Below are 57,671 nucleotides of genomic sequence, written 5' to 3'. Positions count from 1 at the left end.
GCGGTCATGGTCACGGCCTGCAACGAGAGCCGCACGCTGGGCGAGATCTGCGGCTGTCGCCTGTTCCTCAAATTCGAGAACCTGCAGTTCACCGCGACCTTCAAGGAGCGCGGCGCGCTGAACCGCCTGCAGGCGCTGTCGCCCGCGGAGCGCAAGCGCGGGGTGATCGCAATGTCCGCGGGCAACCACGCGCAAGGCGTCGCCTACCACGCCAAGCGGCTCGGCATTCCCGCCACCATCGTGATGCCGATCGGCACGCCCATGGTGAAGATCGAGAACACCAGGCACCACGGCGCCGAGGTCATCATCACCGGGCAGACGCTGGAAGAATGCTTCGCGTTCGTCGGCTCGCATGCCGCGCAGAAGGGCCTGATCCTGATCCATCCCTATGACGATCCGCTGATCATTGCAGGACAGGGCACGATCGGACTTGAAATGCTCGCGACGGTGCCGGAGCTCGATATCCTGGTGGTACCGATCGGCGGCGGCGGGCTGATCTCGGGCATCGCCACGGCCGCGAAGACGTTGAAGCCGTCGATCCAGATCGTCGGCGTGCAGGCCCAGCTCTATCCGTCAATGTACAATGCGGTCAAAGGCGAGCAGCTGCCGATGCGCGGCGACACCCTCGCCGAGGGCATTGCGGTCAAGGCTCCCGGGCAGATCACCACGAAAATCGTGCGCGAGCTCGTCGACGACATCGCGCTGGTCAACGAAGCCGAGCTCGAGCGTGCGGTCGCAACCCTGATCTCGATCGAGAAGACGGTGGTCGAGGGCGCCGGCGCCGCCTGCCTCGCCGCGCTGATGTCCGATCCGTCCCGCTTTGCCGGCCAGAAGGTCGGCCTGGTGCTGAGCGGAGGCAATATCGACACGCGGCTGATTGCCTCCGTCCTCACCCGGGAGCTGGCCCGCGAGGGACGGCTGACGCAACTGGCGCTCGACATCGTCGACCGGCCCGGACAGCTCGCGGCGGTGTCGATCCTGCTTGCCGATGCCGGCGCCAATATCATCGAGGTCTCGCACCAGCGCACCTTCTCCGATCTTCCGGCGAAGGCGACGCTGCTCGAGCTCGTGATCGAAACCCGCGACCGGGCCCATCTGGAGGACGTGCTGGCAAGGCTCAGCGCCGAAGGATTTACGGTGCGGGAAACCTAGCGACTTTGCGCTATCTGCCACGAACTAAAGTGCCTAACCCGCCATCCTGAGGAGGCCGCAACGCGGCCGTCTCGAAGGATGAATCGGCCACCGGCCGTGCCGTGCATCTTCGAGACGCGCGCAAGTGCGCTCCCCAGGATGACGGTTCACTAGGCAAATGGGGCTGATGCTCACTCACCCGCCGCCAGCTCGGCGAGCTTCGCGATGGTGTTGATGTTGCGCGCGGTACCCTTGGCGGCGGCGGGGATCTTCAGCTTCGAGCGGCCCATGCCGCTGCCATAGGCGACATAGATCTCGCGCTTGCCGAGCCGCACCTCTTCGTCCTGCTGACCCTTGATGTCCTTCAAGGCGTCCTTCGGCGGCGGCTCGTCGAGGAAGATCGCGACAGTATAGTTCGGCGGCGCTTTCGGAAACGGATTGGCTTTCAGCACCGCGGCGATCTCGTCCGCGCTGCGGATGGCGACGCCGACCGGCTTGCCGGCATAGGCCTGCAGCCGCCGCTCCAGCGTGGCCTTGACGTTGGCCGCGCCGAGCTTCGAGGAGAACACGACATTGCCGCTGGCGATATAGGTCTGCGCGTCGGCAAATCCCTCGTCGACGCACATCGCCTTCAACTCGGTCATCGGCAGCTTGCCGGTGCCGCCGACATTGACCGCGCGCAGCAGGGCGACGTAACGCGGCATCGACTAGCCGTCGGTTTTCTTCTTCGCGGGCTTCTTGGCCGGCGGCGGCTCTTCCATCGCCTTCTTCATGGCGCGGGCATAGGCGTCGGCGGCGTTCTCGGCCGAATTCTGCAACCTCTTGGCGGTCGCGGTTGCGTTCAGCATCGTGCTCTTGGCCAGGAAGCGGAAGCGTGCCTTGGCCTCCTTGTCCTTGGCCTTGGCGGCGCGCGTGACCCAGACGGCCTGGCGTTTCTTGGCAGCCGCCATCACGGCCTTGGTCTGCGCTTTTGCGGTTTGCCGGATGACGGCGTCGAGGTCGGCTTCGGCCATTCAGTTGCACTCATTGACTGGACATGCGCCGGGCGGGGCGCGCGGAGGGAGAGGAGCTACCCCTAGCGTAACCGGTACCGTTTGAACATGCGATCCTTTTGCGAATTCCCGGAGGATCGCATCGACCCCTGCACCGAGGCTTGCGCGGCGTGCGCTAGTCTCCTGACGACCCCGGCGGCACCTTCGCGCCGGCGAGCAGTCCGGCCAGCTCCACCTGCCGGCCCAGTCCGGTCTTGGCCAGCACTGCCTTGAGCTGGTTGCGCACCGTTTCGCGGGAGATGCCGAATGCGCCGGCGATTGCCTCGACGGTGCGTCCTTCGCCGATGCCGCGCGCGACGCGCGCCTCCGCCGGCGTCAGGTCGAACAGGCCCTGCAGCACTTCCGCGGTCGGCACCTCGGCCGGCACCACCGGCGTCACGATCACGATCGCCGCCGCGCGGTCGAACAGGTCTCGTGCCGCGCCATGGATCGGGACCAGATGCACGATCAGCGGCGGCCGATCCTCCTGCGCCGCGATCGGCACCGAGCGCACCTCCACGCTGATCAGTCCTTGATCAAGCGCGGCCAGCGCCTGGGCGAACAGCGTGTCGGCAGCCGTCGACGCCAGCGTCAGGCGCTCGCCGCGATCCTGCATCACGTCGGGCACCAGGCGGTCGAACAGCGCGTTGGCCGCCATCAGGCGGCCGCCGCGCCGCAGCACTGCCGCGGGCAGGCCGAGCATCGCCAGCGATTCGGTTGCCGCCCTGGCGCGCTCCATCCCGAGCCGCGCCGACAGCAGCGCCGCACGCGCCAGATGCGGCCGCAGCGCGTCGAGCTGCTCGATTGCCTCCCGCTCGATCGGTCCGTGCTGGTATTCGCGCTCGACGCTGTAGATCAGCACGTCGCCGCTCGGTACCGGGATCGCGGTACCGGCGCCCCATCCGAGCCCGCGCGGGCGGAAGAATTCGCGGATCTGGAAATCCTGCTGCACCTCCTCGGGCGTATCGAACACGTCGATGTCGCGCAGGAAGCCGGCATGGTTGGCCGCGAGCAAGCGCGGCAATCGCCCGTTGCGCTCGTGCCAGCCGCCTTCGACATAGGCCACGGTGTCGTCGTGCATGTCGGGGGATGCGACCCAGCGGACGTCGTGCGGGGCCGCCGTCAGCAGCACGATACCGCGCGCACGCGCGATCGCACCGACCTGATGCAGGACATTCGGCCACAATTCGGGGACAACCGCGGCCTCATAGGCCAGTTCAATCAGATGCTCGTGCAGGTCGTTCGCCATCGGTCATTCCAAAAACCGTTGTTGCCCAATAGATAAACCCGGCGACCCCGGAAATATTGCGTAAAGCAATTCAGCCTGAGCCACGAGTCCGGGTTATTCCGGTGCGCGTTCACGCGCATCAGGGGGGAATTCCGACGTTTTCGCCGCTCTTCTTCGCGATTTTCGCGCGGGCGCCTGGGCCTCGCTCGCTCGGCTGCGACCCGGCGCGCGGCCGCCGGCGCCCGGACGACGAATTCGAAGGCCGATGCCAGGTCGGCGGGGCAGACCCAAGACTTGATAGAGGCTCGAAAGAGACTTGATGAAGACTCGATAATCGGGCCCGGCGATCATCGCCGCGTGTGGCGAAATCGAAGCTGCGTGACAGGTGGAAATATTCCGAAGCATCTCGAAACCTGATTGGCGTGACTGGCGCTGCGCCAGCCCCGTCGGCGTCACACATTTGCAACGCTGCACGCGATCGTTCGAGCATGAACATCCTTTAATTTGTATCCGCGCGATCCGTGGCGCCAGCTAGGGCGTGATCCGGAAAAGTGCGAAGCGGTTTTCCGAAAAGGATCATGCCTAAGGGGGGCCTAAGCGCGATGACGATTCAAACCGGGTCTCATCGCGTTGTGAGCGGCCAAGTCTGACATTCACGCGAGCCATCGTCGGCTCGGAGAGGGCCGATGATCAGCCGCAGGGCGCTTTCCGGATTGTTGATGACGCTGGTCGGCCCCTCGTCGCGGGCCGGCAGCGAGGGGCTGGCGCTGGGCCATTGCCAGGGATCATGCGCGAATGTCGACTTGCCGACCCTTGGCTACGATCAGTTCTGCCGGTCGTTGTTCGATATCGCGGCAAGCGGCAGGCTGCATGCGGTCGCAACCGGTTCGGAGATTCGCGGAGAGATGCGATCTCTGTTCCGGGCGCGGCGGCTTTATCGGCCGTCGCACGACGAGATCCGGGTTCTCTGGCGCGCGCCCGCGGATAGCTTCTCGGTCGTGAAGGTCGAGTTCGATCTGGAATGCGGCGTGCCGGTGCGCGGATGTCTTGGAATTCCCGGCGGAGAATTCAAAGGATTGATCCTGCTCGGCCACGGCATGGCGAGCACGCCGGAGCGCTGCTTCGACGATGCCGACAAGGACTACATGAACGCGCTCGGCAAACGGCTATGTCGGGACGGCTATGTCGTCTGGTGTCCTTACATCATCCAGATCGGAAATCAGGAGAGCCAGAACAACATCGCCGCGATGCTGGCATCGCACGGTGTCTCCGCCCACAACGTGTCATGCGCATCGCTCGACGCCGGCGAAATCGTTTGCAGGAAGCTCACCGGCGCGTCGGGTTTGAATGTCGGCGTCTACGGGGTGTCCTGGGGCGCCTTTCTCGCGCTGCATCTGGAAGCCGCGACTGGGCGGATGCGGCCGACTGTCGTATCCGGATATATGCGCGACGAGAAGAAGTTCCTGATGTCATCCGTCATCACCAGGAATCTCGGCGTCGAACTTGCGGCCTACATCCATTTCAGCAACGGCCGCGCCAAATACGCCGGCGCCGGTCTGGCATATCTGCTTTGTCCATGTCCGCTGTTCGCCGAGATTGGCAATCGTGACGGTGCAAACGCGATGGAGCTCGGGCGGGATGAGAAGTTCGCGGAGATGCGGTCGGTCTACGCATCGTCAGGCCATCCGCATTTGATCGACATCGACGTTTTCGACGGCGTGCACGAGGTCAGCGGCAAGCGTGCAAGGCCTTGGCTGTACGAGCACCTTGCGTCGCCTCTCTATCAACAGACGTCTCGTTTAAAGGGCGCCATCGCGCTGTGAGCGCTCGGCCCGCGGCCGCGCCCGATCCGTCGTCGACCACGCGCAGAGCTGAGCTCGACCATGCCGAGGTAGCGCTCATTTGCATCACATTGCCGGGAGTTTTCGGTGTCCGCGGCATGCCCCGCGCTGGATGGCGGTCGCAATCGCGGTGCGATTGCAGCGCCGCGTGACGTTTCTTAAAACTGTCCTTCAGCCGAGATCGCTGGAACAAGAGCGATCAGCTTACAGGATTGTCGGATTGGCCGCGTTATGATCTGCTGCAAAGCACCTGCCCATCCTGACCTTCGGGTCTGAGGGAACTCGACGTCATATCCGTCTCGTAGCGTCTGTTGGTAGCCGAAGGGTTGGACTGCATGAGTGGTACGGAACGCATGCTCGGCGGTTTGGCAGGGGTTCTCGTATCGGCGGGGTTGGTGGCGGCGGGAGTATCAGCGGCCCATGCCCAGGCGGGGCCGCCGGGGCCTCCTGCTGTAGGCGTGTTCGAGGCGGTAAAGCGGCCGATCACCGAAACCAATGAATTTCTCGGACGCATCGAGGCCCCCAACCGCGTCAACGTGGTGGCGCGTGTGACCGCGTTCCTGGACAAGCGGAACTTTGTCGAGGGCTCCGAGGTCAAGGCCGGCGATCTCTTGTACCAACTCGAGCGCGGCCCGTTCGAAGCCGATCTCGCATCGAAGAAGGCACAGGTCGCCCAGTTGCAGGCGACGCTGGTCAACGCCAAGCTGACCACCGATCGCGCCAAGGCTTTGATGGGCGGCCCGGCCGGCCAGCAATCCAATGTTGATGCGGCGGTCGCCAACCAGCAGAGCCTCGAGGCGCAGGTGCAGGCCGCGCAGGCGCAGGTCGACCTGTCCCGGATCAATCTCGACTACACCACGATCCGCGCGCCGATCGCCGGCAAGATCGGACGCACGGCATTGACCGAAGGCAACGTCGTCGGGCCAAGCTCGGGGGTGCTGACCACCATCGTCAGCCAGGACCCAATGTACGTCATCTTTCCCGTGCCGGTGCGCGAGGCGCTCGATCTGCGCGACCGTTATGCGACGCGCGGCGGCTTCAAGGCCGTCGTCATCCGCCTGCGGTTGCCGGACGGCCGGCTGTACGACAAGACCGGCGAGCTGAACTTCGTCAACAACACGATCGCGCAGAACACCGACACCATCTCCCTGCGCGGCGTCATCCCCAACCCGTCAACCTACACCTCCGTCGCAGCCGGCGGCTCGGTCCGCGAACTCACCGACAATGAGTTCGTGACCGTTCTCCTCGAAGGCGTGCAGCCGGTCGAGGTGCTCGCGATCCCGCGTTCGGCGGTGCTGTCGGACCAGCAGGGCGAATATGTCTATGTCGTCGGCGCGGACAACAAGGCCGAGCAAAGGCGGATCCAGCTTGGGCAATCGACCGCAACGATTGCGGCGGTGACGAGCGGCATCTCGCTCGGCGACAAGGTCGTCGTCGAGGGGTTGCAGAAGGTCAAGCCGGGCGAGGTGGTGGCGCCGGGGCCCGTCAGCGCGCTGATCCAGTCGAGCATGAAGGTTTCGGCGGACGGCGGCGCCGGCAACACGCCGAAATCGACGGGCAATAACCCATGATTTCTGCCGTCTTCGTCGATCGTCCGCGGCTTGCGATCGTCATCGCGTTCGTGATCACAATCGCGGGCGCGCTGGCGCTGATGCAGATTCCGGTCGCGCAGTTCCCGGACATCGTGCCGCCGCAGGTCACGGTCTCCGCCGTGTTCCCCGGCGCATCGGCTGAAGTGGTGGAATCGAGCGTCGCCCAGCCGCTGGAAGCGCAGGTCGTGGGCGTCGACAAGATGCTCTACATGAAATCGACCAGCGGCAATGACGGCAGCTACACGCTGACGGTCTCGTTCGCGCTCGGCACCGATCCCGATATCAACACCGTCAACGTCAACAACCGCGTGCAGAGCGCGCTCGCGCAATTGCCGACCGAGGTGCAGGCGCAGGGCCTGACCGTGCAGAAGAAATCCTCGGCAGTGCTGCAATTCATCGTGCTGTACAGCAAGAGCGGCGAGCAGGATCCGCTGTTCATCACGAACTACGCCATCATCAACGTGCTCGATGCGATCGCGAGCACCCCGGGGGTCGGCCAGGCCAATCTGTTCGCCAAGATGAACTACTCGATGCGGATCTGGTTCGACACGCAGCGGCTCACCAGCCTCAATCTCACGCCGTCGGATGTCGTTGCCGCAATACGCACCCAAAGCGTGCAGGCGCCGGTCGGCCGCATCGGCGCGCGCCCGATCAGCGACGACCAGCAATTCCAGTTTAACGTGCAGACCCAGGGCCGCCTGACGACATCCAAGCAGTTCGGCGACATCGTGCTGCGGGCCAATCCGGACGGATCGGTGCTGCGGATCAGGGACGTTGCTCGCGTCGAGATCGGCGCGCAGAACATGGATTCAGAGTCGCGGATCGACGGCAATCCCGGCGTGCCGATGGGCATCTATCTCGCGCCCGGCGCCAATGCCGTGACCACGGCCAAGGCGGTGCAGGCCACGCTTGCGCGGTTGTCGGAGCGGTTTCCGCCGGGGCTGACCTATCTCGTGCAGTACGACTCCACCACCTTCGTGTCCGATACGATCAAGGAGGTGATGAAGACGCTCGGCGAGGCCTTCGTGCTCGTCGTGATCGTGGTGTTCCTGTTCCTCGGCAATCTGCGCGCCACGGTGATCCCGGCGGTCGCGGTTCCGGTCAGCCTGATCGGCGCCTTCGCGGTGCTGCTCGCGCTCGGCTATTCCGCCAATACGGTCTCGCTGCTGGCGATGGTGCTCGCGATCGGCATCGTGGTCGACGACGCCATCGTCGTGGTCGAGAACGTCGAGCGCGTGATGGCGGAGGAGCAGGAGCTGTCGCCGGCCGACGCCACCAAGAAGGCGATGGCGCAGATCACCGCGCCGATCATCGCGATCTCGCTTGTGCTGCTCTCGGTGTTCGTGCCGATCGCGTTCATCCCGGGCATTTCCGGCACGCTGTTCCGCCAGTTCGCGGTGACCATCAGCGCCGCGATGGTGATCTCGGCGCTGAATGCGCTGACCTTGTCGCCGGCACTGTGCGCCGTGTTCCTGCGCCATGGCGGACCGCGCCGCGGCATCATGGGACGGGTGCTCGGCAGCATCGACTGGGTGCGCGACCGCTATGCCGGCGTGGTGCAACGGCTGGTTCGTGTGGCGGTGCTGTCGCTGGTTGCGGTGCTGGTGTTTGCCGGCGCGGTGTTCGGCATGTCGCTGATCACGCCGACGGGTTTCCTGCCCGAGGAGGATCAAGGCGCCTTCTTTACCTCGGTCCAATTGCCGGACGGCGCATCGGTGGCACGAACCAGCGAGGTCACCCAGCAGGTTGAGGCGCTTCTGAAGAAGAATCCGGCGATCGACCATGTGTTGTCGATCATCGGCTTCTCGCTGCTCGACGGAGCCAGCGAGCCGAATTCGGCATTCATGGTGGCGCGCATGAAGGCGTTCGCCGACCGCAAGGCCGTCACCGACTCGGTGCAGGCGGCGATCGGGCAGACCTTCGTCGGGGGATCGCAGATTCGTCAGGCATCGGTGCTGCCGTTCAACCTGCCGCCGATCATCGGGCTTTCGACCTCCGGCGGCTTCGAATATCAGCTCGAGGCACTGGAAGGGCAGGATCCGGCCTCGCTCAGCAGCGTGATGGGCGGGCTGATCGGTGCTGCGAACCGCAATCCGAATCTGGCCCGCGTGTTCTCGACCTTCACTGCGACCAATCCGTCCATCCATCTCGACATCGACCGCGGCAAGGCGCAGGCGCTCGGCGTGACGATCAGCGACATCTTCACCGCGCTGCAGGCGACGCTCGGCGGCATCTACGTCAACAATTTCAACCGGTTTGGCCGCACTTGGCAGGTCAACGTCCAGGGCGAAGCGTTCGATCGCAGCGACATTTCGGACATCTGGCGCATCTATCTGCGCAACAGCGGCGGCGAGATGGTGCCGATCCGCTCCATCGCGTCCTTGCGCATCGTGACCGGACCGCAGGTGATCACGCGCTACAACAATTATCGTTCGGTCACCGTGAACGGCAGCCCGGCGGCGGGCGTGTCCTCGGGCACCGCGATCGCGACGATGGCCGACCTCTCCAAGTCGACGCTGCCTTCCGGCTATTCCTACGAGTGGACCGGCACGGCCTATCAGGAGCAGGCGGCCTCCGGCCAAACCGGCATCATCCTCGGGCTCGCGGTGCTATTTGCCTATCTGTTCCTGGTCGCGCTGTATGAGAGCTGGACGATCCCGATTCCCGTGCTGCTGTCGGTCACGGTCGGCGTGTTCGGTTCCTATCTTGCGATCAAGCTCGCAGGCCTCAATCTCGACCTCTACGGCCAGATCGGGCTGGTGGTCCTGATTGCGCTCGCCGCCAAGAACGGAATTCTGATCGTCGAATTCGCCAAGGAGCAACGCGAGGCAGGCAAGCCGATCACGGAGGCCGCGACGATGGGCGCGCAGATGCGCTTCCGCGCCGTCATGATGACATCAATTGCCTTCATCCTCGGCTTGGTGCCGCTGGTGGTCGCGACCGGTGCCGCGGAAATCAGCCGCCGCGCGGTCGGCACCGCGGTGTTCGGCGGTATGCTCGCCGCAAGCTCGGTCGGCATCTTCCTGGTGCCGATGCTGTTCGTCACCTTCCAGGGCTGGCGCGAGGGTGTAAAGAACCGCTTCGGCAGACGGAGCAAGGCGGAACAGCCTGCCTCGCATTAGATCCCGCCTAATCCCTTCGCGCATTAGCGGAGCGCGTGGGGCGGGTCTATGCTGCTGGCCTCATCGATGGAGTTCTGGATTGAGCGTTGCCTTCACCAAGGAAGAAAGTGCCGAGACGGCGTCGGAAACGCTGTTGCCGGACCGCCCCATTTCGCCGCATCCCAACCTGGTGACCGAAGCCGGACGGAGAGCGTTGGAGCGCCATCTTCAGGAGGCGCGCGAGGCTTACGAGACTGCGCAGCAGCTCGAGGACGTCAACGAACGGCGGCGGCAGTCGGCGGCCCCACTGCGCGACGCGCGCTATCTCACGGAGCGGCTCCGCACCGCGCAGGTCGTGCCTGACCCTGCTTCCACCGAAACCGTTGCCTTCGGCAGCACGGTGACTTTCAGCCGCGCCGACGGGCGGGTGCAGACCTATCGCATTGTCGGCGAGGATGAAGCCGATCCAAAGGCAGGCTCGATTTCCTTTGTCTCGCCGGTGGCGAGGTCGCTGATGGGCAAAGCCCTGGGCGACGTCGCAGGCTCGGGCGATCAGGAACTGGAGATCGTCGCGATCGCTTAGAGAGTGATGGGATTGGATTGAATGGCGGTCGCAAAGGCGGCGCGCCCCCTCGCCCCGTTCTCACGGGGAGAGGGTTGGGGTGAGGGCTCCCTCCGCACACGGAGACAGATACTCTCGCGGAGACTCCCCCTCACCCGGAACGCATCTGCCGATGCGTCATAGCCGAAGCCTTGGCTTCGGCGTTCTTGGGGACGGCCGCTGAAGGCGGCCTATGCCTCTCCCCGCGCGCGGGGCGAGGTGAACCGGAGTCCGCGGCTCGATTCGGAGCAAAGTGATCACGCCGCCGGCAGGGCAAGCCGCTCGATGGTTTGAATATGCCGCGCCAGCAGGCTGCAGGCTTGTTCGATGTTGCGGGCGCGCAGCGCCTGCAGGATCACGCGATGATCCTGGCTCGGCCGCGGCCGCCACCCGGCGTTGCGCGCCATTGCGAACACCAGCCGCGAATTCGCCAGCTGCAGGCCGTCGAGGCTGGCGAGCAGCCGCGGCATCGCGCAGGGCGCCACCAGCGCATGATGGAAGGCGCGATTGGCCATCTCGAAATCCTGCACGGTCTCGGCATTGTCGCCTTCGATCATGGCGAGTTCGATCCGTGCCAGATGGGCCGATGTGAGCCTGGGGGCGGCATTGCGCAACGCGACCACTTCGAGCGCGGCGCGCATCTCGGCGATTTCCTTCACCGACCTGGTGTCGAGCGGGGCGACCCGCACCCCGCGTCGCGGCACCGCAACGACGAGATGCTGCGCCTCCAATTGCCTGAACGCCTCGCGCACCGGGACGTGGCTCGAATGGAATTCGCGCGCGACATGGTCCTGCCGCAGCGGCGCGTCCGGCAGCAATTCTCCGCTGATGATGCGCTCGCCGATCGCTTCGGCGATGCGCCCCGCGGTGGTCGTGTTCTCGCCCTCGTTTGTCATAGATTATCTATCGAAAAAACGGGTGCGCGCGCGTTCGGGCTCGGCTAGCATCGTTCTAAGTCCATAGATCATAGATAATATCTCAGATTATCTATGATCCACAGCAAGCGAGAAAGCAAGCCCTATGGTTGATGTCGTGGAAATCGAACGGACCGACAGCCGCACCAGTGCAGCGCCCCGCAAGACCTGGGACCGTACAGAGGCCGAAGCACTCTACAATTTGCCGTTCGCGGACCTGATGTTTCAGGCGCAAGGCGTGCATCGCGCCAACTTCAATCCGAACCATGTCGAAACCGCGAGCCTGCTCAGCATCAAGACCGGCGGCTGCCCGGAAGACTGCGGCTACTGCTCGCAGAGCGCACATTACGACACCGGCCTGAAGGCCACTCGCCTGATGCCGCGGCACGAAGTGGTCGCGGTCGCGCAGCGCGCCAAGGACGCCGGCGCAACCCGCTTCTGCATGGCCGCGGCCTGGCGCAGCCCGAAGGACCGCGATCTCGATCAGGTCTGCGACATGGTCAGCGCGGTGAAGGGCCTGGGCATGGAAACCTGCGTCACGCTCGGCATGCTGACGCCAAAGCAGGCCGAGCGTCTCTCCGACGCCGGGCTCGATTTCTACAACCACAACGTCGACACCTCGCCCGAGTTCTACGACAAGATCATCACCACCCGCACCCTGCAGGACCGCATCGATACGCTCGCGCATGTGCGCGACGCCGGCATCAAGGTCTGCTGCGGCGGCATCATCGGCATGGGTGAACAGGTCGATGACCGGCTCGGCATGCTGATGCTGCTTGCCAATCTCCCCAGCCATCCGGAGAGCGTGCCGATCAATCTGTGGAATGAGGTCAAGGGCGTTCCGGTCAACGACACCGCGGAACGGCCTGATCCGATCGCGCTGGTGCGTCTGGTCGCCACCGCGCGGATCATGATGCCGAAGAGCGTGGTGCGGCTGTCGGCCGGACGGCAATACATGACCGACGAGCTGCAGGCGATGTGCTTCCTCGCCGGCGCGAATTCGATCTTCATCGGCGATGTGCTGCTGACCACCAGGAACCCGCAGCGCGATCGCGACGCCCATCTGCTGGACCGGCTCGGCATCAACTCCGCCCTCGCCTGAGCGCAGCTCCGGCACGCGCGCGGCGGGATTCGCCGCGCGACCAACGACAAATCTGAGAGAGAAGCATGAGCGCAATCCACGCGGCCAAGGTCGCTGATTACGCCGCGGCCTTGCACGCCCTGAGCAAGGCCGATCGGCTGCGCGGTCTCAAGCCGCGCGCGGGCATCGATTTCGTCTCGAACGACTATCTGGCGCTCGCGGGCGCGCCGCGCATCAAGAATGCGGTCTCGGCCGCGCTCGATGCCGGCACGCCGATCGGCGCCGGCGGGTCGCGGCTGCTGCGCGGCAATTGCGAGGAGCACGAACGGCTCGAGGCCGAAGCCGCCGCGTTCTTTAGGGCCGAGACGGCGCTGTTCTTCGGCGGCGGCTACGTCGCCAATTTCGCCGTACTGACGACGCTACCGCAGCGCGGCGACCTCCTGGTGCTCGATTCTCTCGTGCACGCCAGCATCCATGAAGGCGCGCGGGCCGGCCGGGCCGAATTCCGGATCAGCGCGCACAATGATCCCGGGTCGGTCGAAGACACCATTCGCGGCTGGCGCGCCGAGGGCGGCACGGGCCGGGTCTGGATCGTGGTCGAAAGCGTCTACAGCATGGATGGCGACGTCGCACCGCTCGACGACCTCGTCGCCATCGCGGACCGACACGACGCGTTCCTGATGGTGGACGAGGCGCACGGCACCGGCGTCTATGGCGAGCAGGGGCGTGGGCACACTGCACCTTATGAAGGGCGCGAGAACCTCGTGATCGTTCATACCTGCGGCAAGGCGCTGGGCGCCGCCGGCGCGCTGGTCACAGCCTCGACCGTGCTGCGCGACTTCATGGTCAATCGTTGCCGCCCGTTCATCTTCGCCACCGCGCCGTCGCCGCTTGTGGCCGTCGCCGTGCGCGAGGCGCTGCTGATCCTGCAGCAGGAGCCCGGGCATCAGCAGCGCCTGGCAAAACTGGTCGCGTTCACGCATCGCGAGCTCGACCTGCGCGGTTGGCGCAGTCCGTCGCGCTCGCAGATCGTGCCCTACATCGTCGGCGACAATGCGCGCGCGATGCAACTGGCGTCTGCACTACAGGCGCGCGGCTTCGATATCAGAGGCATCAGGCCGCCGACCGTGCCGACGGGCACCGCGCGGTTGCGCATTGCACTGACCCTCAATGTCGACGAGGACGACGTGCGCGCGCTGCTCGACGCGCTGGTCGAGGAGACGAAAGGCTGGTCGCGATGACGAGCCGGATCGTTATCACCGGCACCGATACCGGGATCGGGAAGACGGTGTTCTCCGCTGGCCTCGCCGGCTTCCTCGGCGCGCGCTACTGGAAACCGGTTCAGGCCGGCCTCGAGGAGGAAACCGATGCGCAACTGGTCGCACGACTTGGCGGGCTCCCGGCCGGTCGCATCGTGCCGGAGCGTTACCGGCTTCGAACGCCGGCTTCGCCGCATCAGTCCGCGGCCCTCGACGGCGTGCGCATCGACGCTGCCGCGCTCGGCGTGCCCGATGTAGGGGACCGGCCGCTGGTGATCGAGGGCGCCGGCGGGTTGATGGTGCCGCTCGACGACAGCACGCTCTATATCGACGTCTTCGCGCAATGGCAGCTTCCGGTCGTGCTCTGCGCCCGCACCGCGCTCGGCACCATCAATCACTCGCTGTTGTCGGTCGAGGCGCTGCGCAAACGCGGGATCGACATCCTCGGGATCGCCTTCATCGGCGAGAGCAATCCCGAGAGCGAGCGTGCGATCTGCGAGATCGGGCAGGTGCGCCGGCTGGGCCGGTTGCCCTGGCTTGCTCCGCTTGCGGCAGACACGCTGCGGGCAGCGTTCAAGGCGTCGTTCCAGCGGGAAGATTTCAATCCATGACATCCGCTCGGAAGTCGCCGATCTGGCACCCGTTCACCCAGCACGCGCTGCACGGCGAGATGACCAGGATCGTGCGTGGGGAGGGCGCCTATCTCTACACCGCGGATGATCGCCGCATCATCGATGCGATCGCATCCTGGTGGGTCGTGACCCACGGCCATTGCCATCCGCACATCGTGCGCGCGATTCAGGACCAGGCGGAACAGCTCAACCAGATCATATTTGCCGGTCATACCCATGATCCGGCCGAACAGGCTGCCGCACAGCTAGTGAAGCTCGCGCCCCCTGGCCTCGACTACGTGTTCTTCTCCGATTCCGGCTCGACCAGCGTCGAAGTGGCGCTGAAGATGGCGCTCGGCTACTGGCACAATATCGGCGCGACGCGCACGCAGATCATCGTCATGCAGCATTCCTACCATGGCGATACTGTGGGGACGATGTCGGTCGGCGCGCGCGGCGTGTTCAACAAGGCCTATGAACCCCTGCTGTTCGACGTCGCGTCAGTCCCGTTTCCGGCCGCCGGTCATGAGCAAGCGACCCTCGACGCGCTCGAAGCCGCGTGCAGGAAGGAATCCGCGGCAGCGTTCATCGTCGAACCGCTGATCCTGGGCGCGGGCGGGATGCTGATGTATCCCGCCTGGGTGCTGAAGGAGATGAAGCGCATCTGTGAAGCCTCAAACGTGCTGTTCATCGCCGACGAGGTCATGACCGGCTGGGGCCGGACCGGCACCTTGTTCGCGTGCGAGCAGGCCGAGGTCAGCCCGGATATCGCCTGTTACTCGAAGGGCCTCACCGGCGGGTCGCTCCCACTCGCGGTGACGCTGTGCCGCGCCGAGATCTACGACGCGCATTATTCCAGCGATCGTTCGCGCACGTTCTTCCATTCCAGTTCCTACACGGCAAACCCGGTCGCCTGCGCCGCCGCAAGGGCCAACCTCGAACTCTGGCAACACGGCGCGGGCGAGCGCGTCGCCTCGGTTGCCGCGATGCAGGAGCGCCTGATCGCACCATTCCGTATCGATGCACGCTTTGAAAACGTCCGCCGCACCGGGACCATCACCGCACTCGACCTGAAGGCAAGCGATGCGGGCTACCTCGCCGGCATCGGCCCAAAACTTCAGGCCTTCTTCCAACGCCGGAACCTGCTGCTGCGGCCGCTCGGCAACACGATCTACGTCATGCCGCCCTACTGCGTGACGGAAGCCGATCTCGTGGAGATCTACGACGGGATCAGGTGCGCGGCTGACGCGCTGGCTTGACGACGCGCTTCGCACCCAAAAGTCCATGGATTGATGAGTGCATCGCGTGCCGTGGTGCCCGCGATGGGGTCTCATACGACATCGGCGTGCCCTCGCAGGCACGCCGATGAGCCCGATCATGAGTGCTGGTGTGGCGCCGGATGCGGCCTCGCAGCAGGATGCGGCCGTGGCGCCGGATGAGGCCGCGGCGCCGGCCGAGACACCTGCGGCGACGCGGGCCGACGCACAACAGCTTGCGCGACGCGCGGCGCCGGCGGATGCGCGGCCGCGCGTGGCTGCGGCGGTGCATGCTGCACGAGCTGCGGTCTTGACGCCGGCGGAGCGACGTGCGGCGCCGGTGCGGGATGTGCGCCGGCGCCCTGCAGAGCATGCGCAGTCGGCAGGGCGTGTCCCGTCGGCAAAGCGTGGCCCGTCGCAGTCTGCGCATGTCGGGGCGGCGGCGCCGCGATCGGCTTGCCCGGGCGCGCGGCGATCACGCCGGCGCCGCTGAACCGTGCTGCGTGCGCGGTCGCGGCGACTGCCGGATGACCATGGTTGTTGGCGAGCGTCAGCGCTGGATTCTTCATCGCCGCTTGCGCGTGCCGCGTCTGCTCGCCGGTCGCAGCCATGTGCTGCCCGTTCTGGGCGGCGAGCTGCTGCGGCGTCGGCTTCACCGTGGTGCCGCCGGTGCCGCCGTTGTAGCTGACGTTGGTCGTGTTGTTGACGACGGTCCTGTTGTAGACGTTGGTGACCGAGACGTTCGAGATGTTGTTGACGGAGCTGTTGTAGAAGAAGCTGCCGCCGCGCCAGTAGCCGCCCTCGTAGCCGACGCCGGTGTAGCCGAAGCCATAAGAGATGCCGCCGTAGAAGCCGACGGTCGGGCCCCAATATCCGGCGTGGAAGGCGTAGGCGCCGTCGCTCCAGCCCCAATAGCCGGGTGTCCATAGCAATTCAGGCGCCGGCGGAAGCACCCATGTGCCGGGCACCCAGTAGTAGCCGGTGTCGTCGCTCCATGCCCAATAGCCCGGAGTCCAGATGTAGCCGGGCGCGGGGATCGGCGGCTGGACATAGACCGGCAATGGCGGCGGCGCTGCATTGGCGGTGATGCCGATGGCAAGCTGCGCGCGCGCAGCGTGTGGCGGCGAGAAACAGCAGAGGCTGAGAGCCAGGGCGAAAGGCAGTCCGGCGATGCGGCGCATGGCACATACTCCAATCTTCTCCCCCAGCGTTGGAGTCGAATAGTGGCGGCGACATGAACCCGTTGTGAATGTTTGTGCTGACACCGTGATTTCGAGATCGCGCGACGGCGGGATCGTTAACGACGGCGAATGCACGTCAGCCCGGTGTCAGGATGGAACGCGATCATGCGGTCTCGTCAGCTTCATCACCGCGCCAAATAGTCGAATTTTCGATTTGAATTGGACGACGACCCCCTGCGCGTCATCAATCGGTGACGGAGCATCCGGCTGCCAAAGGCCGGGCAGGGAGGTTTGGTATGGCGCGATCCGCCGACATCGACATCAACGCGGGCGCGCGCCTCGACAGGCTGCCGATCTGCGGATTCCACTGGCGCATCCTGGCCCTGATCGGGGCCGGCATGTTCCTCGACGCGTTCGATATCTATCTGGCCGGCGGCGTGCTGGGCGCCGTGCTGAAGGAAGGATGGTCGACACTCGAGCTCAACGCCGCATTCGTCTCCGCGACCTTCGTCGGGATGACGATCGGCGCGTGGTGTTCCGGCATCCTCGGTGACCGCTTCGGCCGCCGCTTCTCTTACCAGATGAACCTCGCGATCTTTGGCCTCGCCTCGATCGCCGCGGCCTTCGCGCCGAACATGATCGTCCTGATCGGCCTGCGTTTCATCATCGGCATTGGCCTCGGCGCGGAGATCGTGGTCGGCTATGCGACCTTGACGGAATTCGTGCCGGCTTCCTCGCGTGGGCGCTGGATCGGGCTGCTGGCCGTGATCACCAATTTCTCGCTGTTCGTCTCGTCGATGGTCGGCCTGTGGGTGATCCCGACGCTTGGATGGCGCTACATGTTCGGCCTTGTCGGTTGTCTTGCGATGGTCGTCTGGATTCTGCGCAAGTCGATGCCGGAATCGCCGCGCTGGCTCGCCGCCAACGGACGTGCCGATGAAGCCGAGAAGATCCTGTCGGCGATCGAAGCCGAGGCCGCGCGCAAGGCGAAACTGCCTGCCGTCGCTGCCCGCGCGCCGGCGCAGGAGTCTCCGGGCGCGGTCTGGCGTCTGTTCCAGCCGCCCTATCTCGCGCGCACGCTGCTCGGCAGCCTGTTGCACATCGTCGTCGGCTTCAGCCTCTACGGGTTCATCGGCTGGCTGCCGACCTTCATGGTCAAGGGCGGCCACAGCGTGGTTTCCTCGCTGGGCTACACCACCGTGATGGCGCTGGGCGGCCCGGTCGGATCGCTGATCGGGCTCGTGCTGGCGGACCGGCTCGGACGCAGGCTGTCGATCGTCTGCTCGTCGATTGCGGCCGCGGCGCTCGGTATCGCCTATCCATACATGCCGGATGGTGTTGCGCTCGCGGCCGTGGGCTTCCTGCTGATCACGGCGATCTACGTGATGCTGGCGACCGGGTTCGCGATGCACGTCCCCGAACTGTTTCCAACGCGGTATCGGCTTCGCGGCACGGCGATCTGCGCCACCTCCGGACGCATCGCGACCGCGCTGGTTCAATACGTCGTGGTTGCGATCTTCGCCTGGCAGGGGCTGACCGGCGTGCTGACGACCTTGGCCGGCATCCTCGTCTTCCAGGCCGTGGTCTTCCTCGTGTTCGGTTTCGAGACCAAGGGACGATCTCTCGAGGACGCGTCGGCGGTCACGGACGCCGAGGCGGGAGGGCGGTCGTCGATGGCGCGGAGGCCGGCGGACCTCGGCGCCTAGTTCAGGTCGGAGCACGCTGCTCTGATCCGGTCGCGGAGCCAGCCGTTGGCATTGCTCTGATCGTATCTGCGGTGCCAGTACAACATCCAGTCGAACGGCGCGGACTCGAACGGCAGTTCCTCCATCCTCAGACCGTCGTCCATCAGCACGGTTGCGAGGTGCCTCGGCATCACCGCGAGCAGATCGGTCTTCTTCAAGACATGGGGCACGACCAGCCAATGCGGCACGTTCAGGGCGATGCGTCTTCGATGGCCGCGTTCGGCGAGCACGTCGTCGACGAAGCGAAGATCGGTCGGGCTCATCGAGACCTTCATGTGCTCCTGCGCGATGAAGCGCTCGAAGGTCAGCCGTGCGCGCTTGATCTGGTGCCCGCGTCGCATCAGGCAGACCATGCGGTCGCGGAGCAGCGTCTCGGAACGGATCGATGCGGAATGTTCGAGCCCCATGCTCACCGCGACGTCGATCTCGTCCCGCTCCAGCGCATCGATCGTAAGCGAAGGCGGCAGATGGATCGTGTTGTAGGAAATTCGGCCCTCCGGCGGCCGCGCTGCGGCGAGTCGCGGCAGCAGCAGGCACGCAAGAATGTCCGACATCCTGATCGTGAAGGTGCGTTCCGTCTTGTCTGGATCGAAGCCGGCATCGCTCGCCATCACGCGCTCGACCTGGCGCAGAACCTGGCGCAGCGGCTCCGCCAGTTCGGTGGCGCGGGGTGTGGGCTTCATCCCGGTCGTGGTCCGCACCAGGAGCTCGTCCTTGAACATCGCGCGCAACCGGTTGAGCGCATTGCTCATCGCGGGTTGGCTGAGACCGACGCGGTCTGCCGCCTTGGTGACGTGACGCTCGGTCAGCAGTGCGTCCAGCGCGACGAGCAGATTGAGGTCGATGGATCGAAGGTTCATCAATTATTCATATCGTGAATGACGAGAGATAACAAATCCATTTCATCCATGATGGTGCAGCGCGTATCAATCGATCAGGACCAAGGAGGCATCAATGAGCTTTGAGACGATCAAGCGTGACGTGAAGATCTGCATGTTCGACCAGTACGGCACGGTCGTCGACATGCAGGGCGGCCTGACCAGGATCGCGGCGCCCTTCCTCGCGAAGAAGGGCTGGAAGGGCGATCCGAACTCCTTCGTCACGTGGTGGCGTCGCACGCATTTCGAGAACTCGATGATCGATGCGCTGCTGCATCGCGAGCACACGCCCTATCGCGAGATCGGGCACCGCGCGGTTGCCCACGTCATGGACCGCGCCAAGATCGATTACACGATGGACGATGTGCGCTACCTCGTGGGCGAGATCGAGAAGCTGGTGCCGTTTCCGGAGGTGCCGGACGCACTCGCACAGCTGCAGCGCAAGTACAAGCTCGTCGTGCTCTCGAACGGCGATCCCGACATGCTCGAGACCGCGAAGCAATACCACAAGGTCCCGTTCGATCGGGTGATCTCGGTGGCGGAGGCCAATTCGTTCAAGCCGCATGTCGCGACCTATACGAAAGCGGCCGAGATCATGGGCGTGCAGCCGGCGCAGGTGCTGTTCGTGGCCAATCATGCCTTCGACTGCATCGGCGCCAAGTCCGCCGGCATGCGGACGGCCTTCATCGACCGGCGCAGCCGCCCGTTCGGCATCACGCCGCATCAGCCCGACATCCTGGTGCCGTCGATGAAGGACCTCGCCGATGCGATCGTCTGATCGCGAGCCGCTGTCGGGCATCAGGGTCCTCGACCTCTGCCGGGTGGTCTCCGGCCCGTTTGCCACGATGCAGCTCGGCGATCTCGGCGCCGACATCGTCAAGATCGAGGATCCGCGACAGGGCGACGAAAGCCGCCGTTACGGCCCCCCGTTCATCGGCGGCGAGAGTGCGTATTTCCTGTCGGTGAACCGCAACAAGCGAAGTTGTGCTATCGATCTGAAGTCGCCGGCCGGGCGCGACGCGGTGCTCGATCTTGCATCCGTCGCCGACGTCGTTATCGAGAACTTCCGCCCCGGTACCTTGGACAAATGGGGGCTCGGCTTCGACGCGCTGAGGGCCCGCAAGGGCGACATCATCCTGTGCAGCATCTCGGGGTTCGGCCGCACCGGCGCCGACGCCGCGCGCCCTGGCTACGATCTCATCCTGCAGGGCGAATCCGGCGTGATGCACATTACCGGCGATCCGGATGGGCCGCCGACCAAGGTCGGCACGTCGATCGCCGACCTCGTCACGGGCCTCTATGCGTCGCATTCGGTGCTGGCTGCCCTGATGCGCAAGAGCCGCACCGGCGAGGGCGGCCGGGTCGACGTCTCCATGCTCGACGCCATGGCATCGCTGCTGACCTTCAACGCCGGCATGTACTTCGCCTCGGGACAAAGCCCGAAGCGCCGCGGCAATGTTCATCCGACCATCAGCCCGTATGAACCGTTCGAGGCGAGTGACGGCTGGATCAATGTCGGGGTCGCGAACGACAAGTTCTGGGCGGCGTTTTGCGGCGTCATCGACCGTCCGGAGTTGCGCGAAGACGTGCGCTTCGCCACCGCCCCGAAGCGCGCGGCGAGCCGCAATGAGCTCGTCGCGATCCTTTCGCCGATCTTCGCGCGGAGGAGTCGCGCCGACTGGCTGCAGGCGCTCGGTGTGGCAGGCATTCCGTGCGGCGCGATCAAGTCGGTCGGCGAGGTCTGCGAAACGCCTCAGCTCACGCAGCGCGGAATGGTCCAGACCATCGGCCATCCGGCCGCGGGAGATGTGAAGTTCATCGCGAGGCCGACGCGATTCGGCGACGTCCCGCCGCCACCTTCCACGCCGCCGCCAATGCTCGGCGAACACACGCGCGAGGTGTTTGCGGAATGGCTCGGCTGGAGCGACGATCAGCTCGGGAGATTTGCCGACGAGGGCGCGTTCGGCGACTTTGGACGGACGTTCGTGCGCCCGCCCCTGTGAGTCTCGTTATGTAGGCATCGTCGTGAGAGCTATCGCCGAGCAGATGCCGCGTCGCGCCGTCGGCGACGAGCGGCGGATCGTTCTTCCTGTCGCGCCTCTTCGGACCGAAATCTGGCACTTTGCGCTTGCGGGCAGCCTCCCTCGGACGCGGCACTGGCATTGCCAGGATCGATATCCGGTTTCATACTCTGGCATAGGCCGGAGCCGGCCAGCTAACCTGACGGCGCGGCCAACCCGGAGAATGCAAGAGACGATACCGGGTTACTGAGCGGCGGAGAGACGGCGATGTCGTTTCGTCTCGCATTTGCCTTTGTGTCGATAGCGGCGCTCCTGGTTGATCCGACTGACGCCGTGTCGCAGGACATGCTGCGGAGTGTCGACCTCAACAGTCCGGAAATGACGACGTCGGAGATGACGCGCGCCGAGGTCGACGCGCTCCTCAAGTCGGTCCCTCAAGGGGACGGACGCGCTGCGGATTTGGATGGAAAGCGACTGTCGCACCTCGATCTCTCGGGCCTCGACTTCACCGGCGGCAACCTTCATCTCGTAAAGCTCAACCGGACCAATCTGAAAGGCGCCCGCTTCGATCGGGCTATCTTGAACCAGGCTTGGCTAATCGACGCAGACTTGACCGGGGCGTCCCTCGTCAAGGCATCGCTGCTCGGCACGCAGATGCAGCGTGCCAGGCTTGGCGGCGCCGACTTGAGCGGCGCTCGGATAACCGCCGATCTTTCCGGCGCCACCCTGATCGGGGCCAGGCTTGCGGGCGCCGATCTGAGCGCTGATATGCGCAACCAATCGATGGGCCTGATGCGTGGCGTGCTCAAATCCGCCGATCTGCGGAACGCGGATCTAAGCGGCGCCAATCTCTCGCGCGCCGATCTCGAATTCGCGCAACTGCAGAACGCCAATTTGGCGAACTGCAGCCTCCACAGAGCTGACCTTGCGGGAGCCGACCTATCCGACGCTAATGTCGCCGGCGCAGATTTCACCGAGGCCGACCTTGCGTCGGCTCTGTTGCCGAGCGCGGCCACGCTGGCCGAGGCCCGCAATCTGGACAAGGCCCGGAACTTGAACCTGGCGCGGCGCCCCCGTTAGGGATCGAATTGCAGTGTCCTGCGACAAGACCTATGTTCTGTCTTGAGAACCACGCAGCCGCTCATCGTGCGGCGGGCAGGACCACGGTGGATGGTTGCATGTCGCACCGGAGGTGATGCCATGACCATTTCTCCCAGACTGCACAACTACCTTGCTGCAGAAAACATCGAGTACGACGAAATCCCGCACGTACTGACGATGTCGTCCGCCCTTACCGCCCAGGCTTGTCACGTCTCGGGCGATCGCTTGGCCAAGGCCATTGTGCTGCGCCGCAACGACGGGTACCTGCTCGCCGTGCTGCCGGCATCGCATCACCTCAGGCTGGCGGATCTCAGGGCGAGATTCGGTGACGATATCGCCATGGCCGCTGAAGGCGAGATCGATCGGCTGTTCGCGGACTGTGCGCACGGGGCGGTTCCCGCCGCCGGCAGCTGCTACGGGCTCGACGTTATCGTTGATGACAGCATCCGGATGCAGCCCGAGATCTATATCGAAGCTGGCGATCATGAGACGTTGCTTCATCTCGGTCGTGCGCAATTCGCACGCCTGACCGCCGGTTCCCTGCATGGCAGCTTCAGTGCGCACGACTGAGGCGGCGTGACAGCGGGACCGTCTATCGGTGCGCCCCGACCGGAGCATGATCCGGAAAGGTGCGAAGCGGCTCTCTCCCGAGACAAGGGAGGAACGCGCTTGCGCGGAGATCATGCTCAAGCAAGGGGCTCTAGCGCGATGACGCTTCGACCCGGTTTCACCGCGCCTTAAGGCGCAGCACGCATGCAGTCGCGCCAGCTCTGCTGTATAGTTGCGAGCGAGGGGGCTGCTGCCTTGGACGGGAGGTCCTCCATGAAAGTCAAGGACGTGATGCACAAGGGCGTCGATTGGGTAAGCCCCGACACCCCAATCACCGAAATCGCGAAATTGATGCAAGGGCACGACATCGGCTGCATTCCGATCGGGCAAGACGATCGTCTGATCGGGATGGTGACGGATCGCGACCTCGTCTGCAAAGGTCTCGCGAGCAAGGACTTCAACTCTGCGCGCACCACGGCGCGGGATGTGATGACGGAAGGCATACACTGCTGCCGGGAAGACGACGATCTGACGAAAGCTATACATCACATGGAAACGCTGAAGATCCGCAGACTGCCGGTGATCAACAAGAGCAAGCGGATGGTTGGCATGATCAGCCTGGGCGATGTGGGCCACTTTGCCGGTGATGATCTCTTGTCTCAATGCGTGAAGAGCGTGTCGGCTCATCATTGAGGCGAGGCCGGGCGGATCGCACGACGATCCGCCCGACATCTCGTTATTGCCCGGTCGATCAACCGAGGTGATGAACCTTCTGCAAGCCGTAGACCGGGGTTGGGATGCCTTCCATCCGCGCCTTCAGTTGCAGCGCCAGATATTGGGAGTAATGCCGCGACTGGTGCAGGTTGCCTCCGTGGAACCACAGCGCTTGCTGCTGGGTTGGCTTCCACATGTTGCGCTGCTCGCCCTCCCACGGGCCGGGGTCCTTGGTGGTCTCGGATCCAAGACCCCAGACCTTGCCGACCTTGTCGGCGACGTCCTTCGAGATCAGGTCGGCGGCCCAACCGTTCATCGAGCCGTAGCCGGTGGCATAGACGACGAGATCCGCGGGGAGTTCGGTGCCGTCAGCGAATCTGACGCCGGTCTCGGTCAGTTCCTGCACCGCCGCGCCCTTGCCGCTCTTGAGCTTGATCGAACCGTCGATCACGAGATCGCAGGCGCCGACGTCGATGTAATAGCCCGAGCCGCGGCGCAGGTACTTCATGAACAGGCCGGAGCCGTCGTCGCCCCAGTCATGCATGAAGCCGATTTTCTCCAGCGCGGCGTAGAAATCCTTGTCGCGCTCGCGCATCTGCTCGTAGAGCGGGATCTGGAATTCATGCATGATCTTGTAGGGCAGCGAGGCGAAGATCAGATCGGCCTTGCGCGTGGTCATCCCGCTCGCCACCGCCTGCTCCGAATAAAGCGTGCCGAGCCCGATATCCATCAGCGTGTCGGACTTCACGATATGCGTTGATGAGCGCTGCACCATGGTGACGTCGGCACCACCTTCCCACAGCGCCGCGCAAATGTCGTGGGCGGAGTTGTTGGAGCCGATCACCACCACCTTACTGCCGCGATATTTCTCCGGCCCCGGGTGGGTCGAGGAATGCTGCTGCTCACCCTTGAAGATGTCCTGCCCCTTGTAGGTGGGCCAGTTCGCCTTGCCCGACATACCGGTCGCCAGCACGAGCTGCTTCGGCTTGAGCGTGATCTCCTTGCCGTCGCGCTCGACCACGACGGTCCATTCCCCGGCTTTCTCGTCATACTTGGCCGACTTCGCCGTGGTCGAGCTCCAGTAGTTGAGCTCCATCACCTTCGTGTACATCTCCAGCCAGTCGCCGATTTTGTCCTTCGGTGCGAACACAGGCCAGTTTTTCGGGAAGTCGATATAAGGCAGATGGTCGTACCAGACCGGATCGTGCAGGCAGAGCGACTTGTATCGCTTGCGCCAAGAATCGCCGGCGCGTTCGTTCCTCTCGATGATGATGGTCGGCACGTTCAGTTGCCGCAGCCGCGCGCCAAGCGCAATGCCGCCCTGCCCACCGCCGATGATCAGCGCATAGGGTTGTTTTGCGTGACCAAGCTCGGTGATTTCCTGGTCGCGTTCCTCGCGCCAGCTCTTGCGGTCCTTGCCATGACCGTGCTTGGCGCCGAGCGGACGGGTAAAGCCCGACTTCTCCTCATGTCCCTTGAGCTCGGCCATCGTGGTGAGCAAGGTCCAGATGCGTCCATCCTTCATGCGCAGGTGACCATAGCCGCGCGCGACATCGGTCTCGAACTCGATCCAGCTCTCGATGATGCCGCCGGCCTCGCTGGCAGCTTCGCCATCGGCAATGCGCCATCCCGATGGTTTGCTGTCCGCAAGCCGCGCCTTCAGCATGTCGCGGATCTGATCCTTGTCTTCCATGGTTTTGATGTTCCAGGTGAAGGTGACCAGATCGCGCCAGTAGCAATCGGTCTGGAACAGCGCGATCGCGCGTTCGATGTCACCCGTCGACAATGCGGCGTTGAACTCGTCGAGCAGCGCGGTGATCTTTCCGTCCGGGGCCTTCGTGAGCATGTCTCATTCTCCCATATGCCGGCGTCGATCGCCTTTGCGTCGTGGTTCCGGCGCGTTCGTTAGCGAGGTCGAATCTTGCCTCGACCACCATGTCAGCAAGCCTCATGCCACTGCCGCGCATTTCGAAAAACGCTCGGCATTTCCTCGCGTTAACTGCCGGCGCCAGGCCGCCTCACTTGTTGCGCCATGCAACAGGTGTTGCACGCAACAAACTTGATCGGCGGCACAATCCGAGTGACACTTGACGCAACAACGTGCGGGGAAACATCCAGGAGCATCAGCCGTGACGACGGAGCGGGCTGCGCACATCGACGAGCTGGTTCGCGTTGCGGTCGGTCAGACCAGCGCGCGTGATGCAATCATCCATCAGTCGTGGGTACGATGCGTCTCCGAACACAAGCTCGATCCGTTGGTGCTGCGCGACGCTCATATCGTGACGTCCGGACGGCTGCGCGAGCATCGCGACGCCATGGACGAATTCCTCCACACGGCGCGCTTCGGCGTCGAGATGCTGTATCGTCAGATCGCCGGACTCGGCTACGTGCTGCTGCTCACCGATGCCAGGGGCATCACGGTGGATTTCATCGGCGACCCGACATTCAACAACACGCTTCGCAGGGCCGGCCTCTATCTCGGCGCCGACTGGAACGAGCCGCATGCCGGCACTTGCGCAGTCGGCACTTGCATCGCCACTGAAGAAGCCCTGACGGTGCATCAATCCGACCATTTCGACGCCACCCATATTCCGCTGACCTGCACGGCCGCGCCGGTCTTCGATCCGAGCGGCAAGCTCGCTGCGGTGCTGGATATCTCCGCGCTGCGTTCGCCGGAGCCGAAGGCCAGCCAGTTCCTGGCGCTGCAACTGGTCAAGTCGTTCGCCCACAAGATCGAGAATGCGAACCTGCTGAACCGTTTCCGGCAGGAATGGATCATCAAGCTGTCCGGCTCCGCGGAATTCGCCGATGTCGATCCGGATTATGTCATGGCCGTCGATAGCAACGGCCGCATCATCGGTTTCAACAATCGCGCAAGGCAGCTGCTCGCCCGCGAACTGGCCAAGCGTCCGGACCTGCGCCTGCGGGCCGACGGCTTCGGCGTGTCCGACATCTTCGAATGCACCATCGACGATCTGCCGCGCTTCGCCCACTCGCGCCCCACCGGCCAACGCATACTGCGGCTAGCCAATAGCGGCGCGACGCTGTTCGCGCAGACCTTGCCGCCCCCGAACAAGCTGGTGGCGCCGGCGTCCTCCCGCAGCGAGTCGGCGCTTCCGACGCCGTTGCGCAACCTGTTCCGCGGCGATCCCGCCATGCATCATGTGGTGACGCGCGCTGCCAAGCTCATCAACACCCAGATGGGCTTGCTCATCACCGGCGAAACCGGCACGGGCAAGGAGCACCTGACGAAGGCGCTGCATTCGGTCAGTGCGCGGGCAGGCAGGCCCTTCGTCGCCGTCAACTGCGCCGCGCTGCCGGAAAGCCTGATCGAGAGCGAGCTGTTCGGCCACGAGGCGGGCGCCTTCACCGGAGCGGCGGCCAAGGGCAAGAAGGGTCTCGTGCTCGAAGCCGACGGCGGCACCCTGTTCCTTGACGAGATCGGCGACATGCCGATCTCGTCGCAGACGCGCCTGTTGCGCGTGCTCGCCGAGCGCGAGGTGACGCCGGTCGGCCGCACCCGGCCGGTCCCGCTCAATGTCCGCGTCATAGCTGCCACCCATCGCGACCTCGTCGCGCTGGTGAGGGCGGGGCAGTTTCGCGAGGATCTCTATTTCCGCCTCAACGGCGCGGTGCTTGCGTTGCCTCCGCTGCGTCAGCGCACCGATATCGAGTGGCTGATCGATCAATCCCTGCATCGGCTTTCGACGGAGCACAATGCCAACTATGCGCTGACGGCAAGCGCGCGCAGCGCGCTGCTCAAGTACCAATGGCCCGGCAACATCCGCGAGCTGATCAACGCGCTCGATCATGGCTGCGCGCTGTCGAACGACGGCACGATCGATCTTGTCGATCTGCCGGACCGGATCGCTCATCCCCTGGGTGAGGAGATATCCGGAAAGCCGGTACGTGGCGGAGCGGCGACGTCGCGGCAAGCCGATGCGCTACTTGCGGCGTTGCGCAACAATCGCTGGAACGTCTCGCGGGTGGCACGCGAACGCGGCGTCGATCGCTCGACCATCCATCGCCAGATTCTCCGCTTCGGCATCACGATGCCGAAAGACCTGACCTGAGTGCAGCCGCTGTCCGCCTTCGCTGACCGCCACCGTCAGATACGACATCCCTGCCGAACGGTGGCGCGAACCCATACATAATTGAAATTGCATGTGATTTTTCCTGCCTGGGCGTTCGGCCGCCGTCGCCGCCGACTTCGGCCCATCCGCTTTCGCAAGCGAAATTCAGCACGCCTCACGGCAGCGTACGCCGTTCGCTGCGGGATCGTAGTATTGTCGTCGGCGGCCGTCGAAGCTAGGATTTCGTGTTAGCATTCGATCGCGGCGCACGAAGAGATGCACTCCAGAATCAAGCGGATGGTCGCGGCTGCGATCGGACGGCACGGCAAATGGAGGACATTATGGCGTGGCGTGACGACAAGGCCCGGGCAGCCCTGATCCGCGATGCAGCGGGCAGCGTGCCAGCGGGCAAGAGCCCCCGGGCCTTTGCCGAGCCCTTGTTCGGCTACACCAATATCGAGGATCTCGCCAATTACGATGCCGCCTCGCTTGCCCTCCTGGCGGAACAGGCCTGGGAGCACGTGCAGCGGCGCACGGCCGGCAGCGCCGATATCCGCGTCGTCAATCCGACGTTGCCGAACGGGCGCGAGATTTCCGTGCTCGAAATTCTCAACGACAACATGCCTTTCCTGTTCGATTCCACCATGGCGGAGCTCGCCGAGCAGGGCCTCGAGGTCACCCTGGTCGCTCACCCGATCATCGCCGTGGAGCGCGATGAAGGGGGCAAGCTGTTGCGATTCTACGGGGAAGCACTGCCGGAGGGAGCAAAGGGCGCGCGCGAAAGCCTGATTCATCTCCACATCACCCGCCTGGACGCGGATTCCGATCGCCAGAAGCTGATCGACGGCCTGACCAGGACGTTGAACAATGTCCGCGCCTGCGTTGCCGACTGGCGCGTCATGCGTGACAGTGTCGAGGAAGCGATCAAGACGTTCTCTTCCAATCCGCCGCCGCTGCCGATCGACGAACTCGCCGAAGCCAATCAGTTCCTGCAATGGCTCTGCGCGGACAATTTCACTTTCCTCGGCGTGCGCAAATATCGCTTCTCGCCCGACAGCGACGCGTCGGACGACATTACGACCGGCGAAGGCCTCGGCATCCTGCGCGATCCGGACGTGAAGGTTCTGCGCCGAGGCAGCGAAATGGTGGTGATGACGCCGGAAATCCGCGAGTTCATGCACGAGCCGACCCTGCTGATCGTCATCAAGGCCAATGTCTCCAGCCGGGTCCATCGCCGCACCCGGATGGATTATGTGGGCATCAAACTCTACTCGCCCGACGGCCGGCTCGAAGGCGAGTTGCGCGTCGTCGGCCTTTTCACCTCGGGCGCCTATACTCGCTCTGTACGGCAGATCCCGTATGTCCGCCACAAGGTTTCGCGGGTGCTGCAGCGCGCGGGCTTCGACCCGAACGGCCATTCCGGCAAGGCGCTGATGCATATTCTCGAAGATTATCCGCGCGACGAACTGTTCCAGATCGACGTCGACACGCTCTACAACTTCGTCATCGAGATCCTGATCCTCTACGAGCGTCCGCGCGTCCGGGCGCTTCCGCGGGTCGACAAGTTCGATCGCTTTGTCTCCATCCTCACCTTCATTCCGCGCGACAAATACGACACCGACGTCCGCACGCGCGTCGGAGCCTTTTTGGCGCAGGCCTACAAAGGGAAGCTGTCCGCCTCCTACGTATCATTCCCTGAAGGGGCGCTTGCGCGTGTCCACTTCATCATCGGACGCTATGAAGGCAAAACGCCCGTCGTCGACCGCGCCCTGCTCGAGGCCGGGATCAGCGCCATTGCCGCGACCTGGGCCGACAAGCTGAAGGCCGCGCTCACCGCGTCGACCGATGGCATGCGGGCGCGCATGCTCACCAACCGATATGCCCAGGCCTTCAGCGGCGGCTATACCGAGGTGTTCGGCGCGGAACAGGCGATCGCCGATATCACGACCGTCGAAAAGCTGACGCCGGCCCGCCCGGTTACGATTTCGGCTTACCGCATCGAAGGCGACGATCCGAGGCGCTTCGGCCTTAAGGTGTTTTCGGACGCCGTACCGCTGTCCTTGTCCTACCGCGTGCCGGTGATCGAAAATCACGGCCTGCGCGTGGTCAACGAACGCACCTATCAGATCGTGCCCGGTACCAGGCCTGCGCCGGTCTGGCTGCACGACATGACGATCGAGACCAGTGACGGCCAGCCCATCGAGATCAACCCGGAATTCAGCCATCGCCTGGAAGCCTCGATCATGGCGGTGGTGACCGATCGCGCCGAATCCGACGGATATAACGGCCTGATCCTGCGCACCGCGCTAAGCTGGCGGGAAGTCTCGACCATCCGGGCGCTGTCGCGTTATTTGCACCAGATCCGCGCTCCGTTCACCCAGGATTACATGTGGGAGACCTTGCGCAAGAACGCCGCGATCACGGCCAGCCTGGTCGCGATGTTCCAGACCCGCCTCGATCCGCGCCTCGCCTTGACGGACGCCGAGCGCGCGGCGCGTGAGACGGCTTTGCTTGCCGAGATCGAGGAACAGCTCAAATCCGTCGCCTCGCTCGACGAAGACCGCATCCTGCGCCGCTTCACCAATCTGGTGCAGGCTACCGTTCGTACCAATCTGTGGCAGATCGGCGAGGATGGACATCCGCGTCCGGTGATCTCCTTCAAGTTCGAGGCGCGCCGGATCGACGACTTACCCGCTCCACGACCGCTCTACGAGATCTTCGTCTATTCCCCTCGTGTCGAAGGCATTCACCTGCGCTTCGGCAAGGTGGCGCGCGGTGGCTTGCGCTGGTCCGACCGGCCGCAGGATTTCCGCACCGAGATCCTCGGCCTGGTGAAAGCGCAGCAGGTCAAGAACGCCGTGATCGTGCCGGTCGGTGCCAAGGGCGGCTTCGTGCCCAAGCGCCTGCCGCCGCCTTCCAAGCGCGACGCCTGGCTCGCGGAGGGCACCGAAAGCTATCGCATCTTCGTTCGCTCGCTGCTCGAACTCACCGACAATCTCGACGGCGACATCGTCGTGCCGCCCGAATCCACCGTGCGCCACGACGGCGACGACCCTTACCTCGTCGTTGCCGCCGACAAGGGCACCGCCACCTTCTCCGATGTCGCCAACGCGATCTCGGCCGAGAAGAACCATTGGCTCGGCGATGCCTTCGCATCCGGCGGCAGCCAGGGTTATGACCACAAGAAGATGGGGATCACGGCGCGCGGCGCCTGGACGGCGGTCAAGCGCCACTTCCGCGAGCTCGGCACCGACATTCAGACCATGCCGTTCACCGCGGTCGGCGTCGGCGACATGTCGGGCGACGTTTTCGGCAACGGCATGCTGCTCTCGCCGGCGACAAGGCTTGTGGCGGCGTTCGATCATCGCGACATCTTCATCGATCCTTCGCCCGATCCATCGACCAGCTTCGCCGAGCGCAAGCGCCTGTTCGATCTGCCGCGATCCAGCTGGCAGGACTACAACAAGTCGCTGATCTCGCAGGGCGGCGGCGTGTTCTCGCGCTCGCTCAAGGCGATCCCGCTTGCGCCGGAAGTGCGCACGCTGCTCGATCTCGACAAGCCGCAAGCCACGCCTTTCGAGGTGATGACGGCGATCCTGAAGGCTCGCGCGGACCTGTTGTGGTTTGGCGGCATCGGCACCTATATCCGTTCCGCCGGGGAAAGCGACGATCAGGTCGGGGACCGCGCCAACGATCCAATCCGCATCGCGGGTGGCGACGTGCGCGCCCGGGTGATCGGCGAAGGGGCCAACCTCGGCGTTACCCAGCGCGGCCGCATCGAAGCGGCGCAGAAGGGCGTCAAGCTCAACACCGACGCCATCGACAATTCGGCCGGCGTGAACACGTCCGACGTCGAGGTCAACATCAAGATCGCGCTGGCGCGCCCCGAGCGCGAGGGACGCCTCAGTCCCACTGACCGCAACAGCCTGCTTGCCGCGATGACCGACGAGGTCGGCGTGCTGGTGCTGCGCAACAACTATCTGCAGACGCTGGCGCTCTCGCTGGCCGAGCGCAAGGGTGTGGCCGAGACCGGTTTCCTCACCCGCCTGATGCAGTCGCTCGAACAGCGCGGCTTGCTCAGCCGCGCTGTGGAGTTCTTGCCCGACGACGCCGCGCTCACCGAGCGCACACGCCGCGGCCAGTCCCTCGCGCGGCCCGAGCTTGCCGTGCTGCTCGCCTACGCCAAGTTGACCCTCTACGATGACCTGCTCGTCACCAGCGTGCCCGATGACCCCTATCTTGCCCGCGAACTATCCCAGTATTTTCCGCGCGAGGTTCAGGACAAATTCCCGACCGCGGCCGGATTGCATCGCCTGCGGCGGGAGATCATCGCGACCAGTCTCGCCAATGCGGTGATCAATCGCGGCGGCCCGGCCTGCGTCGTGCGCTTGATCGACGAGACCGACGCCGATATCCCGACCATCGTCATGGCCTATGTGGCGGTCGACGAATGCTACGGCCTGAAGTGGCTCAATGACGCGATCGACGCGCTCGATGCCTGCATCGACGGGCAGCTGCAGCTGTCCCTCTACGCTTCAGTGCAGGACCTCCTGCTCTCCCGCATGGTCTGGTACGTGCGCAATGCCGATTTCAAGGATGGGCTGGAGGCCGTCGTCGCGCGCTTCGGCCCGGCGATCCGCCAGATCGTCGCCGGGCTCGACGCTGCCTTGCCGCCGGACTTGCAAGCCGCGCGCGTCAAGCGGCGGCAGGAACTCGCCGACGCCGGTGTCCCGGCCGGCCTCGCCGGCGAGCTCGCCGATCTTGACGCTTTGATCTCGGCTCCCGACATCGTGACGGTTGCCGAGCGCACCACGCGCCCCATCGGCGATGCCGCCGCGACCTTCTACGCCGCCGAAGCGAATTTCCGTCTCGACCGCATCATCGCCGCCGCACGCAGTGTGCCGGCCAACGATTATTTCGAACGCATGGCCATCGATCGCGCCGTCGAGCAGATCGCCGGCGCCGAAAGGAGACTGGCCGCCGATATGCTGGCAACCGGCCAGTCTGGCCAGCAGGCCGTCGAGACCTGGCTCGCGGCTCACCCCGAGGCGACGCGTATCCGCCGCTCGGTCGAGGAGATCGCTGCCAGCGGCCTGACCCTCGCCAAGCTGACGGTGGCGGCGAACCTGCTGGGGGACTTGGTCAAGGCCTGACGGCGTGCGAGGCAGCGACATGAGAAGTGTGATGCTGGCGCAGGTAGTTAGCCGGGCAACGGAGGAATCCAATGATCCACGCCACTTGTCATACCGCCGACAATGTTCGCTGTATCGAGTTCGATGCCACACCGTGGTTCAGCGAGGCTGACGCTCCGAGCATTATCGATTTGGCCCAACGAGGATGGACCAGCACTGCGATTGCAGATTCCCTCGAGCACAGACAAGGATACGAACGCCTGCACGACCTCGTTGAGTATGCGGCGAAGCGACTGCAACTGGAATCTCTGGAGGACCCAACCTGGGAAACCTTCGAGTGTGTCGTCGATGGACCCGGGGCCGTCGCTTGGCTCGAGAAAAACCGGCCCAACGTTGTTGCAAGAATCCCCTAACCCGCGGGGAGCGCAGCAATGGCTGCAATTGAACGGCGGCAAACGAAGCGGAAGTGGCGCACCCGACACGATTCGAACGTGTGACCTTTGCCTTCGGAGGGCAACGCTCTATCCAGCTGAGCTACGGGTGCGTGCAGGGGTTCATTTAGCTGATTGGCTCCCTGTCGGCAACGGCGTTGTCCAACTGGTTAAGGGCTGTAAACTGCCTCCCGACAATATGACAGGCCGCGAAAAAAGGCCGTCTTTCGAGGGAGTTTGCCCATGCGTCCGCTGGAATTCGGCTGGTATCTGCCCACGCATGGCGACACCACCGCCTATGGGCTGATGGAGGCCCAGATCGCCGGTTCGCCGGAACTCTGCGAGCGCGTGGTTAAGGCGGCCGAGGATGCCGGCTTCGAGTATCTGCTGATTCCGGTCGGCTCGGTGTGCTGGGAGGCCTGGATCACGGGTGCCTTCATGGCGGCGCGCTCCAGCCGGATCAAGCCGCTGATTGCGGCGCGGCCCGGCTATATCAACCCGGTGCTGATGGCAAAGATGATCTCGACCTTCGACCAGATGTCGGGCGGGCGGATCTGCATCAATCTGATCGCCGGCCAGAACGAGAGCGAGGTCGAGGGCGTGCGTCAGCCCAAGGAAGAGCGCTACGCGCTGATGGAGGAGGAGGTCTCGATCCTCAAGGCGCTGTGGACGACGCGCGGTCCGGTGCATTTCCAGGGCAGGTTTCACACCATCTCCGGCGCGCATATCAGGCCGCGTCCGTTGCAGCAGCCGTTTCCGAAATTCTATCTCGGCGGCGGCTCGCGGCAGGCCTGGGAGGTGTCGGCGAAGCATTCCGACGTCCATCTGTTCTGGGGCGATCTGCCGGAACGCATCGCGGAGAATATCGCCGAGATCCGGCGGATGGCGCGGGCGCATGACCGCGAGGATGCGATCGGCTTCGGCATGCGGCTGCAGGTGATCTGCCGCGAGAACGAGGCCGATGCCTGGGAGGCGGCCGACCAGCTGGTGCGCCACGCTACCGAGCGGCAGAAGCAGGAGATGAAGACGCTCTACAATCGCTCGGAGGCCAACCAGCGCGTGCAGCAGCTCGCGCGCGACTACGGCGATCTTCTGATGCCGCATCTGTGGACCGGCATCACCAAGGTGCGGCCCGGCGCCGGCATCGCGGTGGTCGGCAATCCCGCGCAATGCGCCGCGACCTTGCAGCAGTTCATCGATGCCGGCTGCCACTCCTTCTGCCTGTCCGGCTATCTGCATGACGAGGAGGCCGAGCGGTTCGGCCGCCTGATCCGCCCGATCCTCGCCGCCAACAATCGCGGGCGGCTCGTCGCCTGAGGCGCGGGTGCGGAAGCTTTCCGAAAATTCACGGGCGAATCTGCGCCTGACGCGCCATGATCCGGCCGAGCTCGCGGCAGCAACGGAGTCGAACCATGCATCACCGGGTCTGGCTTGCGGCCGCGGCCTTGCTCGTCGTGGCGGCGGCGCACGTACCCACTGCGTCCGCGACGCAGGCACAGACCGAGCGCGACCGGAAGCCGGTCAAGGAGATCGCCAATGCGCGGATTGCCGTCGGCAAAGCGAGCTTTCCGCTCTACCTCTCGGCCGACTGGTCCAATCCGCTGCCGGATGTTACGCGCGCGGTGCTCGTGCTGCACGGCGTGCTGCGCAATGCCGACGACTATTTTCGCGCGGCGCTGAGCGCGCAGGCCGCAGCCGGCGATGCCGGCGAGCATGCGCTGATGATCGCGCCGCAATTCCTGATCGAGTCCGACGTCGAGGCATTCAAGCTGCCGGCGGAGACGCTGCGCTGGAGCCTCTATGGCTGGCAGGGCGGCGAGCCTGCGCTCGCGCCGAGCGCGGCGAGCTCGTTTGAGGCGCTCGATGCCATCCTGGCGAAGCTCGGCGACCGCAAGCTGTTTCCCAACCTGCAGCAGGTCGTCGTGTTCGGCCATTCCGGCGGCGCCCAGGTGGTGCAGCGCTATGCGATCGCGGTGAAGGGCGACCAGGTCCTGCTGCGCGAGGGTATCGGCGTGCGCTATGTGGTCGCCAATCCGTCCTCCTACGCCTATTTCACCAAAGAGCGGCCGGAGCCCGCGATCGCGGCGAACTGCCATGGCTATAACAGCTGGAAATTTGGCATGGACAACCGCCCGCCCTATCTTGCCGAGCCTTCGCCGGCTGCGCTGGAGCAGGCCTATGTCGCACGCCGCGTGATCTATCTGCTTGGAACGCTCGACACCAACCCCAATCATCCCGCGCTCGACAAATCCTGCATGGCGGAGGCCGAAGGACCATATCGTTACGCGCGCGGGCATTCCTATGCCGCCGCGATGCAGGCCCGCGACAACGGCGCGCCGAACCACAGCGTGTGGGACGTGCCCGGCGTCGGCCATGCCGGCGGCAAGATGCTCAATTCGCCCTGCGGCCTGACCGCCGTGTTCGACATCCCCGGCTGCGAGGCGGCGCGCTGAGCCCCCGACACCAGAATTTGTGCGCGGATTCGGTGGCAAGCGGCACTGAGATCGCCTACGCTCGTATCGCGAATGGAGCAGCACGACCGACAGCTCGATGGAGAACATCATGAGAGCAGGTTTGATCACGCTTCTGACAGCCGGTGCCTTCCTCGGCTTGACCCCGGCCAACGCCGCAGAGGGATGCGGTGACGGTTGCCACAGGACCTCACGAGGTGCCTGCGTGATCGACGGATGGGGCACCGCCGCGCGGGTTAGGAACGAGTGTCCCGCCACCTCACGGCCGCGCCCGCCGTGTGGCGGCGGTGGCTTCGTCTGGCGGCGCGACTACCAGGCTTGCAGCCAGACCACGAAGGATTGGCTCTAGCCGCCGACGGCCCAGCCAGCCTCAAGCCGGCACGATCACCTTGCCGATCGGCCAGAGCGCGATGCCCGCAAGCTTCAGGTGAGCCCAGGCGAAGGGGATGCCGATGATGGTGATCGCGAGGACCAGCGCGGTCAGGACATGGCCGAGCGCCAGCCACCAGCCGGCGAGCACGAACCAGATGATGTTGCCGATCACCCCGAGCGGGCCGGTGCCGATATCGCTCATGCCGGTGACCTCGTCGCGGCGCACCGCCCGCGAACCGAACGGCAGCAGCGTGTAGACGGCGATGTTGAACGCCGCCCGCGCCCAGGGCAGGCCGATGATGGTGATGGCCATGATGATGGCAGCCACCAGCCAGCCGAACGCCATCCAGGCGCCGCCGATCAGGATCCAGAGGATGTTGAGGAGAATAGACACAGGCTGCATGGCTGACACCTTCGCGCCGCTTGGGACTGCTCTTTATATACGCCGCCGCCCGGTGCTGCGGTAGGTGTGGCCTAACCGCGCGCCTGCCGTGACGAGGCGCTTCGGTTCGGCGGCCCGCGCTGAACGACAGCTGGCACCTCATTGCATCCATCGCGACGGCAACTAAGCTCGCGCGACCGGGCAGGGGCGCAAAGACGCCTGCACCGAAAAGGGAGAACAACAATGAGAACAATATTCGGAGCAGGGATCCTGGCGGCGCTGGCATTGTCGGTGTCGGCCGTGCGGGCCGAGGACGCCGTGCGCTTTGCGCCGCTGAAGGCGGAGGAACTGTCGCCAGCGCAAAAGGCCTGGGCCGACATGATCAGCGCGCCGCCGCGCAATGCCAAATTCACCGCGCCGCCCTACCGCGCCTACATCCGCAATCCCGATCTGGCGCCGAAGCTGTCGAACCTGTCGGAGTACCTGCGCTGGAATACCTCGCTGCCGGCGCGGCTCAGCGAAATGGCGATCCTGATCACGGCGCGGCACTGGACCGCGCAATATGAATGGTCCGCGCACTATCCGCTGGCGATGAAGGGCGGGCTCGATCCGAAAATCGCGGACGCCATCGCCAAGGGCGCGCGGCCCGAGAGCATGAAGGACGACGAGGCTGCGCTGTACGATCTCGGCATCGCGCTCTATCGCGACAAGAAGGTCAGCGACGCCGTCTACAAGGCGGCGCTGGATAAATTCGGCGAGCGCGGCATCACGGATATCATCGCCATCATGGGCTATTACGACATGGTCTCGATGATGCTGATCACGATGTAGGCCGGCCCCGCGAATAACGGCGTGCAGCCGTTGGCGGTACTGGAGAAGTAGGGCTGTTGTCCGCTCCCTCTCCCCGTTCTTACGGGTCGAGACGAGCGAAGCTCGCTCTTAGAGGGCGATGCGATCCGACCTCTCCCCGCAAGCGGGGCGAGGTGGTTCAGCCGTCAATTTGATGGGCGCCTATCGCCTACCGCCGGAAGCCGCTGGCGCGCGAATAGCCCTGGCGGCCTTCCTGGGCGGGGCGCGCTGCCATGCTGGCGCGCGTCTCACTGGCGACCGGTGTCGCCGGCCTCAAATCCTCGAGGAAGATCGGCTTGGAGAAGTAGTAGCCCTGCGCGTAGCGGATCTTCGTTGCCGCCTGGAGATAGGCGAGCTCCTCGTAGGATTCGAGGCCCTCGGCGATCACCGTCATGCCGAGCGCTTCGCTCAAGGATTCGATCGCGCGCAGGATGCCCTGGCTGCGCGGGCGCTTATGGATGTCGGTGATGAAGGAGCGGTCGATCTTGATCTCGTCCGCGGTGATGTCGGCCAGCGCCGAGAGCGAGGAATAGCCGGTGCCGAAATCGTCGATCGAGATGCCGACGCCGATGCCGCGCAGGATCGGCAGGATCTGGTCCTGGAAATGTGACCGCGTCACGAACGCGTCCTCGGTCACCTCGATCATGAAGCGTTTCGGGAAGCCGGTGTCGTCGAGCGCCCGCGCGAAGCTGCGCATGAATTCGGGATTGCCGGCCTGCTTGGCGGCAACGTTGATGCTGATGGTCGCATCCATGCCGAACGTGTCGTTGATCAGGTCGATCGATTTGACGATCTCGGCGAGCACGAGATGGGTCAGCTCGTCGATTAGCCCGAGCTCGCCGGCAAGATTGATGAACGAGCCGGGCGCCTGGATCACGCCTTCGTCGTCGCGCAGGCGGACCAGGGCCTCGATGCCCTTCACCGCCTGTGTGCGGATGTCGACCTTGGACTGGAAGGCGCAGCAGAAGCGCTTTTCCAGGATGGCGAGCCGCAGCGACTGCTCGACCTTCATCCGCGCCTGCGCCTCGCGCTCCATGCTGGTGTCGAAGAAGGTCGCCAATCCCTTGCCGTTGTTCTTGATGCGGTACATCGCGATGTCGGCGTTCTGCCGCAGCGTCTCGAAGCTGCTTCCGTGGTCGGGATAGAGGCTGATGCCGACCGAGGTCGAGGCGAAGATCTCGGAGTCCTCGATGAAGAACGGCGCCTTCAGCCTCTCCTGCATGACATGGATGAATTCGGCGACCTCGTCATTGCCGCTGATCGGGTTCAGCAGCAGCAGGAATTCGTCGCCGGAGATGCGCGACAGCATGTCGGAATCGCGCAGGTCGCGCCCGAGCCGCTTCGACAGCTCGACCAGCAGCGCGTCTCCCACGGAGTGGCCGTAATAGTCGTTGATGTGCTTGAAATTGTCGACGTCGAGAAAGGCCAGCGCGAAATGGCCTTGCGAATCGTCGCGGATCAAGCCGTTGACGCGGTGCTCTATCACCCGGCGGGTCGGCAGGCCGGTCAGCTCGTCGAAATAGGCCGAGCGGAACAGCTGGTCCTCGAAATTCTTCTGTTCGGTGATGTCGGAGGATGCCGAGATCAGGAGATTGCGACCGGCGATCCGGACCGGCCGGTGCGAGGTCAGAAACACGTATTTGGATGCGCCGCAGGAGAGCGTTTCCTCGAGCACCACTGGACGGCCGCTGCGCAGCAGGTCCAGGTTGGCGGCGTGGCGCTCATCGACCGAGGACGGCTGGCTCGCGCTGGCGGCCAGCTGCAGCTGGCTCGCGGCTGCTTCATTCACCAGGATGAACTGGCCCTGCTCGTCCTGGACGGTCACACCCGCCGGCAATAGCTGGAGCAGGTCGCGCAGGATACGCAATTCATTTCCGGAAATATCGTCTTGGCCGGTCGCTGCCGCGCCCGCCTGAAAATCGTGCCTGGTGAGACTATGCATGCGCCGACCTTGGCAAAGTCCGTTGTAGTTTTGGTTAAGCGGACCTGCGAAATGCCGTGACAGAATGAGACCGCGGCGGCTTTCGCAAGCCGTCGCGGCAATCGTCATTAACAGAGTATCAATGTCGGCCGCGACCGTTGGTGAAAGCGATTGCGCTGCGCGCGGTTGCATCAACACATGCGCGTGTGCCGGAAAGCCAACTTATCAACAGTTCGGAAGCTTGCACTGCATGGTGCAGTGAACACCGGTCTTCAGGTAACTGATCTCGGTCTTGCCGTCGAACGGCCGCAGCGCCGACTTGAGCAGCTTGGTGCCGAAGCCGGCTTCGCCGATCGCCTCGACCGCCGGTCCTTCGGTCTCGTCCCAGATCACGTTGAGACGTCCGTCGTCGACCGTCCATGACACTTGTAAAAATCCGCGCGGCGAGGAGAAGGCGCCGTATTTTCCGGCGTTGGTTGCGAGCTCGTGGAAGATCAACGCCAGCGAGACGGCGAGCTTGGCGGGCAGGAACAACTGCTCGCCATTGAGATTGAACCGCACATGGCCGTAGGGCCCGAGTTCCGAGCGCAGCAAATCCTTGATATCGCAGCCATAGCCATCGACCCGCGCGATCAGATCGTCGGTTGCCGAGAGCGCGCGGATGCGATGGTCGATGCGCTGCCAGACATCGGGCCGGTCCTGCAGCGCCTGATGCAGCACGGCATGAATGGTCGAGGACTTGTTCTTCAGCCGGTGCTGCAATTCGTCGACCACGACCTTGCGGTACTGCTCTTCCTCGATCAGCCGTTTGGAAACTTCGCGCTGCTGTGCGACCAGGGAACGGTAATGCTCGACGCCCCAGATCGCGATGCCGCACACAACCCAGAACATCATCAACAACGCAAAGCGCGCCGGATCGGCGTGCGCGCCGCTGAAATTGAGCACCACGCCGAGCAGGCCGCTCGCCAGCGCGGTCGCGATCCCGATCCGGAAACCGCCAAGGGCGGTGGCAAAGAACACCGCCGGGAAATAGGGCGTGAAGAACACATCCGGCCGGATCTGGGCGAGCCCGAAGCGCGCGGCCGTGGCCAAAACGAGACAAAGCACCGCGAAGGCCACCGCAAGCCGCACCGTTGGCTGGGCATCGCCCCGCCAACACGCCCTGAAATCGTCGATCCACTTCGCCATCGGTCGTTCCAGTTCACGTGAACAGGCGACCCAAAATAAGGCCGCTGCGACCGAAAAACCGCAGTTGTGGCCTTCTGGCCACAGGCGGACCTTGCGAGCGTGGCGGCTTGCAAGTGCTTGTATTGGCAGCAGGAGCTGGGGAATATCCACAACATCCTACGTAAGTTGAGGGGACCGACATGGGACGGCTGGACGGCAAGGTCGCGGTGATCACAGGGGCGACCAGCGGCATCGGGCTACGCACGGCGGAGGTCTTTGTCGCGGAGGGCGCGAAGGTACTGATCGCCGGGCGTCGCGCGCCGGAGGGCGAGGCACTGGCGCAACAGCTCGGCGAGAATTGCGTCTTCCGCCAGACCGACGTGACGGTCGAAGCGCAGATGCAGGCGCTGATCGCGCTCGCGGTCGAGAAATTCGGCAGGATCGATTGCCTGTTCAACAATGCCGGCGGGCCGGCGCAGACCGGCGGCATCGAGGGCCTCGAGGCCGAGCGGTTCGATGCGGCGATGGCGACGCTGGTGCGCAGCGTCATGCTCGGCATGAAACACGCCGCGCCACACATGAAGAAGCAGGGGGCGGGCAGCATCATCAACAACGGCAGCATCGCCGGCCGCCTCGCCGGATTCTCGTCGTCGATGGTCTATAGCGCGGCCAAGGCGGCGGTGATCCATCTCACCAAATGCGTGGCGATGGAGCTCGGCGAATCCAACGTCCGCGTCAACTCGATCTCGCCCGGCGCGATCGCAACAGGCATCTTCGGCAAGGCGCTGGGGCTCTCGACCGACGCAGCGGAGAAGACGCCGGCGGTGATGCGCGAGGTCTACAAGACCGCGCAGCCGATCCCGCGCGCCGGCCTTCCCGACGACATCGCCCATGCCGCGGTGTTCCTGGCCAGCGACGAATCCAGCTTCGTCAACGGCCACGACCTCGTCGTCGACGGCGCCATCACCGGCGGCCGCAACTGGAGCCAGCAGCAGCAGGGCTACGTGGCTCTGCGCAAGGCGTTCGATCAGGCGGCGGGCTGATTCGGTATCGTCATTGCGAGCCACCGGTCGGCGCGGCGGGGGAGAGGTGAGACGCTCTCGAGTCTCGACATGAGTGCGTGTCTGCCTTGGGTGGTTCACAAGGCGACGCAAGTCTGCGTCGCCGGGGGCGTCGGGTTGCGACGTATTACCCCGATGGGCAAATCAGCGCTTCTGTCGTCGGGCAATTCAGATGTTCAATTCCGTCCGTCTCCCCCGATCGAGGGGCGCTTCGCGGTCGTCACGAACGTGGGTCGAGATGCGGTGGAGCCGATGCGCAGTCGACGAATGCGCATGACTCGGACAATTTATGTCGCGAGAATGCGGATGTATGACCCGCCGGCCGCGCTACACACTCAATGTCGTCCTGGCGAAAGCCAGGACCCATAACCACCGGCTTTGGTTGTCAGAAGGATCGTGGCCCCAGCGTCGCGCAACAATTCGCATTCGGGGTAATGGGTCCTGGCTTTCGCCAGGACGACGATCGTGTGTGGCATCCGCACTGTCATCGCCCGGTTCGACCGGGCGACCCAGTACGCCGCGGCTTCTCGGCTCAAGCATAGGCATCTCTGGAATACTGGATCACCCGCATGCGCATGCGCGGGTGATGACACCGCGCTGCTTGACGTCTTGACTCGCAAGCCATCCCCGCCGGCGTCCTGGCGAGAGCCAGGACCCATTACCCCGAATGGCCATTGTTGAGCGATGCTGGAACGACGAGCCCCTTTCACAACATCCGCCGCGGCGTATGGGTCCCGGCCTTCGCCGGGACGACGGCGGTGGGTGTGGCGCGAGCTGGCGTTCTTTCTTCCTTCAGGAAGGATCGCAAATCACACCTTCTGCTTGGCCGCGGCCTTCGCAAGATCCGGCGCATTCACAGCGGGGATCGCGACGCGGCCGGGGCCGGTTTGTTGAAGCGCGGCGGCGGCCTTTTCGTTCGCCATGATCTTGGCCATCACGGCCTGTCCCGCGCGCTCGAAGATCGCGCGGTTCTCGATCACGAATTTTTGCGATCTGCGCAAGCCGTCGATGTAGCCGTTGATCTCGGGCACGACGTAGCGCGCCACCATGTCCCAGCTCCGCCGCGTCGCTTCCGGATTGGCCCAGTCGTGCACGAAGCCGATGATGGCGCCGACGCCGCCGGAGACCTCCATCACGTTCTTGATGGTTTTGACGAGATCGTCGGGCGTGCCGATGGTGGACGCGGCTCCCTCGACGAAGGCGGTCTTGTCGACCGCTTCGTCGGGTGAGGAGAATGCGGTGAGGCCCGGCCGCTGCAACGTGCCGACATTATATTCGTTGTGCCAGCGCATCAGCCCGGCGCCCGCTTCGCGGCGCGCCTGCTCGCGGGTCTCGGCGATGTGGAAGGTCAGCAGCACGCGCCAGTCGGCACGGTTCACCTTGGTGCCGTGCTTCTTGGCGGCATCCTCGGCGAACTGCCATTGCTGCTGCAGCGACATCAGGCCCTGCGTCGTCATCGAGCCCAGCGAGATGATGCCGATGCCGTATTTGCCGGCGAGCGTCATGCCGGAGGGCGAGATCTGCGAGGCCACCACGAACGGCATCTCCTCCTGCAAGGGCAGGATCTGCAGCGCGGCGTCGTTCATTGTGAACCAGTCGCTCTTGGCGGTGACGCGCTCGCCGTTGAAGAGGCGGCGGATGACGCCGATCGCCTCGTCCTGGCGGTCGCGCTGCGTCATCGGATCGATGCCGAGCGTGTGCGCATCCGAGGCGAGTGCGCCCGGGCCGGAGCCGAAGATGGCGCGGCCGCCGGTCATGTGGTCGAGCTGCACCATGCGCTGGGCGACATTGAAGGGATGGTGATAGGGCAGCGATACCACGCCGGTGCCGAGCTTGATCCGCTTGGTGCGCTCGCCGGCCGCGGCCAGGAACATCTCGGGCGAGGCGATCATCTCCCAGCCGGACGAATGATGCTCGCCGCACCAGAACTCGTCATAGCCGAGTGCGTCCAGCTGCTCGACGAGGTCCAGATCGCGCCGGAACTGCAGCATCGGATGCTCCCCGATCGGGTGATGCGGGGCAAGGAAGGCTCCGAACTTCAGGCGCGCCATGGCGGTCTCTCCGGACTATTGTTATCGGGGGCTTTCCGCCAACCTACGGGGTGGCCCGGGGCAAGGCAATGCTCGGGGGTTGCGGCGGTCGCATGGTTGTTGCGCAAATCGGCGGCGATTGCCGCCGTCCGGAATGTTTCCCAGCGCGTCAACGCAAATTGGCAGCCGGGCTCGAGCGTCTGTGATCCCGGGCTTACCTCGCAGGTAATCGAAGCGATGACCGGAATCTGCTGATGTCCGCCGTAACATCATTTCGGGCAGGACAGGACATGCACCAGATCGTTTCGACGCGAGCGGATACGTCCCGCCGCTGGTGGGTGCTGGCGATCGTGGTGTCGGCGCAGTTCATGTTCGGTGTCGATGCCTTCATCGTCAACGTCGCGATCCCGACGATCGCGGCGGAGCTGCACGCGACGCCGGCGCAGATCGAGGCCGTGATCGCGATCTACCTGATCGCCTATGCCACGCTGGTGGTCACCGGCGGCCGGCTTGGCGACATCCATGGCACCAGGAACGTGTTCGTCGCCGGCGTCGCCGGGTTCTCGGTGACCTCGCTGTGGTGCGGTCTCGCGCAGTCCGGGCCCGAGCTCATCGTCGCGCGGCTCGCGCAGGGCGCAACCGCGGCGCTGATGGTGCCGCAGGTGCTGGCGACGCTGCATCTGTTGTTCTCAGACGCCGCCCGCGCGCGGGCGTTCGGCATCTACGGCATCGTGCTGGGACTTGCGGGCGCCGCCGGCTTCATGCTCGGCGGCGTGCTGGTGACGCTCGACCTCGCCGGGCTCGGCTGGCGCGCAGTGTTCTTCGTCAACGTGCCGTGCGGTGTCATCATTATCGCGGCGGCGCTGAAGATCATGCCGACGGTGCCGCGCCGCGCCGGCACGCGGCTCGATATCCCGGGCGCGATCGTGCTGTTCGCGGGCCTGTTGTGCCTGATCGGTCCGCTGCTGTTTGGCCATGATTTCGGCTGGACGGCATGGGTCTGGCTGGTGATGACAGTGGGTATCGCTGTGATCGCGACCTTCGTGCGGCTCGAGCGGGCCGTCGCGCGCCGCGGCGGCATGCCGCTGATCGATCTGTCGCTGCTGTCGGATAGCGCCTTCATGCGCGGGCTGGTCGCGGTGTTTTTCTTCTTCTTCGCCAACCTGTCCTTCTACCTCATCATGACCATGTTCATGCAGAAGGGCTTGCAGATTCCGCCGCTACAGGCCGGGCTGGTGTTCGTGCCGCTGGCGCTGACCTTCGTGGTTGCCTCGCGTCACAGCGGCGTGCGCGCCAGGCATCGCGGCACGCTGGTGCTGATCGAGGGCTGTGCGCTGCAGATCGTCGGTCTCGCCGTGCTCGTCGCGACGATTGAGGTGGTCGCGGCACCTTCGGCACTGCTGCTCGCGCTGGTGCTGATGATCTTCGGCTACGGCCAGGGGCTCGTCATGGCGCCATTGTCGAGCGCGGTGCTCGCGAGCGTGCAGCCCGCGAGCGCCGGTGCCGGCTCCGGCATGTACGGTACGACGACGCAGATCGGCAACGCGGCCGGCGTCGCCGCGATCGGCGCAGTCTTCTTCGCAATCGAGAGCACGATGTCAGCACGTCTGGCGCTGTTTGCGGCATGCGCATTGTTTGTGCTGTCGATCGCCATTTCAGCCGCATTTCTGTCATGGATGCGCCGCGCCACCCCTTGAATCCGGCTGCACGCGGCGCGCATTCCTGAAAAGTTGGTGCTCAAACAAGGTGCTACGGCAACTATTTCGGCCGGCCCGCGGCGCGATCACGCATTAACGCCGATTCTCACAATTCTGCAGGGAACGACAGCACACGGCCTTTTCATTTTGCAGTGCAGCAATTATCTGATCGGGTGACACAGAAAACTAAATCACCTCAGGAGTTGCTGTTGTCCCTGATCAACAACGTCGAATTTCTGCGTCATCTGCCGAAGATGAACGCGTTCAGCGGCCTTGGCGCACTCGCGCCGGCCGTGCCGACGCCGCTCGTCGAGACGACCGAATTCGGCGTCAACCCCGGCGATCTGAAAATGTTCTCGTTCGTGCCCGCGCAGCTGGCGCGGTCGCCCGCGCTCGTCGTGGTGCTGCATGGCTGCGGCCAGACCGCCGCGTCCTACGATCTCGGCGCCGGCTGGTCGGCGCTTGCGGCGCATTACGGCTTCGCGCTGCTGATGCCGGAGCAGCAGGCGTTGAACAACGGCAACACCTGCTTCAACTGGTTCAACCCGCAAGACATCGCGCGCGGGCAGGGCGAGGCCGCTTCGATCAGGCAGATGATCGCGCATATGATCGGCACGCATGAGATCGACCCGCGGCGGGTCTATGTGACGGGACTGTCCGCCGGCGGCGCGATGGCCTCGGCGATGCTCGCGACCTATCCGGAAGTGTTCGCGGCCGGCGCGGTGATTGCCGGACTGCCCTATGGCATCGCCTCGAATCTGCGCGAAGCGCTGCACGCGATGATGCATGGCAGCGCGCTGTCCGCGCCCGAGCTCGGCGGTCTCGTGCGCAACGCGTCCACGCATGGCGGCGCATGGCCGAAGGTCTCGGTGTGGCACGGCAGCGCCGACCGCACCGTCAATCCCGGCAATGCCAACGAGATCGTCAAGCAATGGCTCGACCTGCACGACCTGCCGCCTGCTGCGATGTCGAAGGCGGATGTCGACGGCCATCCGCGCCAGGCCTGGTGGAACAGGGACGGCGAGACGCTGGTGGAGTCCTATGCCATCACCGACATGGCGCATGGCACGCCGCTCGGGCTGGCCGACAATGATCAGCGCTACGGCGTCGAAGGCGCATTCCTGATCGAGGCCGGCATTTCCTCGTCCTACCACATCGCAAAGTTCTTCGGCCTGACCGACAAGGTCCGTCAGCCGCATATCGCGCCGACCGGAATTCCGCGCGAGCGCGCCGACACGGTCTCGATGACGGTACCGGTGCCAGCGGCCGAGCCGGAGGTGGCATCGGGCCGCAAGAGCGATCGGCCGCGCAGGCGACGGAGCAAGGGTGTCGATGTCGGCGGCGTCATCACGCGGGCGCTCACCGCCGCGGGGCTGATGAAGTAGCTACATCTCGCCGGTAATGAACGGATTGGTCATGCGCTCCTGGCCGATGCTCGAGCCGGCGCCATGGCCGCAGATGAAGCCGACATCGTCGCCGAGCGGCAGCAGTTTTGTCTTGATCGAACTGATCAGCGTGGCGTGACTGCCGCCGGGCAGATCGGTGCGGCCGACCGAGCCCGCGAACAGAACGTCGCCGACATGGGCAAAACGTAACGCCTTGTTGAAGAACACCACGCTGCCCGGCGAGTGGCCGGGGCAGTGGAAGATGTCGAACTTGAGATCGCCGATCGACACGGTGTCGCCCTCGTTGAGCCAGCGGTCGGGCGCGAAGTTGCGTACGCCGGTCATGCCGAAGCGCGCGCCGCTTTCGACCACGTTGTCGAGCAGATATTTGTCGGCGATATGCGGGCCCTCGATCTTGACCTGGAGCGCGTCGCGCAAATCGGCCGCGCCGCCGACATGGTCGATATGGCCGTGGGTCAGCCAGATCTTCTCCACGGTGACGCCGGTCTGCTTGATCGCGTCCAGAATCTTCGGCACGTCCCCGCCAGGATCGATCACCACGGCCTTCTTGGATGGCTCGTCCCAGATGATGGTGCAGTTCTGCTCGAATAGCGTCACGGGAACGATGATCGCGCCGGCCTTGGGCTTGGTGTCGGTTGTCTCGTTCATGGGGGCACCATAGGCTTCCGGCAAACGCCGTCAACACGCGCCGGAAATGCGGCCGCCCCGGCGTGTGATCCCAAAACGGACCGTGATAAGGTCACCTCCAGCAGAACAAGTTCGTGAGCAGGCCGGTACGCGGCTGCTCTCGATCATGATTCAAGTCCTCGCAGTCCGGAACTTCATGACCCAGGCTTCCAAATCACCGCTCGGCGGACCCCGGACCACCGCGCGCGCCTTCTTCGTTGCGGACCGCATCAACACGTCGGGCCTCGAGCGCGGCGACGTGCTGGCCACGACGCCGCTGGCGTTTCGCGTCAATGAAAATGGCGTGGCGATCCTGTTCCGCTACGGCGTCGTCGTGCTGATCGGCCTCAATGCGCTGGAGGAGGATGAATTCCTGCGCAGCCTGCAGTCGCGCATGACCGGCCTGTTCACGCGGCGCGAGGAAGAGATCGCAATCATCGAGCTCGCCGCCGAGAAGGAGGATCAGATTCCGCCGGGCGGCCCGATCTATCTGCAAGGCCTCTCGCCGGAGCGGCTGATCCTCGTCGGCGAGGCGTTGGCGAAAAGCGTGGTGCTGGCGCGGCACGAGCGGGAAGTCCGGGCAGTCTTCGACACGACCGAGCCGCTTGCGCGTGAGCTCGCCAAGGGCGGCCGCGTCCATCGCGGCCGCGTTGCGATCCTCAAGCACATCGGCAACGCGCTGCTGGTGCGGCATCGCGTGGCCGGACCGGTCGAGGTGTCGGAGAAGCCCGATATCCTCTGGGACAAGCCGCAACTCGAGCGCCTCTATGCCCGGCTCGAGGACGAGTATGAATTGAAGGAGCGTGCGGAATCGCTGAACCGCAAGCTCGCGGTCGTCGCCGAAACCGCGCAGGTGCTGACCGACATCATCGACACCGGCCGCTCGCTGCGGCTGGAGCTGATCATCGTCTTCCTGATCCTGTTCGAGGTGCTGATCACCATCTATCAGCTAGCGATGGCCCGGCATTGAACCGGCTATAGCGGCTGAATCCGGCCATCTTTCCGTCCCGAATTGTGCGTCATCCCTGAACCGATCGGCCGCTCCGGGCGCGGAGCGGCCTGGGCCGGGCTGCGAGCTTGGGGGGACGAGATGGATCAGGACAACAGGGACTGGTGGCGACGCGGCATTTTCTATCAGGTCTATCCGCGCTCGTTCGCGGATAGCGACGGTGACGGCGTCGGCGATCTCAAGGGGATCATCACGCGGCTGCCCTATCTGACGCGGCTCGGCGTCGACGCGATCTGGCTGTCGCCGATCTTTCCCTCGCCGATGGCGGATTTCGGCTACGACATCTCGGATTATGTCGGCATCGAGCCGCTGTTCGGCGCGATGGCCGATTTCGACGCGTTGCTCGCCGCCGCCCACGATTCCGGTCTGAAGCTGATCCTCGATCTCGTGCCGAACCACACCTCGGACCAGCATCCCTGGTTCATCGAGAGCCGGTCGTCGCGCGACAATCCCAAGCGCGACTGGTACATCTGGCGCGATCCGGCCCCCGATGGCGGCGCGCCCAACAACTGGCTGTCCGAGTTCGGTGGCAGCGCCTGGGCGTATGACGAGACCTCAGGCCAATGCTATTACCACGCCTTCCTCGCCCGGCAGCCGGACCTGAACTGGCGCAATCCGGATGTCCGGGCCGCCATCTATGATGTGATGCGGTTCTGGCTCGACAAGGGTGTCGATGGCTTTCGTGTCGACGTGATCTGGCACCTGATCAAGGACGCCGATTTCCGCGACAACCCGCCCAACCCGCATTATGTCGAGGGCCGGCCGCCGAACGAGAAGATCCTGACGCAGTACTCGACCGATCAGCCGGAGGTGCACGATGTCATCGCCGAGATGCGGCGCGTCACCGATTCCTACGGCGCCCGCGTCCTGATCGGCGAGATCTATCTGCCGCTGCATCGCCTGATGGCCTATTACGGCAACGATCTCACCGGCGCGCAGATGCCGTTCAATTTCGCGCTGCTCTCGACCTTCTGGAGCGCGCGCTCGATCGAGAAGATCGTCGAGGATTACGAGAAGGCGCTGCCGAAGGGCGCCTGGCCGAACTGGGTGCTCGGCAATCATGATCGGCCGCGCGTGGCGAGCCGCGTCGGTCCCGAGCAGGCCCGCGTCGCGGCCATGCTGCTGCTGACGCTGCGCGGCACGCCGACGCTTTACTACGGCGACGAGATCGGCATGCACCAGCTCGCGATCGCACCGGAGGACGTGCGCGATCCATTCGAGAAGAACGTGCCCGGCATCGGCGTCGGCCGCGACGGCTGCCGCACGCCGATGCAGTGGAGCGCCGAGCGCCATGCCGGGTTCTCGACCGCCACGCCATGGCTGCCGATCGCGCAGGATTTTGCCAGCGACAATGTCGCAAGCCTCGAGGCGGAGCCGGCGTCGATCCTCAACCTCTACAAGGCGCTGATCGCGCTGCGGCGAAGGCTGCCGCAGCTCATCCATGGCAGCTATGAGCCGGTGGCGGCGCACGGTGATGTGCTGCTCTACCGGCGGCGCAGCACTGACGGCGTCGTCGTGATCGCGCTGAATTTTGGCGCGGCGCCGGCGTCGGTCTCGTCGAGCGCGATCGGTTTCAGCAACGAGGTTCTGCTGTCGACCTTGATGGACCGGCAGGGCGAGAAGGTCGAAGGCGTGCTCGATCTGCGCCCCAATGAAGGCGTGATCCTCGGACCGCATCAGGACGATTGACGCCGTGTGCGGGGCTCATTGGTATCGATGTCGCTGCGCTTGAGCAGATAATCGAGCCCGCCGACCCGGTACCAGCGATAGCCGTAGGCCTCGATCAGAAGCTTGTGGCGACCGGCATCGTCGGCGCGGCTGTGGTCCTCGGTCAGGAGATTGACGAGGAGATTGCCGGCATCGTCGGGCAGCCCGACGTCGAAGGATATCTCGAGCGGCTTTTCCGCGAAATTGTGCACGAACAGCACCGAGTTGTTACGCCAGTCGTACCGGATGATCAGGATGGCGGGATTTCGGCTTGCGATGACCTTGAAATCTCCCCAGCCGACCTCGGGGACTTCCTTGCGCATCCGGACGATGCGCTCGGTCCAGTTCAGCATCGAATTGGGGTCGCGCCGTTGCTTGGCCGCGTTGACGTGCTCATAGCCATACGGTCCATTGTCGATGACGGGCACACATGGCCGATCGCTCTCGGTGAAGCCGGCGTGCGGCTCGGTCGACCATTGCATCGGCGTGCGCGCGCAACCGCGTTCGGGCAGATCCAGATTGTCGCCCATGCCGAGTTCATCGCCGTAGCGGATCACGGGCGTGCCGGGAAGCGTGCACATCACGCTGTAGGCGAGCTCGATGCGTCGGCGGTCGCCGCCCAGCATGGGCGCAAGCCGTCGCCGGATGCCGCGGTCGTAGAGCTGCATGGTCTTGTCGGAACCGAATGCCTCGAACACCGTCTCGCGCTGCGGCTTGGAGAGGCGGCCGAGGTCGAGTTCATCATGATTGCGCAGGAACAAGCCCCATTGTGCGGTCGCGGGCCGTGGCTTGGTCGCCGTCAAGGCCTTCGCCAACGGCTTCGTATCCGCCGACGCCAACGCGTAGAACAGATGCTGATTGACATGGAAGTTGAACATCATGTGCATTCTGTCGCCGTCACGCCCGAAATATTCCATGTCCGTCTCGGGCAATACGTTGGCTTCGGCGAGGATGATCGCGTTGCCCTGGCGCCATTGCAGAAATTCCCGAAACGATCGCAGCATGTCGTACTGCTCGACCGGCTTGCGCCTGGAGGCGCCCTTGGTCGCGATCACGAAGGGCACGGCGTCCATGCGGAAGCCCGAGACGCCGAGCTGAATCCAGAACCCCATGATCTTGAGGATCTCGGCCTGCACATGCGGGTTCGATGTGTTGAGGTCCGGCTGGAAATCGTAGAAGCGATGGAAGTACCAGGCGCCGGCTTGCTTGTCGCGCGTCCAGGTCGATTTCTGAACGCCGGGAAACACCATGCCGGTGTTGGCATTGGCAGGCTTCTTGTCCGACCAGACATACCAGTCGCGGTACGGCGAGTCCTTCGAGCCGCGCGCTGATCGAAACCAGGCGTGCTGATCCGAGGTGTGATTGACGACGAGGTCGATGATGACGCGGATGCCGCGTTGCTGGCAACCATGGGTAAATTCAACGAAGTCGCCCAGCGTGCCGTAGCGCGGATCGACGTCGTAATAATCCGAGATGTCGTAGCCGTCGTCCCTGTTGGGCGAAGGCTGAAACGGCATCAGCCAGATCGCGGTGATGCCGAGCCCGTGCAAATAGTCCAGGCGCCGGAGCAGGCCGCTGAAATCACCGATGCCATCGCCGTTGGCATCCATGTAGGTGCCAACCGACAGGCAGTAGATCACTCCGTTCTTGTACCAGAGGTCGTCGATCACCAGGCAATCCTCTCCAGTCCCACCCGTGACGGCGGCCGGGAGGATAAGCGGTGAGGCGGCGACGGGTTCCTGTGGAGCGCCTTCCCGCAAGGGAGCCGGACGACGCTCCGTGCCGAATGGCTACCGCTTGATCTGCGCCTTCAGCGTGTCCTCGACCACGCGATCGAACGATGACGCCTTCGGCGCGCTCTTGCGGTGCTCGGCGACGTATTTGTCGCGCTTGGCGACCAGCGCGGCGAGCTTCTCGTTCAGCGCCTTGCGCTGGGTGATCTGCTTGTCGATCTCGGCGGTGCGCGCTTCCGACTTCATGGCGCGGAGATTGTCCGGCAGATCCTCGTCCCTGACCTTTGCCACATCGTTGCGGCCGGCCGCGACGTCGGCGACCAGATCACCGTCGCCGGTGACCGCCTCCGACGTCACCTTGGCGCGCTTGTTGATGAAGCTTGCCATCTCCGACGCACGGGCCGGCGAAGACGCGGCGACGCTCGCCAGCTGCCGGGTTTTGGATTCCGTTCGCTTCTGCAACGCGCGCGGGCCGTAGGGAATCACGGTGCCGTTGATCTGGCGCTGCAGGATGATGATGTCCTCGTCGAACGGCGTTTCGATGGTGACGATCTGGCCGCCATCCTGCGGGATCGGGATGAACTCGCCGTTGCCGTTCTGCGCGATATCGCGCCACACCCGCTCGGTATCCTGCGCGTTGCCGGCAAGCACGGCGTTGACGATGATGTCGCGTTGCTTGGCGACGGCGAGCGTGACCGGGTATTTGGTGTCCTGCGCATAGTCCATGTGCGGCGGGGCGTCGCCGACCAGAAAAACGATGCGTGTGCTGTCGCGGCCTTGCGTCCACTGCATCTTGTTGACGGCGACGTCGAGCGCCTCGTTGACGCTCTCCGGCCAGTCGCCGCCGCCGCGCGCCTTCAATTCCAGCAGATTGCCGTAGAGATCCTGGATGTCGCGCGTCAGCTCGACCTTCCGGGTCACATAGTCGTCGCCGATGTCGCGATAGGCGACGAGGCCCATCCGGATATCGGCGTCGGGATTGGAATCGACGATTGCGGTCGCGATCGACCAGACCTTCCGTTTGGCGCCCTCGATCAATCCGCCCATCGAGCCGGTGGTATCGAGCACGAAGGCGACCTCGACCACCGGCTTGGCGATGGCGGAGCACAGTCCGGCTGTTAGCGGCAGGGTTGCGAGAGCGAAGACGAACGAGCGAAGCGTGATGCGTGACCTCATGGGCCTCTCCTGCAGTGGTTTCGTCCCTCGGAACCAGGTTCCATCGGCTTCGCGGTGGCTTGAGGCCGGAATCAAGGCGCCTTCCTCGCGAATTTGCGGCCGATTCCCGCGCTGCCGCGCTCTATCGGCTGGAGCATGATCTTCGCGGAAAACCGGCTTCCACTTTTCCGGATCATGCTCTCGTGGAATCGGCTAATCTTCGCGCAATGGACTCATCCGCCCGCCAGATCGCCCTCGTGCCGCCGCCGGACCGTCGCCAGTCTGAGACCGCGCTCGCCATCGCGCGCGGCACGGCGCGGCTGCTGCGTTCGCTCGGCTTCTCCTGCATCAGCGAATTGCCGCTGCCCTCGGGCCGCCGTGCCGACCTGGTGGCGCTCAATGAGCGCGGCGAGATCTGGATCGTCGAGATCAAATCATCGGTGGAGGATCTGCGCGCCGACCAGAAATGGCACGAATACCGCGCCCATTGCGACCGGCTGTTCTTCGCCTTCACGCAGGATCTGCCGTGCGAGATCTTTCCTGATGACACCGGCCTGATCATCGCCGATGCCTATGGCGCGCACATGCATTGCGAGGCGCCCGAGCATCGCCTGCCGGCACCGACGCGCAAGCAGATGACGGTGCGCTTTGCAATGGCCGCGGCGCAGCGCATCAACCGCCTCGTCGATCCGCAGGGGCACGGCGAGTTTTAGAGCGAGCACGCGATCTTAACCCGTCATCCCCGCGCAAAGGCCTCGCCTTTGTCGCCGGAGGCGCGAGCGGAGCGAGCCTCGAAGGATGGTTCGGCCCGGCTGATGGGGAGCGAAGCGAAACCCATCACTTGTCGCCGCCGCGTGAAGTTGGTGGGTTTCGCTTCGCTTCGCTCTACCCACCCTACGAAGCGACGAAAAGCAAATGGCCGGGACGAGCCCGGCCATCGCGAAAACAAATGAAGCGTCGATTACCGCGGCGCGCGCTTGGCCAGAATGCGCTGCAGCGTGCGGCGGTGCATGTTGAGCCGGCGCGCCGTTTCCGAGACGTTGCGGTTGCACATCTCGTAGATGCGCTGGATGTGCTCCCAGCGCACGCGGTCGGCCGACATCGGGTTGGTCGGCAGCTCGGATTTCTCCGCGCTGGTCGACAGCAGTGCCGCGACGACGTCGTCGGCATCCGCCGGCTTGGAGAGATAATCGATCGCGCCCATCTTCACCGCGGTGACGGCGGTGGCGATGTTGCCATAGCCGGTCAGCACGATCGCGCGTGCATCGGGGCGCTTCTTCTTCAACGCCGAGACCACGTCGAGGCCGTTGCCGTCGCCGAGCCGGAGGTCGACGACCGCGAAAGCGGGCGCGGCGCGGCCGATCTCGGCGAGACCATCAGATACCGTGTCGCATGACTTCACCGCGAAACCCCGCGTCTCCATCGCGCGCGACAGACGTTCCAGGAACGGCTTGTCGTCCTCGACGATGAGGAGCGAGCGGTCGGCATGGTCATTCAGTTCAGTGATGGCGTTCACGGTCCATTTTTCCCTGTGGCAGACACCAACAATATGGGGTTCTACCGTGGCGCTGCCAAGGCAGCCGAAAGTCGCGTGCTTGTCTGGAGAGAACAATGCATCCGTAATGCCAGAGTTGCGATTAAGAATCGTTCTCAGGATTCGGTTTCGTCGCCCGGCGCGGCTTCCTCGAAGCGCTCGCGCGGCCAGACGATCTGCACCACGGCGCCGTGATCGGGAAAGGTGCGATTGGTAAACGACACCTTGGCGCCGGTACGTTCCAGCAGCGTCCTTGCGATGAAAACGCCCAGACCGAGGCCCCCACGTGGGTTTTGGGCCTCATCCGCACCCCGGCGGCGCGACAGATACGGCTCGCCGATCCGCTTCAGCATGTCGGGCGCGATGCCCGGACCGTCGTCGGAGACGACGACCTCAACGGTCTCGGCGTTCCACCATGCGTTCACCTCGACGGTGGTGCGGGCGAAATCGACCGCGTTCTCGACGATGTTACCGATGCCGTAAAGGATCGCCGGATTGCGCGAGCCGACCGGCTCAGGCGTTGCTGCGACAGCAAGCCGCACCTTGATCTCGACGCCGAAATCGCGGTGCGGCGCCACCACCTCCTCGATCAGCTCCGACATCTTCATGCGGTCGAACGGCGCGCCGGTGGAGGAGAGCTGGGTGATCTTGCTCAGGATGTCGCGGCAGCGCTGGGTCTGCTCGCGCAAGGTCTTCAGGTCGGCGGCAAAGCTTGGGTCCTTCACCGTCTTTTCCAGTTCGCGCGAGATCAGGAAGATCGTCGCGAGCGGCGTGCCGAGCTCGTGCGCGGCGGCGGCGGCGAGTCCGTCGAGCTGGGTCAGATGCTGCTCGCGCGTCAGCACCAGCTCGGTCGCCGCCAGCGCGTCCGCGAGCTTGCGCGCCTCCTCGGTGACCTGGAACGAGTAGAGGCTGGTGACGCCGATCGCGAGCACGATCGAGAGCCAGACGCCGACGAGATAGACCGGCGGCAGCACCAGCGGATCGTCGGAATCCCACGGCAGCGGAAAATGGAAGAAGAACAGCGCGGAGGCGCAGGCGACCGCAAGGCAGCCGAGCGCGATCGTCAGCCGGATCGGCAGCGCGGTGGCCGAGATCAGCACGGGCGCGAGGAACAGGAACGAGAACGGGTTCTGCAGGCCGCCGGTGAAGAACAACAGGCCGGCCAGCTCCACGATGTTCAGCGCGAGCAGCCCGGCCGCCTGCATCGGCTCCAGCCGCTGCATCGGATTGGCCGCGGTCTGGAGCGCCAGATTGAGCAGCGCCGAGAACGTCACGATGGTGACGCATGGGACGATCGGAACGTCGAATTCGAGCCCCTGTGCCACGATGAAGATCGCGGCGAGCTGCCCCAGCACTGCGAGCCAGCGCAGCCGCAGGATCGTGTCCAGCCGGACATAGCGGCGGGGTTGGCGGAAATCGGAAGCGACGTCGGTCATGCCGGGACCTTAGCTGTGCCGTGGGCGGCGCACAAATTCGCGACTTAGCGCAACGATGCAGGGCAAGCCTTGCGCTTATTGTCGCAATGGCTCAATGACGGCCACATGCAACAGGTCGGGACAGGTCAGGCGCAATCGCCGGCGGTCGATCAGGGCGGATCGGCCGCGATCGACGTCGCGCACCTCGTCAAGGTCTACAAGCAGACCCGCGCCGTCGACGATATCTCCTTCACGCTTCCGCGCGGCAGCATCACCGGCCTTCTGGGCGGCAACGGCGCCGGCAAGACCACGACCATCGCGATGATCATGGGCCTGGTGCTGCCGACCTCCGGCCGCGTGCAGGTGCTGGGGCATCGCATGCCCGAGGAGAGCGCGGCCGTGCTGGGCCGGATGAATTTCGAGAGCCCCTATGTCGACATGCCGATGCGGCTCACGGTGCGGCAGAACCTCACCGTGTTCGGCCGCCTCTATGCCGTGCAGCATTTGCGTGAGCGGATCGACCAGCTCGCCGATGATCTCGACCTCACCGAATTCATCGACCGCGCCAACGGCAAGCTCTCGGCCGGTCAGAAGACCCGCGTGGCGCTGGCGAAGGCGCTGATCAACCAGCCCGAGCTGCTGCTCCTGGACGAGCCGACCGCCTCGCTCGACCCCGATACCGCCGACTGGGTGCGCGCGCATCTTGAGCGGTATCGCCGGGACAACAACGCCACCATTCTCCTGGCCTCGCACAACATGCTCGAGGTCGAACGGCTCTGCGACCGCGTCATCATCATGAAGCGCGGCCGCATCGAGGACGACGACGCGCCGGCAGCGATCATGGCCCGCTACAACCGCACCACCCTGGAAGAGGTGTTTCTGGACGTCGCGCGCGGCCGGGTGCGCGAGGGCGCGCCAGAGGGCACACCATGAGTGAACTCGTCAGCCAGCACCAGCACGCCATTTCACTGCAACGCATCAATGCGATGGTCCTGCGCTACTGGTATCTCTTGCTGTCGTCCTGGCCGCGGCTGCTCGAGCTGCTGTACTGGCCGGCGCTGCAGGTCATCACCTGGGGCTTCCTCCAGAATTACATCTCGCAGGCATCCGGCTTCTTCGCCAAGGCGGGCGGCACGCTGATCGGCGCCGTCATCCTCTGGGACATCCTGTTCCGCGGACAGCTCGGCTTCTCCATCTCGTTCCTGGAAGAGATGTGGGCGCGCAACCTCGGCAACCTCATGATGAGCCCGCTCAAGCCGATCGAGTTTCTGCTGTCGCTGATGGTCATGAGCCTGATCCGGCTCGCGATCGGCGTCATCCCGATGACGCTGCTCGCGCTGTTTCTGTTTCACTTCAACGTCTATGCGCTCGGCCTGCCGCTGATCGCCTTCTTCTGCAATCTGATCTTCACGAGCTGGTCGGTCGGCATCTTCGTCTCGGGTCTGGTGCTGCGAAACGGCCTTGGCGCCGAAAGCATCGTCTGGACCCTGATGTTCGCGATCATGCCGCTCGCCTGCATCTACTATCCCGTCAGCGTGCTGCCGGTCTGGTTGCAATACGTCGCCTGGGCGTTGCCGCCGACCTACGTGTTCGAGGGAATGCGGGCCCTGTTGATCGAGCACGTC

Annotated in this window: 46 protein-coding genes and 1 tRNA gene (2 of these 47 running past the window's edge); 30 read left to right on the top strand and 17 right to left on the bottom strand. The window is 64.6% G+C overall.

The genetic code is table 11. The annotated features are described in order from the left end of the window. A protein-coding gene (locus RX327_RS39065) for a threonine ammonia-lyase (protein ID WP_317249053.1) crosses the window boundary here: on the top strand, window positions 1-1,152 show its 3' portion. It extends 72 nt beyond the left edge of the window; only the last 1,152 of its 1,224 coding nucleotides appear in the window; the start codon falls outside the window, past its left edge; it ends in the stop codon at window positions 1,150-1,152. 170 nt (window positions 1,153-1,322) lie between these two features. On the opposite strand, the gene RX327_RS39060 is transcribed toward RX327_RS39065, so the two are convergent. The 3 genes from RX327_RS39060 to RX327_RS39050 form a co-directional block, all read right to left on the bottom strand. Further along, a complete protein-coding gene (locus RX327_RS39060) occupies window positions 1,323-1,835 on the bottom strand; it encodes a DUF1697 domain-containing protein (RefSeq protein WP_050383387.1) in 513 nt (170 codons plus the stop codon). Between the two features lie 3 nt (window positions 1,836-1,838). Next, on the bottom strand, window positions 1,839-2,144 hold the full coding sequence (locus tag RX327_RS39055; protein ID WP_050383386.1) for a hypothetical protein: 306 nt from the start codon (window positions 2,142-2,144) through the stop codon (window positions 1,839-1,841). Window positions 2,145-2,298: 154 nt separating this feature from the next. After that, on the bottom strand, window positions 2,299-3,411 hold the full coding sequence (locus RX327_RS39050) for a helix-turn-helix transcriptional regulator (RefSeq protein ID WP_050383385.1): 1,113 nt from the start codon (window positions 3,409-3,411) through the stop codon (window positions 2,299-2,301). 665 nt (window positions 3,412-4,076) lie between these two features. On the opposite strand from RX327_RS39050, the gene RX327_RS39045 reads away from it, so the two are divergent. From RX327_RS39045 to greA, 4 genes are all read left to right on the top strand, one after another. After that, complete coding sequence (locus RX327_RS39045) at window positions 4,077-5,213, top strand: hypothetical protein (RefSeq protein ID WP_050383384.1); 1,137 nt, start codon at window positions 4,077-4,079, stop codon at window positions 5,211-5,213. 353 nt (window positions 5,214-5,566) lie between these two features. Beyond that, on the top strand, window positions 5,567-6,802 hold the full coding sequence (locus RX327_RS39040) for an efflux RND transporter periplasmic adaptor subunit (RefSeq protein ID WP_317249052.1): 1,236 nt from the start codon (window positions 5,567-5,569) through the stop codon (window positions 6,800-6,802). Next, entirely contained in the window at window positions 6,799-9,945 is a 3,147-nt protein-coding gene (locus RX327_RS39035) for a multidrug efflux RND transporter permease subunit (RefSeq protein ID WP_317249051.1), read from the top strand. Before RX327_RS39040 ends, RX327_RS39035 begins: the two co-directional genes overlap by 4 nt. Window positions 9,946-10,024: 79 nt before the next feature. Continuing rightward, the gene (gene greA, locus RX327_RS39030; protein ID WP_050383382.1) at window positions 10,025-10,507 is read left to right on the top strand and encodes a transcription elongation factor GreA; all 483 of its coding nucleotides are present in this window, start codon (window positions 10,025-10,027) and stop codon (window positions 10,505-10,507) included. Between the two features lie 275 nt (window positions 10,508-10,782). Here greA and RX327_RS39025 read toward each other — a convergent pair whose 3' ends face one another. Continuing rightward, entirely contained in the window at window positions 10,783-11,421 is a 639-nt protein-coding gene (locus tag RX327_RS39025) for a GntR family transcriptional regulator (RefSeq protein ID WP_028341425.1), read from the bottom strand. 124 nt (window positions 11,422-11,545) lie between these two features. Between RX327_RS39025 and bioB the strand changes: the two genes are divergently transcribed. The 4 genes from bioB to RX327_RS39005 all read left to right on the top strand — a co-directional run bounded on the left by bioB (window position 11,546) and on the right by RX327_RS39005 (window position 15,649). Continuing rightward, entirely contained in the window at window positions 11,546-12,541 is a 996-nt protein-coding gene (gene bioB, locus RX327_RS39020; protein ID WP_028335582.1) for a biotin synthase BioB, read from the top strand. Between the two features lie 65 nt (window positions 12,542-12,606). Continuing rightward, entirely contained in the window at window positions 12,607-13,761 is a 1,155-nt protein-coding gene (locus RX327_RS39015) for an 8-amino-7-oxononanoate synthase (protein WP_050383381.1), read from the top strand. Continuing rightward, window positions 13,758-14,390 (top strand): dethiobiotin synthase, encoded by a 633-nt coding sequence (gene bioD, locus RX327_RS39010; protein WP_050383380.1) that lies wholly within the window; start codon window positions 13,758-13,760, stop codon window positions 14,388-14,390. Before RX327_RS39015 ends, bioD begins: the two co-directional genes overlap by 4 nt. Then, window positions 14,387-15,649 (top strand): adenosylmethionine--8-amino-7-oxononanoate transaminase, encoded by a 1,263-nt coding sequence (locus RX327_RS39005; RefSeq protein WP_050383379.1) that lies wholly within the window; start codon window positions 14,387-14,389, stop codon window positions 15,647-15,649. Before bioD ends, RX327_RS39005 begins: the two co-directional genes overlap by 4 nt. 116 nt (window positions 15,650-15,765) lie before the next feature. Here the strand turns inward: RX327_RS39005 and RX327_RS39000 are convergent, their stop codons facing one another. Next, the gene (locus tag RX327_RS39000) at window positions 15,766-16,827 is read right to left on the bottom strand and encodes a YXWGXW repeat-containing protein (protein WP_050383378.1); all 1,062 of its coding nucleotides are present in this window, start codon (window positions 16,825-16,827) and stop codon (window positions 15,766-15,768) included. Window positions 16,828-17,123: 296 nt separating this feature from the next. Between RX327_RS39000 and RX327_RS38995 the strand changes: the two genes are divergently transcribed. Continuing rightward, window positions 17,124-18,533, top strand: a complete 1,410-nt coding sequence (locus RX327_RS38995) for an MFS transporter (protein WP_028335586.1) — start codon at window positions 17,124-17,126, stop codon at window positions 18,531-18,533. On the opposite strand, the gene RX327_RS38990 is transcribed toward RX327_RS38995, so the two are convergent. Then, window positions 18,530-19,432 carry a LysR family transcriptional regulator gene (locus RX327_RS38990; RefSeq protein ID WP_028335587.1) on the bottom strand — a complete coding sequence of 301 codons (903 nt, stop codon included), beginning with the start codon at window positions 19,430-19,432 and terminating at the stop codon, window positions 18,530-18,532. The genes RX327_RS38995 and RX327_RS38990 overlap by 4 nt on opposite strands. Before the next feature lie 94 nt (window positions 19,433-19,526). On the opposite strand from RX327_RS38990, the gene RX327_RS38985 reads away from it, so the two are divergent. The 5 genes from RX327_RS38985 (at window position 19,527) to RX327_RS38965 (ending at window position 23,814) form a co-directional block, all read left to right on the top strand. Next, the gene (locus RX327_RS38985) at window positions 19,527-20,228 is read left to right on the top strand and encodes a haloacid dehalogenase type II (protein ID WP_050383377.1); all 702 of its coding nucleotides are present in this window, start codon (window positions 19,527-19,529) and stop codon (window positions 20,226-20,228) included. Then, window positions 20,215-21,453: a CaiB/BaiF CoA transferase family protein gene (locus RX327_RS38980; RefSeq protein WP_028335589.1), complete on the top strand. Its 1,239-nt coding sequence runs from the start codon at window positions 20,215-20,217 to the stop codon at window positions 21,451-21,453. Before RX327_RS38985 ends, RX327_RS38980 begins: the two co-directional genes overlap by 14 nt. Window positions 21,454-21,738: 285 nt before the next feature. Further along, window positions 21,739-22,551: a pentapeptide repeat-containing protein gene (locus RX327_RS38975; RefSeq protein WP_050383376.1), complete on the top strand. Its 813-nt coding sequence runs from the start codon at window positions 21,739-21,741 to the stop codon at window positions 22,549-22,551. Window positions 22,552-22,671: 120 nt separating this feature from the next. Beyond that, window positions 22,672-23,142, top strand: a complete 471-nt coding sequence (locus RX327_RS38970; protein ID WP_028335591.1) for an aminoacyl-tRNA deacylase — start codon at window positions 22,672-22,674, stop codon at window positions 23,140-23,142. A gap of 252 nt (window positions 23,143-23,394) precedes the next feature. Then, window positions 23,395-23,814 carry a CBS domain-containing protein gene (locus RX327_RS38965; RefSeq protein WP_028335592.1) on the top strand — a complete coding sequence of 140 codons (420 nt, stop codon included), beginning with the start codon at window positions 23,395-23,397 and terminating at the stop codon, window positions 23,812-23,814. A gap of 58 nt (window positions 23,815-23,872) precedes the next feature. On the opposite strand, the gene RX327_RS38960 is transcribed toward RX327_RS38965, so the two are convergent. Further along, a complete protein-coding gene (locus RX327_RS38960) occupies window positions 23,873-25,681 on the bottom strand; it encodes an NAD(P)/FAD-dependent oxidoreductase (protein ID WP_317249050.1) in 1,809 nt (602 codons plus the stop codon). 283 nt (window positions 25,682-25,964) lie between these two features. Between RX327_RS38960 and RX327_RS38955 the strand changes: the two genes are divergently transcribed. From RX327_RS38955 to RX327_RS38945, 3 genes are all read left to right on the top strand, one after another. After that, window positions 25,965-27,908: a sigma-54-dependent Fis family transcriptional regulator gene (locus RX327_RS38955; RefSeq protein WP_050383374.1), complete on the top strand. Its 1,944-nt coding sequence runs from the start codon at window positions 25,965-25,967 to the stop codon at window positions 27,906-27,908. A gap of 329 nt (window positions 27,909-28,237) precedes the next feature. Beyond that, a complete protein-coding gene (locus RX327_RS38950; protein ID WP_050383373.1) occupies window positions 28,238-33,061 on the top strand; it encodes an NAD-glutamate dehydrogenase in 4,824 nt (1,607 codons plus the stop codon). Window positions 33,062-33,132: 71 nt separating this feature from the next. Further along, a complete protein-coding gene (locus RX327_RS38945) occupies window positions 33,133-33,453 on the top strand; it encodes a hypothetical protein (protein WP_050383372.1) in 321 nt (106 codons plus the stop codon). 54 nt (window positions 33,454-33,507) lie between these two features. On the opposite strand, the gene RX327_RS38940 is transcribed toward RX327_RS38945, so the two are convergent. Beyond that, window positions 33,508-33,584, bottom strand: a tRNA-Arg gene (locus RX327_RS38940). A 130-nt stretch (window positions 33,585-33,714) separates the two neighbouring features. Here RX327_RS38940 and RX327_RS38935 point away from each other — a divergent pair. From RX327_RS38935 to RX327_RS39455, 3 genes are all read left to right on the top strand, one after another. Further along, window positions 33,715-34,788: an LLM class flavin-dependent oxidoreductase gene (locus RX327_RS38935; RefSeq protein WP_050383362.1), complete on the top strand. Its 1,074-nt coding sequence runs from the start codon at window positions 33,715-33,717 to the stop codon at window positions 34,786-34,788. Between the two features lie 95 nt (window positions 34,789-34,883). After that, window positions 34,884-35,924, top strand: a complete 1,041-nt coding sequence (locus RX327_RS38930; RefSeq protein WP_050383361.1) for a hypothetical protein — start codon at window positions 34,884-34,886, stop codon at window positions 35,922-35,924. Window positions 35,925-36,033: 109 nt separating this feature from the next. Then, window positions 36,034-36,291, top strand: a complete 258-nt coding sequence (locus tag RX327_RS39455) for a GCG_CRPN prefix-to-repeats domain-containing protein (RefSeq protein ID WP_410712130.1) — start codon at window positions 36,034-36,036, stop codon at window positions 36,289-36,291. A gap of 21 nt (window positions 36,292-36,312) precedes the next feature. Here RX327_RS39455 and RX327_RS38925 read toward each other — a convergent pair whose 3' ends face one another. Beyond that, on the bottom strand, window positions 36,313-36,717 hold the full coding sequence (locus RX327_RS38925) for a YccF domain-containing protein (protein ID WP_317249049.1): 405 nt from the start codon (window positions 36,715-36,717) through the stop codon (window positions 36,313-36,315). A gap of 222 nt (window positions 36,718-36,939) precedes the next feature. Here RX327_RS38925 and RX327_RS38920 point away from each other — a divergent pair, with 222 nt between their 5' ends. Further along, window positions 36,940-37,527 carry a carboxymuconolactone decarboxylase family protein gene (locus tag RX327_RS38920; protein ID WP_050383360.1) on the top strand — a complete coding sequence of 196 codons (588 nt, stop codon included), beginning with the start codon at window positions 36,940-36,942 and terminating at the stop codon, window positions 37,525-37,527. A gap of 187 nt (window positions 37,528-37,714) precedes the next feature. Here the strand turns inward: RX327_RS38920 and RX327_RS38915 are convergent, their stop codons facing one another. Continuing rightward, window positions 37,715-39,487 carry a putative bifunctional diguanylate cyclase/phosphodiesterase gene (locus tag RX327_RS38915; RefSeq protein WP_317249048.1) on the bottom strand — a complete coding sequence of 591 codons (1,773 nt, stop codon included), beginning with the start codon at window positions 39,485-39,487 and terminating at the stop codon, window positions 37,715-37,717. A 204-nt stretch (window positions 39,488-39,691) separates the two neighbouring features. Further along, window positions 39,692-40,654 carry a sensor histidine kinase gene (locus RX327_RS38910; protein WP_028335600.1) on the bottom strand — a complete coding sequence of 321 codons (963 nt, stop codon included), beginning with the start codon at window positions 40,652-40,654 and terminating at the stop codon, window positions 39,692-39,694. A 179-nt stretch (window positions 40,655-40,833) separates the two neighbouring features. On the opposite strand from RX327_RS38910, the gene RX327_RS38905 reads away from it, so the two are divergent. Further along, a complete protein-coding gene (locus tag RX327_RS38905; protein WP_317249047.1) occupies window positions 40,834-41,676 on the top strand; it encodes a glucose 1-dehydrogenase in 843 nt (280 codons plus the stop codon). A gap of 827 nt (window positions 41,677-42,503) precedes the next feature. Here the strand turns inward: RX327_RS38905 and RX327_RS38900 are convergent. Beyond that, window positions 42,504-43,745, bottom strand: coding sequence for an LLM class flavin-dependent oxidoreductase (locus RX327_RS38900; protein ID WP_317249046.1), 1,242 nt, complete (start codon window positions 43,743-43,745; stop codon window positions 42,504-42,506). A 269-nt stretch (window positions 43,746-44,014) separates the two neighbouring features. Between RX327_RS38900 and RX327_RS38895 the strand changes: the two genes are divergently transcribed. After that, window positions 44,015-45,421, top strand: a complete 1,407-nt coding sequence (locus RX327_RS38895; protein ID WP_050383357.1) for an MFS transporter — start codon at window positions 44,015-44,017, stop codon at window positions 45,419-45,421. Window positions 45,422-45,630: 209 nt separating this feature from the next. Next, window positions 45,631-46,806 carry a PHB depolymerase family esterase gene (locus RX327_RS38890; RefSeq protein ID WP_317249045.1) on the top strand — a complete coding sequence of 392 codons (1,176 nt, stop codon included), beginning with the start codon at window positions 45,631-45,633 and terminating at the stop codon, window positions 46,804-46,806. Here the strand turns inward: RX327_RS38890 and RX327_RS38885 are convergent, their stop codons facing one another. Continuing rightward, window positions 46,807-47,475 (bottom strand): MBL fold metallo-hydrolase, encoded by a 669-nt coding sequence (locus RX327_RS38885; protein WP_317249044.1) that lies wholly within the window; start codon window positions 47,473-47,475, stop codon window positions 46,807-46,809. It abuts the gene before it with no gap. 175 nt (window positions 47,476-47,650) lie between these two features. Here RX327_RS38885 and RX327_RS38880 point away from each other — a divergent pair, with 175 nt between their 5' ends. Further along, complete coding sequence (locus tag RX327_RS38880) at window positions 47,651-48,463, top strand: RMD1 family protein (protein WP_028335606.1); 813 nt, start codon at window positions 47,651-47,653, stop codon at window positions 48,461-48,463. Between the two features lie 120 nt (window positions 48,464-48,583). Next, window positions 48,584-50,191, top strand: a complete 1,608-nt coding sequence (locus RX327_RS38875; protein WP_317249043.1) for an alpha-amylase family glycosyl hydrolase — start codon at window positions 48,584-48,586, stop codon at window positions 50,189-50,191. On the opposite strand, the gene RX327_RS38870 is transcribed toward RX327_RS38875, so the two are convergent. Together RX327_RS38870 and RX327_RS38865 are read right to left on the bottom strand one after the other, a co-directional pair. Next, window positions 50,179-51,879 (bottom strand): alpha-amylase family protein, encoded by a 1,701-nt coding sequence (locus tag RX327_RS38870; RefSeq protein WP_050383355.1) that lies wholly within the window; start codon window positions 51,877-51,879, stop codon window positions 50,179-50,181. The genes RX327_RS38875 and RX327_RS38870 overlap by 13 nt on opposite strands. Before the next feature lie 120 nt (window positions 51,880-51,999). Continuing rightward, window positions 52,000-53,118 (bottom strand): vWA domain-containing protein, encoded by a 1,119-nt coding sequence (locus RX327_RS38865; RefSeq protein WP_050383354.1) that lies wholly within the window; start codon window positions 53,116-53,118, stop codon window positions 52,000-52,002. A gap of 206 nt (window positions 53,119-53,324) precedes the next feature. On the opposite strand from RX327_RS38865, the gene RX327_RS38860 reads away from it, so the two are divergent. After that, window positions 53,325-53,810, top strand: coding sequence for an MmcB family DNA repair protein (locus tag RX327_RS38860; protein WP_317249042.1), 486 nt, complete (start codon window positions 53,325-53,327; stop codon window positions 53,808-53,810). A gap of 248 nt (window positions 53,811-54,058) precedes the next feature. Here RX327_RS38860 and RX327_RS38855 read toward each other — a convergent pair whose 3' ends face one another. Further along, a complete protein-coding gene (locus tag RX327_RS38855; protein WP_317249041.1) occupies window positions 54,059-54,613 on the bottom strand; it encodes an ActR/PrrA/RegA family redox response regulator transcription factor in 555 nt (184 codons plus the stop codon). Between the two features lie 134 nt (window positions 54,614-54,747). After that, window positions 54,748-56,067, bottom strand: a complete 1,320-nt coding sequence (locus RX327_RS38850) for an ActS/PrrB/RegB family redox-sensitive histidine kinase (protein WP_317249040.1) — start codon at window positions 56,065-56,067, stop codon at window positions 54,748-54,750. Window positions 56,068-56,172: 105 nt separating this feature from the next. Here RX327_RS38850 and RX327_RS38845 point away from each other — a divergent pair, with 105 nt between their 5' ends. Next, window positions 56,173-56,979, top strand: coding sequence for an ABC transporter ATP-binding protein (locus tag RX327_RS38845; RefSeq protein ID WP_317249039.1), 807 nt, complete (start codon window positions 56,173-56,175; stop codon window positions 56,977-56,979). Next, window positions 56,976-57,671, top strand: partial view of an ABC transporter permease gene (locus RX327_RS38840; protein WP_317249038.1) — the 5' portion only. 129 nt of this gene lie beyond the right edge of the window; 696 of the gene's 825 nt are visible here — the first part of the coding sequence; the start codon lies at window positions 56,976-56,978; its stop codon lies beyond the right edge, outside the window. The genes RX327_RS38845 and RX327_RS38840 overlap by 4 nt, the downstream gene beginning before the upstream one ends.

The organism is Bradyrhizobium sp. BEA-2-5, from assembly GCF_032918025.1.
Lineage (GTDB): Bacteria > Pseudomonadota > Alphaproteobacteria > Rhizobiales > Xanthobacteraceae > Bradyrhizobium > Bradyrhizobium pachyrhizi.
The sequence above is the reverse complement of the archived record's forward strand: the minus strand, read 5'-3'. Positions and strand labels throughout refer to the sequence as shown.

Excerpts from the sequence above, each read along its gene's own strand:
- RX327_RS39015 (WP_050383381.1), top strand. The coding sequence starts at position 12,607 with ATGAGCGCAATCCACGCGGCCAAGGTCGCTGATTACGCCGCGGCCTTG.
- bioD (WP_050383380.1), top strand. The coding sequence starts at position 13,758 with ATGACGAGCCGGATCGTTATCACCGGCACCGATACCGGGATCGGGAAG.
- RX327_RS38900 (WP_317249046.1), bottom strand. The coding sequence starts at position 43,745 with ATGGCGCGCCTGAAGTTCGGAGCCTTCCTTGCCCCGCATCACCCGATC.
- RX327_RS38850 (WP_317249040.1), bottom strand. The coding sequence starts at position 56,067 with ATGACCGACGTCGCTTCCGATTTCCGCCAACCCCGCCGCTATGTCCGG.
- RX327_RS38990 (WP_028335587.1), bottom strand. The coding sequence starts at position 19,432 with ATGAACCTTCGATCCATCGACCTCAATCTGCTCGTCGCGCTGGACGCA.
- RX327_RS38985 (WP_050383377.1), top strand. The coding sequence starts at position 19,527 with ATGAGCTTTGAGACGATCAAGCGTGACGTGAAGATCTGCATGTTCGAC.
- RX327_RS39005 (WP_050383379.1), top strand. The coding sequence starts at position 14,387 with ATGACATCCGCTCGGAAGTCGCCGATCTGGCACCCGTTCACCCAGCAC.
- RX327_RS38885 (WP_317249044.1), bottom strand. The coding sequence starts at position 47,475 with ATGAACGAGACAACCGACACCAAGCCCAAGGCCGGCGCGATCATCGTT.
- RX327_RS38945 (WP_050383372.1), top strand. The coding sequence starts at position 33,133 with ATGATCCACGCCACTTGTCATACCGCCGACAATGTTCGCTGTATCGAG.
- RX327_RS38895 (WP_050383357.1), top strand. The coding sequence starts at position 44,015 with ATGCACCAGATCGTTTCGACGCGAGCGGATACGTCCCGCCGCTGGTGG.
- RX327_RS38845 (WP_317249039.1), top strand. The coding sequence starts at position 56,173 with ATGCAACAGGTCGGGACAGGTCAGGCGCAATCGCCGGCGGTCGATCAG.
- RX327_RS38915 (WP_317249048.1), bottom strand. The coding sequence starts at position 39,487 with ATGCATAGTCTCACCAGGCACGATTTTCAGGCGGGCGCGGCAGCGACC.
- RX327_RS38960 (WP_317249050.1), bottom strand. The coding sequence starts at position 25,681 with ATGCTCACGAAGGCCCCGGACGGAAAGATCACCGCGCTGCTCGACGAG.
- RX327_RS38860 (WP_317249042.1), top strand. The coding sequence starts at position 53,325 with ATGGACTCATCCGCCCGCCAGATCGCCCTCGTGCCGCCGCCGGACCGT.
- RX327_RS38925 (WP_317249049.1), bottom strand. The coding sequence starts at position 36,717 with ATGCAGCCTGTGTCTATTCTCCTCAACATCCTCTGGATCCTGATCGGC.
- RX327_RS39035 (WP_317249051.1), top strand. The coding sequence starts at position 6,799 with ATGATTTCTGCCGTCTTCGTCGATCGTCCGCGGCTTGCGATCGTCATC.
- bioB (WP_028335582.1), top strand. The coding sequence starts at position 11,546 with ATGGTTGATGTCGTGGAAATCGAACGGACCGACAGCCGCACCAGTGCA.
- RX327_RS38880 (WP_028335606.1), top strand. The coding sequence starts at position 47,651 with ATGACCCAGGCTTCCAAATCACCGCTCGGCGGACCCCGGACCACCGCG.
- RX327_RS39055 (WP_050383386.1), bottom strand. The coding sequence starts at position 2,144 with ATGGCCGAAGCCGACCTCGACGCCGTCATCCGGCAAACCGCAAAAGCG.
- RX327_RS39045 (WP_050383384.1), top strand. The coding sequence starts at position 4,077 with ATGATCAGCCGCAGGGCGCTTTCCGGATTGTTGATGACGCTGGTCGGC.
- RX327_RS38865 (WP_050383354.1), bottom strand. The coding sequence starts at position 53,118 with ATGAGGTCACGCATCACGCTTCGCTCGTTCGTCTTCGCTCTCGCAACC.
- RX327_RS38905 (WP_317249047.1), top strand. The coding sequence starts at position 40,834 with ATGGGACGGCTGGACGGCAAGGTCGCGGTGATCACAGGGGCGACCAGC.
- RX327_RS38975 (WP_050383376.1), top strand. The coding sequence starts at position 21,739 with ATGTCGTTTCGTCTCGCATTTGCCTTTGTGTCGATAGCGGCGCTCCTG.
- RX327_RS39060 (WP_050383387.1), bottom strand. The coding sequence starts at position 1,835 with ATGCCGCGTTACGTCGCCCTGCTGCGCGCGGTCAATGTCGGCGGCACC.
- RX327_RS38950 (WP_050383373.1), top strand. The coding sequence starts at position 28,238 with ATGGAGGACATTATGGCGTGGCGTGACGACAAGGCCCGGGCAGCCCTG.
- RX327_RS38920 (WP_050383360.1), top strand. The coding sequence starts at position 36,940 with ATGAGAACAATATTCGGAGCAGGGATCCTGGCGGCGCTGGCATTGTCG.
- RX327_RS39025 (WP_028341425.1), bottom strand. The coding sequence starts at position 11,421 with ATGACAAACGAGGGCGAGAACACGACCACCGCGGGGCGCATCGCCGAA.
- RX327_RS39040 (WP_317249052.1), top strand. The coding sequence starts at position 5,567 with ATGAGTGGTACGGAACGCATGCTCGGCGGTTTGGCAGGGGTTCTCGTA.
- RX327_RS38875 (WP_317249043.1), top strand. The coding sequence starts at position 48,584 with ATGGATCAGGACAACAGGGACTGGTGGCGACGCGGCATTTTCTATCAG.
- RX327_RS39050 (WP_050383385.1), bottom strand. The coding sequence starts at position 3,411 with ATGGCGAACGACCTGCACGAGCATCTGATTGAACTGGCCTATGAGGCC.
- RX327_RS39000 (WP_050383378.1), bottom strand. The coding sequence starts at position 16,827 with ATGCGCCGCATCGCCGGACTGCCTTTCGCCCTGGCTCTCAGCCTCTGC.
- RX327_RS38965 (WP_028335592.1), top strand. The coding sequence starts at position 23,395 with ATGAAAGTCAAGGACGTGATGCACAAGGGCGTCGATTGGGTAAGCCCC.
- RX327_RS39455 (WP_410712130.1), top strand. The coding sequence starts at position 36,034 with ATGAGAGCAGGTTTGATCACGCTTCTGACAGCCGGTGCCTTCCTCGGC.
- RX327_RS38980 (WP_028335589.1), top strand. The coding sequence starts at position 20,215 with ATGCGATCGTCTGATCGCGAGCCGCTGTCGGGCATCAGGGTCCTCGAC.
- RX327_RS38935 (WP_050383362.1), top strand. The coding sequence starts at position 33,715 with ATGCGTCCGCTGGAATTCGGCTGGTATCTGCCCACGCATGGCGACACC.
- RX327_RS38930 (WP_050383361.1), top strand. The coding sequence starts at position 34,884 with ATGCATCACCGGGTCTGGCTTGCGGCCGCGGCCTTGCTCGTCGTGGCG.
- RX327_RS38970 (WP_028335591.1), top strand. The coding sequence starts at position 22,672 with ATGACCATTTCTCCCAGACTGCACAACTACCTTGCTGCAGAAAACATC.
- RX327_RS38995 (WP_028335586.1), top strand. The coding sequence starts at position 17,124 with ATGGCGCGATCCGCCGACATCGACATCAACGCGGGCGCGCGCCTCGAC.
- RX327_RS38910 (WP_028335600.1), bottom strand. The coding sequence starts at position 40,654 with ATGGCGAAGTGGATCGACGATTTCAGGGCGTGTTGGCGGGGCGATGCC.